The 57,671-nt window shown below is 43.9% G+C and carries 51 protein-coding genes (1 of these 51 running past the window's edge); 22 read left to right on the top strand and 29 right to left on the bottom strand.

The features are described 5' to 3' along the window. Positions 1-358 precede the first annotated feature (358 nt). Complete coding sequence (locus tag NAF19_RS22355; RefSeq protein ID WP_252792570.1) at positions 359-2,167, top strand: DUF885 family protein; 1,809 nt, start codon at positions 359-361, stop codon at positions 2,165-2,167. Positions 2,168-2,504: 337 nt separating this feature from the next. Here NAF19_RS22355 and NAF19_RS22360 read toward each other — a convergent pair whose 3' ends face one another. Together NAF19_RS22360 and NAF19_RS22365 are read right to left on the bottom strand one after the other, a co-directional pair. After that, entirely contained in the window at positions 2,505-3,197 is a 693-nt protein-coding gene (locus tag NAF19_RS22360; RefSeq protein WP_252792571.1) for a hypothetical protein, read from the bottom strand. A 614-nt stretch (positions 3,198-3,811) separates the two neighbouring features. Further along, positions 3,812-4,117 (bottom strand): GIY-YIG nuclease family protein, encoded by a 306-nt coding sequence (locus tag NAF19_RS22365; RefSeq protein WP_256484421.1) that lies wholly within the window; start codon positions 4,115-4,117, stop codon positions 3,812-3,814. Positions 4,118-4,792: 675 nt separating this feature from the next. Here NAF19_RS22365 and NAF19_RS22370 point away from each other — a divergent pair. Together NAF19_RS22370 and NAF19_RS22375 are read left to right on the top strand one after the other, a co-directional pair. After that, a complete protein-coding gene (locus tag NAF19_RS22370; RefSeq protein ID WP_252792573.1) occupies positions 4,793-5,893 on the top strand; it encodes an AAA family ATPase in 1,101 nt (366 codons plus the stop codon). Positions 5,894-5,941: 48 nt separating this feature from the next. Further along, positions 5,942-6,922: a DUF6371 domain-containing protein gene (locus tag NAF19_RS22375; protein ID WP_252792574.1), complete on the top strand. Its 981-nt coding sequence runs from the start codon at positions 5,942-5,944 to the stop codon at positions 6,920-6,922. A gap of 304 nt (positions 6,923-7,226) precedes the next feature. Here NAF19_RS22375 and NAF19_RS22380 read toward each other — a convergent pair whose 3' ends face one another. Further along, positions 7,227-9,638 carry a glycoside hydrolase family 127 protein gene (locus tag NAF19_RS22380; protein ID WP_252792575.1) on the bottom strand — a complete coding sequence of 804 codons (2,412 nt, stop codon included), beginning with the start codon at positions 9,636-9,638 and terminating at the stop codon, positions 7,227-7,229. Between the two features lie 516 nt (positions 9,639-10,154). Between NAF19_RS22380 and NAF19_RS22385 the strand changes: the two genes are divergently transcribed. Continuing rightward, entirely contained in the window at positions 10,155-10,406 is a 252-nt protein-coding gene (locus NAF19_RS22385; RefSeq protein WP_252792576.1) for a RelB antitoxin-like protein, read from the top strand. Positions 10,407-10,464: 58 nt separating this feature from the next. Here the strand turns inward: NAF19_RS22385 and NAF19_RS22390 are convergent, their stop codons facing one another. From NAF19_RS22390 to NAF19_RS22400, 3 genes are all read right to left on the bottom strand, one after another. Beyond that, positions 10,465-12,375: an alpha-amylase family glycosyl hydrolase gene (locus NAF19_RS22390; protein ID WP_252792577.1), complete on the bottom strand. Its 1,911-nt coding sequence runs from the start codon at positions 12,373-12,375 to the stop codon at positions 10,465-10,467. 273 nt (positions 12,376-12,648) lie between these two features. Then, positions 12,649-13,017 (bottom strand): response regulator, encoded by a 369-nt coding sequence (locus NAF19_RS22395; RefSeq protein ID WP_252792578.1) that lies wholly within the window; start codon positions 13,015-13,017, stop codon positions 12,649-12,651. A 155-nt stretch (positions 13,018-13,172) separates the two neighbouring features. Beyond that, positions 13,173-13,754 (bottom strand): thymidine kinase, encoded by a 582-nt coding sequence (locus tag NAF19_RS22400; protein ID WP_256484423.1) that lies wholly within the window; start codon positions 13,752-13,754, stop codon positions 13,173-13,175. Positions 13,755-13,948: 194 nt separating this feature from the next. Between NAF19_RS22400 and NAF19_RS22405 the strand changes: the two genes are divergently transcribed. Together NAF19_RS22405 and NAF19_RS22410 are read left to right on the top strand one after the other, a co-directional pair. Further along, on the top strand, positions 13,949-15,076 hold the full coding sequence (locus NAF19_RS22405; RefSeq protein WP_252792579.1) for a DUF8457 domain-containing protein: 1,128 nt from the start codon (positions 13,949-13,951) through the stop codon (positions 15,074-15,076). Between the two features lie 77 nt (positions 15,077-15,153). Beyond that, on the top strand, positions 15,154-16,074 hold the full coding sequence (locus tag NAF19_RS22410) for an Rpn family recombination-promoting nuclease/putative transposase (protein ID WP_252792580.1): 921 nt from the start codon (positions 15,154-15,156) through the stop codon (positions 16,072-16,074). Positions 16,075-16,126: 52 nt separating this feature from the next. On the opposite strand, the gene rodA is transcribed toward NAF19_RS22410, so the two are convergent. From rodA to purH, 6 genes are all read right to left on the bottom strand, one after another. Continuing rightward, positions 16,127-17,389: a rod shape-determining protein RodA gene (gene rodA / locus NAF19_RS22415; protein ID WP_252792581.1), complete on the bottom strand. Its 1,263-nt coding sequence runs from the start codon at positions 17,387-17,389 to the stop codon at positions 16,127-16,129. Beyond that, a complete protein-coding gene (gene mrdA, locus NAF19_RS22420) occupies positions 17,386-19,386 on the bottom strand; it encodes a penicillin-binding protein 2 (RefSeq protein ID WP_252792582.1) in 2,001 nt (666 codons plus the stop codon). Before mrdA ends, rodA begins: the two co-directional genes overlap by 4 nt. Then, entirely contained in the window at positions 19,383-19,901 is a 519-nt protein-coding gene (mreD, locus tag NAF19_RS22425) for a rod shape-determining protein MreD (RefSeq protein WP_252792583.1), read from the bottom strand. The genes mrdA and mreD overlap by 4 nt, the downstream gene beginning before the upstream one ends. Next, positions 19,894-20,727, bottom strand: coding sequence for a rod shape-determining protein MreC (gene mreC, locus NAF19_RS22430; RefSeq protein ID WP_252792584.1), 834 nt, complete (start codon positions 20,725-20,727; stop codon positions 19,894-19,896). Before mreC ends, mreD begins: the two co-directional genes overlap by 8 nt. A 115-nt stretch (positions 20,728-20,842) precedes the next feature. After that, complete coding sequence (locus NAF19_RS22435; protein ID WP_073405201.1) at positions 20,843-21,865, bottom strand: rod shape-determining protein; 1,023 nt, start codon at positions 21,863-21,865, stop codon at positions 20,843-20,845. 139 nt (positions 21,866-22,004) lie between these two features. After that, on the bottom strand, positions 22,005-23,531 hold the full coding sequence (gene purH, locus NAF19_RS22440) for a bifunctional phosphoribosylaminoimidazolecarboxamide formyltransferase/IMP cyclohydrolase (protein WP_252792585.1): 1,527 nt from the start codon (positions 23,529-23,531) through the stop codon (positions 22,005-22,007). 184 nt (positions 23,532-23,715) lie between these two features. On the opposite strand from purH, the gene NAF19_RS22445 reads away from it, so the two are divergent. The 3 genes from NAF19_RS22445 (at position 23,716) to NAF19_RS22455 (ending at position 24,752) form a co-directional block, all read left to right on the top strand. Then, positions 23,716-23,958 carry a hypothetical protein gene (locus tag NAF19_RS22445; RefSeq protein WP_252792586.1) on the top strand — a complete coding sequence of 81 codons (243 nt, stop codon included), beginning with the start codon at positions 23,716-23,718 and terminating at the stop codon, positions 23,956-23,958. Further along, positions 23,948-24,247 carry a type II toxin-antitoxin system RelE/ParE family toxin gene (locus NAF19_RS22450; RefSeq protein ID WP_252792587.1) on the top strand — a complete coding sequence of 100 codons (300 nt, stop codon included), beginning with the start codon at positions 23,948-23,950 and terminating at the stop codon, positions 24,245-24,247. Before NAF19_RS22445 ends, NAF19_RS22450 begins: the two co-directional genes overlap by 11 nt. Before the next feature lie 106 nt (positions 24,248-24,353). Beyond that, the gene (locus NAF19_RS22455) at positions 24,354-24,752 is read left to right on the top strand and encodes a hypothetical protein (protein WP_252792588.1); all 399 of its coding nucleotides are present in this window, start codon (positions 24,354-24,356) and stop codon (positions 24,750-24,752) included. Between the two features lie 66 nt (positions 24,753-24,818). Here NAF19_RS22455 and purN read toward each other — a convergent pair whose 3' ends face one another. Further along, a complete protein-coding gene (gene purN / locus NAF19_RS22460) occupies positions 24,819-25,397 on the bottom strand; it encodes a phosphoribosylglycinamide formyltransferase (protein ID WP_252792589.1) in 579 nt (192 codons plus the stop codon). Positions 25,398-25,608: 211 nt separating this feature from the next. Continuing rightward, entirely contained in the window at positions 25,609-26,103 is a 495-nt protein-coding gene (locus NAF19_RS22465; RefSeq protein WP_252792590.1) for a hypothetical protein, read from the bottom strand. A 198-nt stretch (positions 26,104-26,301) separates the two neighbouring features. On the opposite strand from NAF19_RS22465, the gene NAF19_RS22470 reads away from it, so the two are divergent. The 5 genes from NAF19_RS22470 to NAF19_RS22490 all read left to right on the top strand — a co-directional run bounded on the left by NAF19_RS22470 (position 26,302) and on the right by NAF19_RS22490 (position 30,127). Further along, a complete protein-coding gene (locus NAF19_RS22470) occupies positions 26,302-26,442 on the top strand; it encodes a hypothetical protein (protein WP_252792591.1) in 141 nt (46 codons plus the stop codon). Further along, a complete protein-coding gene (gene yiaK, locus NAF19_RS22475; protein WP_252792592.1) occupies positions 26,439-27,293 on the top strand; it encodes a 3-dehydro-L-gulonate 2-dehydrogenase in 855 nt (284 codons plus the stop codon). Before NAF19_RS22470 ends, yiaK begins: the two co-directional genes overlap by 4 nt. 119 nt (positions 27,294-27,412) lie before the next feature. Beyond that, positions 27,413-28,369 (top strand): TolB family protein, encoded by a 957-nt coding sequence (locus tag NAF19_RS22480; protein ID WP_252792593.1) that lies wholly within the window; start codon positions 27,413-27,415, stop codon positions 28,367-28,369. A 106-nt stretch (positions 28,370-28,475) separates the two neighbouring features. Next, positions 28,476-29,597: a zinc-dependent alcohol dehydrogenase family protein gene (locus tag NAF19_RS22485; RefSeq protein WP_252792594.1), complete on the top strand. Its 1,122-nt coding sequence runs from the start codon at positions 28,476-28,478 to the stop codon at positions 29,595-29,597. Positions 29,598-29,731: 134 nt separating this feature from the next. Next, the gene (locus tag NAF19_RS22490; RefSeq protein WP_252792595.1) at positions 29,732-30,127 is read left to right on the top strand and encodes a hypothetical protein; all 396 of its coding nucleotides are present in this window, start codon (positions 29,732-29,734) and stop codon (positions 30,125-30,127) included. Positions 30,128-30,142: 15 nt separating this feature from the next. Here the strand turns inward: NAF19_RS22490 and NAF19_RS22495 are convergent, their stop codons facing one another. Continuing rightward, the gene (locus NAF19_RS22495; RefSeq protein WP_252792596.1) at positions 30,143-30,877 is read right to left on the bottom strand and encodes an RluA family pseudouridine synthase; all 735 of its coding nucleotides are present in this window, start codon (positions 30,875-30,877) and stop codon (positions 30,143-30,145) included. Between the two features lie 98 nt (positions 30,878-30,975). Continuing rightward, positions 30,976-31,791 (bottom strand): 3-methyl-2-oxobutanoate hydroxymethyltransferase, encoded by an 816-nt coding sequence (panB, locus tag NAF19_RS22500; protein ID WP_252792597.1) that lies wholly within the window; start codon positions 31,789-31,791, stop codon positions 30,976-30,978. A gap of 317 nt (positions 31,792-32,108) precedes the next feature. Here panB and carA point away from each other — a divergent pair, with 317 nt between their 5' ends. Continuing rightward, entirely contained in the window at positions 32,109-33,212 is a 1,104-nt protein-coding gene (carA, locus tag NAF19_RS22505) for a glutamine-hydrolyzing carbamoyl-phosphate synthase small subunit (protein ID WP_252792598.1), read from the top strand. 227 nt (positions 33,213-33,439) lie between these two features. Here the strand turns inward: carA and NAF19_RS22510 are convergent, their stop codons facing one another. Beyond that, the gene (locus tag NAF19_RS22510) at positions 33,440-33,988 is read right to left on the bottom strand and encodes a hypothetical protein (RefSeq protein WP_252792599.1); all 549 of its coding nucleotides are present in this window, start codon (positions 33,986-33,988) and stop codon (positions 33,440-33,442) included. A gap of 444 nt (positions 33,989-34,432) precedes the next feature. On the opposite strand from NAF19_RS22510, the gene NAF19_RS22515 reads away from it, so the two are divergent. The 7 genes from NAF19_RS22515 to NAF19_RS22545 all read left to right on the top strand — a co-directional run bounded on the left by NAF19_RS22515 (position 34,433) and on the right by NAF19_RS22545 (position 41,149). Continuing rightward, positions 34,433-35,197, top strand: a complete 765-nt coding sequence (locus tag NAF19_RS22515; RefSeq protein WP_252792600.1) for an ABC transporter ATP-binding protein — start codon at positions 34,433-34,435, stop codon at positions 35,195-35,197. A gap of 114 nt (positions 35,198-35,311) precedes the next feature. Beyond that, entirely contained in the window at positions 35,312-36,412 is a 1,101-nt protein-coding gene (locus NAF19_RS22520) for an ABC transporter permease (RefSeq protein ID WP_252792601.1), read from the top strand. Between the two features lie 321 nt (positions 36,413-36,733). Then, positions 36,734-38,029, top strand: a complete 1,296-nt coding sequence (eno, locus tag NAF19_RS22525) for a phosphopyruvate hydratase (protein ID WP_252792602.1) — start codon at positions 36,734-36,736, stop codon at positions 38,027-38,029. A gap of 176 nt (positions 38,030-38,205) precedes the next feature. Beyond that, positions 38,206-38,733 (top strand): signal peptidase II, encoded by a 528-nt coding sequence (gene lspA, locus NAF19_RS22530; RefSeq protein ID WP_252792603.1) that lies wholly within the window; start codon positions 38,206-38,208, stop codon positions 38,731-38,733. A 168-nt stretch (positions 38,734-38,901) separates the two neighbouring features. Beyond that, positions 38,902-40,227, top strand: a complete 1,326-nt coding sequence (locus NAF19_RS22535; RefSeq protein WP_252792604.1) for a DEAD/DEAH box helicase — start codon at positions 38,902-38,904, stop codon at positions 40,225-40,227. 172 nt (positions 40,228-40,399) lie between these two features. Beyond that, a complete protein-coding gene (locus NAF19_RS22540) occupies positions 40,400-40,705 on the top strand; it encodes an FtsB family cell division protein (RefSeq protein ID WP_252792605.1) in 306 nt (101 codons plus the stop codon). Positions 40,706-40,789: 84 nt separating this feature from the next. Continuing rightward, a complete protein-coding gene (locus NAF19_RS22545) occupies positions 40,790-41,149 on the top strand; it encodes a four helix bundle protein (RefSeq protein WP_252792606.1) in 360 nt (119 codons plus the stop codon). Between the two features lies 1 nt (position 41,150). Here the strand turns inward: NAF19_RS22545 and NAF19_RS22550 are convergent, their stop codons facing one another. The 12 genes from NAF19_RS22550 to NAF19_RS22605 all read right to left on the bottom strand — a co-directional run. Further along, positions 41,151-42,326, bottom strand: coding sequence for an acyltransferase family protein (locus NAF19_RS22550; protein WP_252792607.1), 1,176 nt, complete (start codon positions 42,324-42,326; stop codon positions 41,151-41,153). Further along, on the bottom strand, positions 42,326-44,416 hold the full coding sequence (locus NAF19_RS22555) for a hypothetical protein (RefSeq protein WP_252792608.1): 2,091 nt from the start codon (positions 44,414-44,416) through the stop codon (positions 42,326-42,328). The genes NAF19_RS22550 and NAF19_RS22555 overlap by 1 nt, the downstream gene beginning before the upstream one ends. A 77-nt stretch (positions 44,417-44,493) precedes the next feature. Next, positions 44,494-44,943, bottom strand: a complete 450-nt coding sequence (locus tag NAF19_RS22560) for an energy transducer TonB (protein ID WP_252792609.1) — start codon at positions 44,941-44,943, stop codon at positions 44,494-44,496. 50 nt (positions 44,944-44,993) lie between these two features. Further along, a complete protein-coding gene (fabG, locus tag NAF19_RS22565) occupies positions 44,994-45,737 on the bottom strand; it encodes a 3-oxoacyl-[acyl-carrier-protein] reductase (RefSeq protein ID WP_252792610.1) in 744 nt (247 codons plus the stop codon). A 101-nt stretch (positions 45,738-45,838) separates the two neighbouring features. Beyond that, positions 45,839-46,063, bottom strand: a complete 225-nt coding sequence (locus tag NAF19_RS22570; protein ID WP_252792611.1) for a cysteine-rich CWC family protein — start codon at positions 46,061-46,063, stop codon at positions 45,839-45,841. A 380-nt stretch (positions 46,064-46,443) separates the two neighbouring features. Continuing rightward, entirely contained in the window at positions 46,444-48,816 is a 2,373-nt protein-coding gene (locus NAF19_RS22575; RefSeq protein ID WP_252792612.1) for a ribonucleoside-diphosphate reductase subunit alpha, read from the bottom strand. Positions 48,817-48,955: 139 nt separating this feature from the next. Beyond that, positions 48,956-49,927 (bottom strand): ribonucleoside-diphosphate reductase small subunit, encoded by a 972-nt coding sequence (locus NAF19_RS22580; protein ID WP_252792613.1) that lies wholly within the window; start codon positions 49,925-49,927, stop codon positions 48,956-48,958. A 441-nt stretch (positions 49,928-50,368) separates the two neighbouring features. Then, positions 50,369-50,734, bottom strand: a complete 366-nt coding sequence (locus NAF19_RS22585; protein ID WP_252792614.1) for a methionine-R-sulfoxide reductase — start codon at positions 50,732-50,734, stop codon at positions 50,369-50,371. 69 nt (positions 50,735-50,803) lie between these two features. Then, entirely contained in the window at positions 50,804-51,310 is a 507-nt protein-coding gene (locus tag NAF19_RS22590; protein WP_252792615.1) for a GNAT family N-acetyltransferase, read from the bottom strand. Positions 51,311-51,627: 317 nt separating this feature from the next. Next, positions 51,628-54,138 (bottom strand): TonB-dependent receptor, encoded by a 2,511-nt coding sequence (locus NAF19_RS22595; RefSeq protein ID WP_252792616.1) that lies wholly within the window; start codon positions 54,136-54,138, stop codon positions 51,628-51,630. A 465-nt stretch (positions 54,139-54,603) separates the two neighbouring features. Then, entirely contained in the window at positions 54,604-57,426 is a 2,823-nt protein-coding gene (gene leuS / locus NAF19_RS22600; RefSeq protein ID WP_252792617.1) for a leucine--tRNA ligase, read from the bottom strand. A 186-nt stretch (positions 57,427-57,612) separates the two neighbouring features. Continuing rightward, positions 57,613-57,671: the 3' portion of a protein tyrosine phosphatase family protein gene (locus tag NAF19_RS22605; protein ID WP_252792618.1), read on the bottom strand. Its footprint extends 403 nt past the window's final position; the window shows 59 of its 462 coding nt (coding positions 404-462); its start codon lies beyond the right edge, outside the window; it ends in the stop codon at positions 57,613-57,615.

The raw sequence follows: 57,671 nt of genomic DNA on the forward strand, positions 1-57,671 counted from the left end.
TTGATGTGTTTTCTTTCCTTGCATGCGCTAATATACTAATAATCAATGTTTTAATCAATATTTCAAAGAACTTTATTTGCAAGCCCTTATTGGCTAGCTTAGTTGCGCAACGGCCACGCGCAGCGAAGAGAGGGCCGACGAGCGAAGCAATGTCGGGGTGAGTCTACCCGCCGGACAGGTCGTCACCATACATCTCTCCCTTTCCCCCATGAACTATGAACCATCAACTATGGACTCCCTCGGATAAAAACCCGCTACAACCTGCCAATTTACAGTTAGTAATCCCCGCCTGCCGCCGCTATTTTTATCCTGTAGTAATTTACCTTATATTTCACCCGCCAAAATTAATACACTAAGTATGCGCGTCAACAATCTTTACCAGCAATTTAAAACCATCATTAAACCGGCTTTAATATTTTTCATCCTTTTTGGGTTGATAAAAACCACATCGGCCCAAACTGCGCCAGCCAAATCGCCGATGTATGAGCAGGCCAGCGAGGTATCGGGACTGGTTATACAATACGGACAGGATATAGACGCCATCCGCAGCTTTTATTCGCCGTATACTGCTATCGACGGGTATAACAACCAGTCGGTTCAAACATCGCCCGAAGAACGCAAACGACTCATGGATATCGGCAACGATTACCTCGAAAAACTAAAACAGTTGGATTTCGACAGCATGAGCATTTACGGCAAGGTAGATTATACCCTGCTGAAAAAACAAATAGTGTACGAACTTGGCGCTGTAAAGCTTGATGACGACGAATACAATAAAATAACCACCTATATCCCCTTTGCCGACGAAGTTTACCAATTGGAAAAGAAACGCCGCCGGGGTATTACTGTCGACGGGCAGGAAGTGGCAATGGAACTGCACAATATTTTAAAGGAACTTAATACAGCTAAAACATCATTCGTTAAGCTGCAAAGCCTGGATATGCCATTAGCCCGCAAAGGCAAGGCCTCTATATTAGGCTTAAAGAGCCGCCTGAAAAGCTTCTACGATTTCTACATTGGCTACGACCCCAGCTTTACCTGGTGGACACCAAAGCCTTATAAGCTGCTCGACTCGGCGCTAAATACTTATGCTGATTTGGTGCTAAGCAAAGGCAAAATAAACACCACCCAAAAGCCCGACAGCAGCGGCATTAAAGGTGTGCCCATCGGTCATGATGAGCTGATGCGCCAGCTGAAGGCCGAAATGATACCGTATACGCCCGAAGAACTGATCAAGCTGGCCAACAAGGAATTTGCCTTTTGCGATGCGGAAATGCTGAAAGCCAGCAACGAAATGGGCTTCGGTAACGACTGGCACAAGGCTTTGGAAAAAGTAAAGAACAGCTATGTACCCGCAGGTCGCCAGCCAGAGGCTATCTTAAAGCTTTACAACGATGCCTTAACTTTTATCAAGGCCCGCGACCTGATTACCATACCGGCCCTTGCCGAAGAAACCTGGGGGATGACGATGATGACGCCTCAACAACAATTGGTAAACCCCTTCTTTTTAGGCGGCAGCGAAATCATTATCAGCTACCCGACCAACACCATGAACGAGGCCGACAAGCTGATGAGCATGCGTGGTAATAACCCTTATTTTAGTCGCGGTACGGTGCAGCACGAGCTGTTGCCCGGCCACAACATGCAATATTTTATGAACAGTCGCTATAAAAACTACCGCGGCATGTTTAACACCCCGTTTTGGATTGAAGGCTGGAGCCTGTACTGGGAACTGCTGCTGTACGACCAGGGCTTCGCCAAAACGCCTGAAGAGCGCATAGGTATGCTGTTTTGGCGCATGCACCGCTGTGCCCGTATCATCTTCTCGCTCAACTATCACCTAGGCAACTGGACACCGCAGCAATGCATCGACTTTTTGGTCGACCGTGTGGGACATGAACGCGCCAACGCCGAGGGCGAAGTGCGCAGATCGTTCCAGGGCGGGTATAGTCCGCTGTACCAGGTGGCCTACCTTACCGGCGGCCTGCAACTGATGAGCCTTAAACGCGAGCTGGTCGACGGCGGTAAAATGACCTACAAACAGTTCCACGATGCCATAATGAAAGAAAACGCCATGCCGATTGAAATGGTAAGGGCAACGCTAATCAATCAACCATTGACGAGGGATTTTACTACCCAGTGGAAGTTTTATGATTTCGGGAAGTAGAGGTTAGTGAGTGGTTGAGTAGGGAGTGGTGAGTGGTTTTTGTCGCCGTTTTGCTTCACTGATGCTCATCCAACACGCCCTTTCCACGCGTTCCCCCCGCACGTCATTGCGAGGAACGAAGCAACCTCTACGTATGCAAATCAATGAAGCAAAAGCCTTGTGGTGACCTAAACGCAGCTGAAAGGTCACCACAAACATAAAGGTCCGTGAATGTCCTTCGTAGAGGTTGCTTCGTTCCTCGCAATGACGTGGCGGTGAGGTTGCTTCGTTCCTCAATGACGTGATGGTGAGTTTCTTCGTTCCTCAATGGCTTGATAGTGAGTGCGATGCGAACCCCTCACTCCTTCACCTTATCCCAGCTATCCTTATTAAAGGCCAGCACTTTGGTAACATTGCCGGCGGCGTCTTTGGTAAATTTCAGCGGGAACATAGCCTCTTTGTTAATAAACTCGTTATCGGCTACATTAATAAAGCTGATTTCCTTATCGTCCCAAAGTTGTTTTAATACCAGGCCATCGGCGGTGGCGGTTATGGTTAGGAAAGTGCCTTTATGTTCGTCAAATTCATATTTGCCCTGGTAGGCTTTTAGCTGGTCGGCGGTGAGTTTGATGGCTTGCACCGGCACGTAGTTTTTTACCCTTGTGATTTCGTCCTTATCGCCCACCGAAGCGCCGGTGATTTCGCCTGCCGGGTTTTTAACAAACGTGATGGGGATGTTTTCGTCGCCGTCACCGTCGAGGGTTTCAAAAACGAGATCGCTTTTGCGGGTTAACACAAATTGTTTGTCGCCCTCCATAACTTTGGCGAGCAGGGTTTTGTTTGCAACGGTAATTTGCACATGGGCATACTGGTTGCTTTTCATCTGGTAAATGCCCTCGAAGGCCTTCATAGCAGTGGTATCAGCAACTGTTTTACTAATAACAGCGGCAGCTTTAGCATTGCCGGTAAAACAAAGGCTCAACAGTAAAAATGGCAGCACCAACAGGTACCTGTAAAGCCGTTTTGCGGGGGTGGTTTTTAAATTGGTCATGATGATCAGGTTTTGTTTGTTTGATAACGTAGCATTTAGTTATTAAGTATTTAGGGGATGTATCGTGTATCACTGTATTGACTCAGGTGGTGATACAAGCGTTACAAAAAACCTCTCCACGCGTCATTGCGAGGAACGAAGCAGCCTCTAAGCTATGCAAATCAATGGAGTAAAAGCTTTGTGGTGCCCTATCAGCCGCATTTAGGTTACCATAAACACTAAGTTCCGTGATTGTCCTGTGTAGACGTTGCTTCGTTCCTCGCAATGACGGGTTGGTGGGTTACTTCGTTCCTTACAGTAATGACGGGTTGGTGAAAATGCTGTATCGCTTGTATCGCTGTAGTGACTCAGTTGGTGATACAGTGAAACAAAAACACCCTCTCCACGCGTCATTGCGAGGAACGAAGCAACCTCTAAGCTATGCAAATCAACGAAGCAAAAGCTTTGTGGCGATTTATCAGCCGCATTTAGGTCATCATAAACATCAAGGTCCTTGAATGTCCTATGTAAAGGTTGCTTCGTTCCTCGCAATGACGTGGTGGTGAGATTGCTTTGTTCCTTGCAGTTTTGGTTACGTTGCTTCGTTCGTTATAGCGTTGACGTGATGATTAGTATTATTCTTCCATCAACTTATCATACAAGTCAATCCAATCCGGATTTAACTCGTTAATCAATTTAATTTTGGCTTTCCTGTTACCTCCTTTTAATGCTTTTTCAACTGATATGGCTTCTTCAATACGCGAATAAAAAGAGTAATAAACAAGCTTTTCACATTTATATTTGGCAGTAAAGCTATCGGGATAAAAATGTGTTTTATGCTTCCAAACCCTATCTGTAATATCAGAAGTAACACCAACGTATAAAACCGTATGCAGCTTATTCGTCATAATATAAACACAGCCTCCTTGTACAAAAACCATGTTGCAAAATAAAAAATTATCTTATATTGTTTACTCTCTCCAGGCAATGACGTTGTGGTTGGTCGCTGTATCGCTGTAGTGACTCAACTGGTGATACATATGATACAAAAACAACTCTCCCGGCGTCATTGCGAGGAACGATCCGCCAGCTGGCGGACTACGTATGCAAATCAATGGAGTAAAAGCCTTGTGGTGAACTATCAGCCGCATTTAGGTCACCATAAACACTAAGGTCTGTGAATGTCCTTTGTAGAGGTTGCTTCGTTCCTCGCAATGACGGGTTGGTGCGTTGCTTCGTTCCTCGCGATGACGTGGTGGCGAGTTGGTGCAATACAGTATCGTTTGTGTTGGTGTAGTGAATCAATTAGTGATACGGTGGTTCAAAAAGGAATTATCCTTATCATACATAAAAAAAATATAATTATAACTTTTTTCTCCACATTTTCTTTACCAATCCAGAAATAATCCCTATCTTTATCCCTGTTGCTTTTCTGCAACAATTAAGCAGGCCTTATCCCCTGCCAAATCATCAACATAAAAAATATTATATCTGTACTGTATCACTGTACCATTCCGTGTGCCGATACAAGCGATACAGTACAAATCAAACCAAGCAATAAATTATGCCAATTGACATATTAAACACAATAACAATTCTTTAAAACCTCTTTATTTATGTCACACCCTCAAAACTTCCCGCTGATCAGCGGACAACAAGCCATCAATGCCGATTCTATCCGCCGTGAGCTTGACCGATTGCTGCAACCTAACGCAGCCCAGCCCGACCAGGGCAACCAATTATTCCGCCTGCGCAGCGCCTCCGACTGGATGGAGCAAGCCAGTAAACGCCCTATCCCCAAAATGCTCTTCGGCGAGCTTTGGTTCCAGGGCGAGCTGTGTATCATGTTTGCCGACAGCAACCTGGGCAAATCTATCCTCGCCGTGCAAGTGGGCGATAGCATCAGCAGGAATGAGCCGTTAGGCCCGTTCAGGCTTGAGGCCGGCCAGCAGCGCATTTTGTATTTTGATTTCGAGCTGGCCGATAAACAGTTCGAGGCGCGGTACTCATCAAATTACATCCACCACTACCCTTTCACCCACGACTTCCTGCGTGCCGAACTCGATCCTATGGCCGATGTACCCAAAGATTTCGGCACCTTCGAGGACTTTTTGAACCACCAGCTGGAGAACCTGGTTGTTAGCACCGGCGCAACGGTGCTCATTATCGATAACCTAACCTACCTGCGCAGCGAAACCGAACGCGCCAAAGATGCCCTGCCGCTGATGAAGCACCTTAAAGCGCTTAAAACCAAGCACAACCTGAGCATACTGGCGCTGGCACACACACCCAAACGCGACCCTTCCAGCCCCATTACCCGCAACGACCTGCAAGGCAGCAAAATGCTGATGAACTTTTGCGACAGCGCCTTTGCCATCGGCGAGAGCGCGAAGGACAATACCATCCGCTACATTAAACAGATAAAGCAGCGCAACACCGAGGAGATTTACGGCGCAAGTAACATCTGCCTGTTTACCATCACCAAGCCTTACAACTTTTTGCAGTACGAATTTATGGCCTACGGTCGCGAATGGGAGCACCTGCGCCAACCCGATGATGTAGACCGCGAAGCACTAAAAACACAAGCCACAGAGCTTAAAGCCCAGGGCAAATCCCTTCGCGAAATTGCCACCGAAATGGGGATTACGCATACCAGGGTAGCGAGGTTGTTGAAGGTGAAGGAGGAAAGTCAAAAGTCCATGGACCATAGACCATAGTAGGAAATGGAAAGCCTACAAACAATGACTCAATGACATAATGACCCAATGACCAATCCCCCCCGTTACACCCTGCAGCCTTACAAGGGCATGTGGAGCCGCTATACCTGTCCGCAATGCCTTCGGCACAGAGTTTTTAGCCGCTATATTGATACCGCTACCGATGAGCCTATTGCCGATGATGTGGGCAGGTGCAGTCGCGAGGTGAATTGTGGTTATCATTATAAACCGTCGGAGTATTTTAAGTCCATAGACCACAGACCATGGACCATAGCCGGAAATGGAAACGGTTTTGGCTACCGGCCGCTTACTTATAAGGATTTTGAGCCATCGTACATGCCTAAACGGGTGATAAGCCAAACGGTAAAGCATTATGGGGCTAACCATTTTGTGCAATACCTTGTCGCTAAGTTTGGCCGGGAAGTGGCATACTCGCAAGCCAGGCTTTACCTGGTGGGCACCTCAAAGCACTGGCCGGGCGCCTGCATCTTCTGGCAGGTCGACAATGCCGACAGGGTACGAACCGGCAAAATAATGCTCTACAATGCCCAAACCGGCAAACGCGTAAAGGAGCCGTTTAACCATATTGCGTGGGCACACGTTTTAAGTCAAAAGTCGGGAGTCTATAGTCAGAAGTCAGAAAAGACTAACGACTCAAGACTTTGGACTAAGGACTTCAACCTAAAGCAATGCCTGTTTGGCGAGCATCTGTTACAATACTATCCCCGGAAGCCGGTGGCTATTTGCGAGAGTGAGAAGACGGCCATCATCGCCTCAATTTATTACCCCGAATTTTTGTGGCTGGCAGCTGGCAGTTTGCAGGGTTTAAATGCCGGCAAGTGTAAGTGCCTTGAGGGTCGTACCGTTATTTTGGTGCCCGATGTAAATGCTTATGAGCAATGGGTAACCAAAGCCAGCCAGCTATCGGCAGCATTACCGGCAGTAAATTTCAGGGTGATGCGTTTTTTAGAAGATGCAGCCACCCCGCAGCAAAAAACAGCCGGCTGGGATGTCGCCGATTATTTATAACGATTGGTTTGTATCGCGTGTATCGGTGTAATGAGCAAGGTGGTGATACAGTACAAGGTAAACTTAATCTGCCGCATTCTCTCTCCAGGCGTCATTGCGAGGAACGATCCGCCAGCTGGCGGACTACGCATGCAAATTAACGAAGTAAAAGCTTTGTGGTGACCTAAAAGCGGCTGAAAGGTTCACACAATTATCACGTTCCGTGAATGTCCTGCGTAGTCCGCCAGCTGGCGGATCGTTCGCAATGACGTGATGGTGAGCGTTCCGACTAATCTCTAATCTCCAACCTCTAATCTCTAACCAACTACTTCACCTTCCACTCATGTATCCCCGCCGAATTATCAACCGGCAGCACCACTTCCATTTTTAAAGCGGTAGTCTCCACCGGCTCAAAAGTTAACGTGTTGTAGGCATCTTTGGCGATGGTGTAGGGCGTGGTTTCTTTTACAGGTATCCACTCTTCGCCTTTTTTGTAATACAACTTGTAGGCTTTGGGGATAGCGCAGCCACCGAAGGGTTTGTCATCGTACCAGTAAACTTGTGATTCGGAAACGGTATGCGACTTGTCGAAATCGTATTGCACGTATTCGGTGCTGTTTTGTTTGGGCCACCAGTGCAGGTAGGGCATGCTGTGGTCGTTCGAGTTTTGGGGGTCGTACTGATCGTTAAGGGCTTTGAGCATGCGACCGCTTTTTATCGAACCGCTTAGCTTGCTGGTGCTGGCAATGGTTGGGGCAGGCTTTGGCATGGAGACCGATGCTTCATAAGGTATCCAAACCGTCATTTCACTCGGACCACGGTTTGCCCAGGCATAGTATGGGATGGCGGTAACGGGCTGGTCGCTTTCAATCAGCTTGTCGGTATTCAGCTGGCGCTTGGTGCTTTTGCCTTCAGCAGTAATTACCTCGATGCCGTTCAGCATGTCGGCCTTGTAGCTGGCATTGGTAACCGCCATTTTATCAACGGTGATATTTTGCACCGTGCTGTCGCGGTTATCCGGACCTTCCAGGCAATACACTATCGGACCGCGCTGTAAGGCAAAACGGTTAACATCGGCCTTAACCAGCTTGTTGGCAATAACCTTTTCGGTTTCCATAGGCAGGTTCATGGTAACTACGTCGCCTTTCTTCCAATGGCGGGTTATTACGGCGTAGCCTTTTTCAGTAGTATAGGCAAGCGCTTTACCATTTACAGTGATGGTAACCGGCTGCTGATTTTGGTTCATGTATGTGTACAAACCGCCGGGGATAGGCTTATTTAAGGCCCAGCCCGGTATGCGCACACGCAGGTTAAAGGTGGTTGCTTTGGCCGGATTTACGGCGATGGCTACCTTGCCCTTCCACGGGTATTCTGTTGTTTGTACAATGTTTATTTTGCCGGCAGTAAGCGTAATATCGCTGCTGTTGCTCATAAACAGGTTTACGTAGAGGTCGTTTTTATCGTGGGCATACACATAGCCGGGTACCGATGGCAAAAAGCGCGTCATGTTGCTGATGCAGCAGGCACAGCTAAACCAGGCACTGCGCTGGTTTGTCCCCATGGACGATAGCACATTGGGATAAAAGAACCGGTTACCGCTTAACGACACGCCCGACAGCAGCCCGTTATACAGCGTCCGCTCCAGAATATCGACATACTTGGCATCGCCATGCAGCAAAAACATGCGGCTGTTCCAGTACACATTGGCAATGGCAGCACACGTCTCGGCATAGGCCGACATGTTAGGCAAATCGTAAGCATCGCCAAAGGCCTCGCCGTTGCCGGTTGCGCCAATGCCGCCGGTAATGTATATTTTTTTGTCGACAGCATCTTTCCAGATATCATCGATAGCGTGCAGGTAATGCTGGTTTCCGGTTAACGCGGCCACATCAGCCATACCGGTGTACATGTAGGCAGCGCGAACGGCATGCCCTTCAGCTTCGTGCTGGTCGGTTACTTTTTTATCAGCCTGGTTGTAGCTTTCGCCTTTAGGGCCGCGTACATCAAGGAAGAACTTGGCCAAATCCAAATATTTTTTATTGCCGGTTACGCGGTACAGCTTTGTAAGGCCTGTCTCCACAATCTGGTGACCAGGGTATTCTTCTATCTTTCCCCAACCAAATACGCGGGTAAGCAAATCAGCATTTTTTAGGGCGATGTTGAGCAGCGTGCGTTTGCCGGTAGCCTGGTAATGGGCAACAGCAGCTTCGTAAAGGTGACCAGCATTGTACAGCTCGTGGCTCAATACTTCTTCGTTCTGCCAGCGCTTCTCGCCTATCCACTCGTGCGGTTTCTTCGCGTTAACCGTGCGGAAGGTGTACAGGTAGCCATCAGGTTCCTGCGCTGCGCCGATGATCTTGATAAGGGTATCAACATACATGTCGAGCTTTGGGTTCTTCTGTACCTGCATGGCGTACGATGCGCCTTCTATCACTTTGTAGATGTCGGTATCGTCAAAAGGATATTCGCTCATTTTGTCGCCGGGCTCCAGCTTTGCGGCGCGTAAAAAGTTATCAACCCGGCCGTTCAGTTTGCATTGCTCCAGCACGTAGGGGATGGTAACATTGGCGTTAACCTCCATTTTAGGCTGCCAGAATTTGTCGTTTACATGCACCTTTGTAAAAGGAACCGGCTGTATGGGGTAATCCTTTTGCTGTGCCGACAGGCTGCCCGCGCATACCATCGACCCAAAAAAACCTATTGCAACTATTTTATTAAAGCTGATTTTACTGCACATGCGCCGTTAAATTTATGTTGATGTAAGATACGTTAAAATTAGGCACCACACCGAAGCTTTACTAACGATAAATTAACAGATATTAACGGGATATTAACACGGCTTGGTATAAACGATGAATGGGTGAGGTAATTTTGTGGAATTGATTAAATGTTCATCATGAAATATGCCTGCATTTAGAGAGGGCCAGACAAAGCAGTGGCCTGTGCGATTATGAATACTGTAGTTTGCTTTTTCAAAGCATTCATGAGCTCCTCACGTCGGTTCCCGCCTCGGGGCGGGGAAGATTGGGGGTTTCTGCGTCACGCTTTACTGGCGGATGTATGGGGTATCATAGTTCAATAACCCCTACCTCCCCCTTCCCCAGGGAAGGAATCGCACGGGCCACGGCTTTTAAGGCTTCTTACGCACATTTAACGTGACGACAATTCGGTAAAAAAGCCTTAAAAAATAACATCTAAAGCACTTTTTCTTTAAACGAAAAGCCTATATTTACAATTAGTTAAATTGATGGCTATGAATACATTTCATCCACAGTACCTAACCGATTCGCAAGGCAACAACATTTCGGTGGTAATTCCCTTTGCCGAGTATGAGCAAATACTGAAACAACTTGACGAACTCGAGGGCATAAGGCTTCACGTAAACACCCATACCGGGAAGCGTCCGTCGATACCTTTGGATGAGTTTGTACGGCAACGCATGGCTTTCAGCAAACCTGTTCAGTCAACTCATAACGGTGAGCCTATCGGGTCTCCGCTGTTATAAAATAAAAAAGCCGGATGCCCAATAAGAAGCACCCGGCCCAAAACTCCCAAATCAACTATTAATGTAATGCCGTTTTACTGTATAAGTGATACTCGCCTGGTGCCAGCGTCATGCTGTAACCCGGGGTAGTAACACTAATGGTTGTGCCTGTAAAGTTATCAACCCATGTACCAGTAGCCGGGAATGTTATGGTTGCGGTTTGCGGCACCACGGCAAAATTACCAACCACCTCAATGCTGTTTGATGCATCAGTCATCTGGATGGTTTTTACTGCATCGCCCAGGCTATATGTATAGGTGGTGCTGGTAAATACCGGGTTGGCTATTTTCCACTTTATCATTTGCGAATACACTTTAAATAAATGCCTGCGGTTGGCATCGTTCATGTACTCCCAGTGCGGTGGTTTATCGCTCAACCTGTCAGGGTTTATGCTTATATCGTAACCGCGCTCACCAAATTGCCAAAGCATTTTAGGCCCCGGCGATGAGAACATAAAGGCAGCGCCCATTTCGTCGCGCTTTAAGCCGGTAGCTAAATCTTTAACACTATAGCTGCCGCTTACATTACCATAGGCGCCGTTTTTAAATTGCAGGCGTTCCTCGTCGTGGCTTTCAAAGTAGCTAACCAATGCATAAGGATTTGTAAAGCTAAACCTGTCGTAAAACAAGCCTGATATATCCCACGAACCGCCTGCATCGTTATAGCTCATCAAAGCCTGCTCGGCGTTGAAGCTCTGGTTATTCCAGGTCATCATGCCTTCGTTAGCCAGTTCATTTTCTTCCTGGTTGCTTGCAAAATCTTCCAATATCACGTACAATTTAGGGTCGACGCTTTTAATGTAGTTGTTATAGTCCTTCCAGATGGCTACACGGCTGGCATCATAATTACCCCACGCGGCCACGTCATTTCCGCTGTTGACCTGGGTAAACCCTTTAGCCAAATCAAAACGGAACCCGTCTATATGGTATTCCGTCATCCAAAACTTCAATACATTTTTCACAAAGTATTTTGTTGCCGGGCTCTCATGATTAAACTGGTAACCCACGTTATAAGGGTGTGTAGGGTTGGTATTATACCACGGGTTATTTGCAGGCACCCCACCGCTCGAATACAGCTGCACCATTGGCGACGAACCAAACGAGTGGTTTAATACGATATCCTGTATTACGGCAATGCCTTTAGCGTGGCAGGCATCAATCAGCGCCTTTAAATCATTCTTGGTACCGTAGTATTTATCGGGTGCAAAGTAATAGTTAGGGTTATATCCCCACGAGTCGTTGCCTTCAAACTCGTTTACCGGCATTAGCTCAAGTGCGTTAACACCAAGGCGTGCTATGTAATTCAGGGTATCTTTTATGGTTTTATAGCTGTGGGTTTGCACAAAATCGCGCACCAGCATTTCGTATATCACCAGGTTTTTAGGGTCGGGCCGGGTAAAGGTGGTGGTTGTCCAGCTATAAGCCGGCTGGTTTGCCTGCATTACGCTTACTATGCCGGTAGTTTTGCCGGTTGGGTAAGCCTTCAGGCTTGGATAGGTACTTGCGTCGATATATTTATCATTATCGGGGTCCAGTACCTTTTCGCAATACGGGTCGCCTATTTTAAACGAGCCGTCAACGTAGTACTGGTAAGCATACTCCGCATTAGGGTCAAGGTTGTCAATTTGTATCCACCAGCCGGTGCCGTCCGTAGAGTTGGTCATGTTATATTGCTTATCAGTCGACCAGCCATTAAAGTCGCCTGTAATGGTAACCGTTTTTTTGCCGGGGGCATACAAATTAAAAATTACCGACTTGCCATCGTTAATAAATGTGGTGCCGTCTTTAGCTCCTGCCGGTACATCTTTAGCTGTAGGGTTAGGATCGGGAACGTTCCCGGAACCTCCGCCAGAAGAAGGCGTTTTACTGCATGAAGTAACACCGATCAACAAAATGCCGACAAGCAAAAAGTACAAGTTCCTGAATTTCATATCTCTTTCGCGTTAAAATTGGTGCATAAAGGTAAGGCGATTTTTTGGAATTATTGTTTTTTTATAAAAAAGTTGGAATGTTGAAAAGTTGGAATGTTGTAGAGTTGGAAAGTTGTAAAGTTGGAAAGTTGGAAAGTTGCAAAGTTGGAATGTTGTCGAACTCTACCTGGTATCTGTTACAAAATAAGTTTTCATGGTGTAGCGGCAGACATAGACATGTTAACAGCTGAAAGACTAACATTTCAACTTTTCAACCTTACAACCTTACAACAACTATCTCACATGCTTCTTAACTATCTCAACCAGTACATCCATATCAAAGGGCTTTTGAAGGTACGAATCGGCAAGGCCTTCTTCTGCAATTTGTTTAATGTTGCTTACTGCAGAGATAATTATTACCGGGATGTGCTGTGTTTTGGAATTGGTTTTTAGTTGCTTGCTTAGCTGCTGGCCATTGGCATCACTTTTCCATTCGGTTAGCCAATTGTCCATAAGGATAAGGTGCGGGTTATGCTCGGTTACATTCTTCAGGATTTTCGAATCGCCCGATGACAAAACATCGTATCCTTCTTCTTCCAGTATGTAAACAATAGTGTCCCGTATATCTTTGTCATCCTCAATAACCAATATCTTTTTGGCCATAACCTTGCAAGCTCCTTTGTTATACTATAACAATTAAGGGTATGGGTTTTGTTTTAGGTTGATGCTTTTTATTTTTGACGAAAATGTGCGCGGAATATCTTTCGCTTGTATCACCCGTATCACTGTATCAGTCCCCACAGTGAAACAGAACAGTTTTACGCTTCGTTCGGCAAGTTATAGCATATCCGGCAGCGCGGTTCATAGCTTTCTTTTTCGCCGAGCAATATTCGGCTTTCGCTCGGCACCAGCCGGTACGAATACATAGCAGGGTTGCCGCATCTTACACAAACCGCATGCAGCTTGGTTACCGATTCGGCCATGGCCATAATAGCAGGCATAGGGCCAAAAGGGCGGCCCTTAAAATCCATATCTAACCCAGCAACAATTACACGGATCCCCCTGTTGGCTAATACGTTGCACACGTCGGGTAGTTCAGCATCAAAAAACTGGGCCTCGTCAATACCTATCACATGCACATCGCTGCCCAGTAATAATATAGATGAAGCATTCTCGACCGGCGTAGATGGAATTGAATTTGCATTATGTGATACCAGGGCATTTTCGTCATAACGGGTATCCGACTTGGGACTAAATATTTCAACCTTTAGCCTGGCTATCCGGGCGCGGTTAAGGCGGCGTATCAACTCTTCGGTCTTGCCCGAGAACATAGAACCACATACTACCTCGATACTGCCACCCAGTTCATTTCTCCGCTTAAAAACATCTTCTGTAAACAAAACCGCTAAATTTTATAAGTTAGTCCGAAAGTCGGAAAAGTCCGAAAGTCCGAAAGAAAAGACAGCTTTTAGTCGCCAAATGTCAGCGCTACTTTAAAGGCAGTTAACTAGTCTTTAACCTCTAATCACTAATCTCCAACCGCAAATATCAGAATTTAATCTTATTTTTGATTGGCATTTTCCCAACATCCATAATGAAGCAAAAGGAAGTATTTAAAAAGATAGGTGGCATTATACAAGAGCTAAGTGAGCAATACGACTACCTTCAAACCACCGTTGATAATTTAAACGACCTGGAACTTGAGCTGTTTGTTGCCAACGCTCATTTTTTAACCGACCACATTGAGATATTATGCAAGCTTAACCTGCAAAACAGGCCAAAGCGAGCACTAATTGAAAAACCGGAACCTGTTAACTACCAGCAAAAGTTTTTTGAGCCGGTGGTACAGCAAATGAAACCGGGGCCTGGAGCGAAGGATATTAAAGCGGTGAAAACCACACCAAAACTGATTGAAGCTGCCCCGGTAAACAAAGAACCGGAACCTGAAAAACAGGAGGAAGAAACAGTTGAACAACCGGTAGAAGCTGTTGTAGAAGTTCCGGCGGAGAAACCGGCAAAGAAAGAAAAGCAGCCGGAGCCGGAAGAGCAGGCCAGCACACCTGTATTTGATTTTACCTCGCAGGCTCCCGAAGATTCCTATTCATTCATTCGCGAAGAACCTGAAACGATAAGGCACGAACTGATATTGGATGAAGCTAACAACTGGGAAGATGAGCCTGAACCCCTGGTTGAAGAGTTAAAGGCCGATGAAGAAATGGTTGAGGAAATTGAAACGCCGCCAATAGCCGAAGAAGTGGTTGAACAACCGGTTGCAGAGGTAGCGACCACTGAGCCTGAAGAGGTACCTGTCGCCGAAATTGAGGAAGAAAAACCGGAAGAAGCGCCAATTGTGGAACTGGCCGTTGAGAAACTTGATGACAAGGTACCTGCAAAGGACGAAGACGAAGTGATTACGCGCAATCAGCAAATATCGGCCCAAATGGGTGATAAGCCAATCTCAAAAACCGACCAGGCAAGTATTAAGCCAATAAGCGATATCAAGCTGGCCATTACTCTAAATGATAAGCTGTTGTATGTAAAAGACTTATTTAACGGCTATAACCTGGCCTACAGCGAGGCTATTGAAATATTAAACCGCTTTAACACTTTTGAGGAAGCCCAACGTTTTTTGAAAACCAACTACGTAACCAAAAACAACTGGGAAGGCAAAGCAGCCACCACGGAGAAGTTTTATGCGTTGTTGAGGAGGAGGTATGCTTAGTTTGAAACAGTTGCAGTTATTAAGTAGCAGTAAGTTACTGGTTGGCTAACTGTTTTTACTTGATTTTTTCATTATTTATGCCTGATAAAATAACACCGGGTCCCGGTAAATATATCGATCCATTAGTTGATTTTGCTTTTAAAAAGATATTTGGAAGCGAGCCCAACAAGGATTTGTTAATTGCATTTTTAAACGAAGTATTTCGGGGGCGTAAGCATATCATTGATCTGGTGTACGATAAAAATGAGCATCATGGTGATATAAAGGAAGAGGGTGCAGCTATTTTCGACTTACTTTGTACCGGCGACGACGGCGAAAAGTTTTTGATAGAAGTGCAGCGTGGCAGGCAGGGTTATTTTAAAGAACGGTCGTTATTTTATACTTCGAGGCTCATCAGTGACCAAGCCCCAAAAGGCAGGCGAACCGAATGGGCCTATAAATTGAGTGGAGTTTATCTTGTTGCTTTGCTGGAAGACTTCACATTACAAACAGAGAAAAGTACCGAATATCTGCATCATATTTGTTTATGCAATATTGAAACCGGTGAAGTTTTTTATGACAAGTTAGGTTACACTTACATAGAATTACGTAAATTTGTTAAAACAGAAGGTGATTTAGAGACTGATTTAGATAAGTGGCTTTATGTTTTAAAAAATATGAGCCATATGGATAAGATACCGGCATATCTGCGGAAGCCGATATTTGACAAATTGTTTAATATCGCTGAATATACTAATTTGACTAAGGAGGAAAAAACTATGTATGATAGTAGTTTAAAGTACAAATGGGATAATAAAAATGTACTTGATTATGCTTTGAAGGAAGGATTCGAAAAAGGTATTGAAAAAGGTATTGAAAAAGGTATTGAAAAAGGTATTGAAAAAGGGAAATTGGAAGAAGCCAAAGAAATTGCACGCGAAATGAAAAAAGATGGTCTGCCAATTGCCCAAATTTCAAAATTCACCAAATTATCTATTGAAGAAATAGAAAAATTGTAAACACCCTATCAGTTCTTTTTTAACTAATCGCCAGATACAACTCGCAGACTGCCTAAACAATCCCCATTCTATTCGAATCCAGTTTAAGCAGCACAAAAAGCAATAGCGTAAAGCTTATCAGCGATGAACCGCCATAGCTGATAAAAGGCAGCGGGATACCTATTACGGGCACAATGCCTATCGTCATGCCGACATTTATCATCACGTGGAAAAATATAACCGAGGCTACGCCATAGCCGTATATTCGTGAAAATGGCGATCGCTGTCGCTCCGCAAGCATAATTATGCGGAGCACTAAAAACAGGTACAGGCCGATTACGGTTACCGATCCGGCAAAGCCCCACTCCTCACCCACGGTACAGAAAATAAAATCGGTACTTTGTTCGGGCACAAACGAGTACTTGGTTTGGGTACCATGCAAATAGCCCTTGCCCCAAAGCTTGCCGGAACCTATTGCAATTTTTGATTGGTTTACGTTATAGCCTTTGCCCTTTAAATCGCTTTTTATACCCAGTACAATATCTATACGCACTTTTTGGTGCGGCTTAAGCACACTGTTGTAAATAAACTTAACGCTTAAAACAAACACAACACAAATGGCAAGACCTGCCAATAAAGTTGTTACCAACCTTTTATTGCGCCTGAACAGCAGGATAATTAGTGCCACAATTGCAACAATTACGCCGATTACCGCCAGCGGACTAAACAATATTGCCGACACAAACAATGCTATAAACAAAAACCCGATGATCAGAAAGTATGGCGACAGTCCCTCGCGGTACAGCACAAAAACCAGGGAAATGAACACCAATGTTGAACCCATATCAGGCTGCAGCAATATCAAAAACATGGGCACGCCAATAATAGCCAGTGCAATGGCAAACGACTTTATTTCGGAAACCTTTATGTTTGGGCCGCTTAAATAACGGGCTAAAATCAGGCAGGTCGAAAACTTGGCAAACTCTGCCGGTTGCAGCCTGAAACCGCCACCAAGATTTATCCAGGCCATATTGCCGCCCACCCTGTGCCCAATAACCAATACCAGCAGCAGCAACAGCAAGGTGCCTACATAAAAAATGGGGGCCAAAGCCGTAATAAACCTGCTCTCGAGCAGCAAGATAATGCCGCCTACTATTACCGATACAATAATAAAAGTAAACTGCTTTCCATAATTGGTGGCACCGTCAATAATACTTGGGTGGCGCTCATCAAATACAGCAGAATGGATATTGAACCAGCCGATTACACAAAGCGCAAAGTAGATAAACACCGTTACCCAATCTACGTTAAAAAAGAAACTGCGCTGGTTGTTCATCTCTTTTTAGTTTTTAATTGTGCGGCCTGTGATTTATTTTCCGTATCCTTTTTTCCCTTGCCCGATGCTGTTTTAAGTCCCTGAGTTTTTTGCAGGGAATCTTTCTTTTGCTTTTTAGCCGTATCAGCCGGCACTGGCTTTCTCCTGAACTTGTTGTAATACAAAGCAGAATCGGGGAGTCGATTAGCATTGGCAAAATGCTCCACAGTAATACCAGATTCACGCTGAGAGATAGTGCCTTTTAAATACTTTTCTACAATAAAACTGGCAATCGGCGCGGCCCAATGTGCACCTTCGCCCGAGTTTTCAACTATAACGGCAATGGCTATCTTGGGATTCTCGCGCGGAGCAAAGGCAACGAACACCGAGTGCGACTCACCGCCGGTATTTTGTGCCGTACCTGTTTTTCCGCACATAATAATACCGGGTATTTTCGATCGAATAGCCGTGCCTCTTTCAACCACGGCCTCCATCCCATTTATTACCGGTTGAAAATATTGAGAGTCAATCCCCACGTAATTTCTTACGGCGTATTCCTTTTTGATAACATTATGAGTGCCGATTGCTTTTATCAAATGTGGTTTGTAATAAAATCCTTCGTTAGCAATGGTGCATTCCAGATTGGCCATTTGCAGCGGCGTTGCCAATAGCTCGCCCTGGCCAAAAGCCACGTTGATAACCGTACTTGAACGCCAACCGCCTTTGTGGTAAATATTATCGTAGTATAATGAGGTAGGCACATTGCCCCGGCTTTCGCTGGGCATATCAAGATCGAGCCGGGTACCTAAACCAAATTTTTTAACATTGTCACGCCATTTATTAAATTCTTCTTCGGTGGCCTTACCGCCGTAGCGGTTTATTATTTTTTCGAACACCATCATAAAGTACCCGTTGCACGATTCAGCTACTGCACTGCTTAGGTTTACCAAACCATGCGATTCGCCGTTATTGCATTTTACCCTCCGGTTTCCGGCCTGGTAGTAGCCGGGGCAGTAATATGTAGTTTGCGGTGTAATAATACCTTCCTGCAAGCCAATAAGCGCGCTCAACGGTTTAAATGACGAACCGGGAGGATACTTGGCCTGTATCGGCCTTATAAAAAAGGGATTGTAAACATCGTTATACATTTTGGCAGCGTTGTTACCTCTTTCGCGGCCTACCATTAAATTAGGATCGTAGGTGGGGCCGCTTACATAACAAAGTATTTCACCGGTCGACGGCTCAATGGCCACAATGCTGCCCACCTTATTTTGCATGAGTTTCTCGCCCAGCTTTTGTATGTTAATATCAAGCGACGATGTTAACCGTTCACCTGCTACTGCTGCCGTATCGAATAGGCCGTTGGCATATTTCCCTTTCGGACGACCACGTGAATCGACCATTTGGTTGAGCACGCCCCGCTGACCGCGAAGCACAGTTTCGTATGATTTCTCTACCCCGGTTATACCAATAAAATCGCCCTGGTGGTAATAGCCGTTTGAGCGTTTGATATCCGGTTCTTTTACCTCGCCAATAAAACCCAGGAAATGAGCAGCTACCGAGTCGGGATAGGTGCGCAGGTACCTGGTTATGGAGCTAAAGCCCGGAAACTCAGATAATCTTTCCTGCACCGCAGCATATACTTCGGGGGTAAGTTGTTTCTCAAAAACAGATGCCGTTGTTTGACCAAATTTACAGGCCTTTATCCAGCGTTTATCAAATTCGGCCTTGTCAATCCCCAGCAGTTTACAAAGGGCAAGGGTATCAAAGGGTTTCACTTTACGCGGTTCAACCACAATATCGTAAAAAGGCTCGTTTAATACCAGCACTTTCCCGTTTCGATCGAGGATGGGGCCACGGGCAGGGTATTGGATAGTTTGTCTTAAAACATTTTTACCGGCGTATATGGCGTACCGGTCATCAATCACCTGCATATAAAATAGCCTGGCAAGCAGAATGATGACGATGGTTATGAAAATTCCGGCAATAACGTAGCGCCGCTCAAAAAATCTATTCATTTACGCTCTTTCCTCTTGAAAAATAACAGCCCCGAAATTAACATTAAAAACACGGTAAATAATGAACTCAATAAAACACGGCTTATTGTAAATTCCAATTGCGAAAGGCTGAAAGCTTCAAGGTTGAAGAGAAAGAAATGGTGAACAAGGGTTAATACGGAAGCATAGGTAATAAACCATCGCAGCCCCATAATTCCCAGGGTAGGCTCGGGCTCATTATCAAAGCCATCTTTTTGAACGGTAATGCTGATAAAAATAATACGTACAAATGCCAGTATCACACAGGCGGCTGCATGCAGCCCGGGCGTATCGTAAAAAGCATCAATGGTAAGGCCTAATATAAATGCCAGCGCGAAGAGCAATACGTTTGGTGTTTCAAACGGCAGCAGTAAAATAAAAAGGATATAAAAATATGGGGTCGAAAAATTATACAGGCTTATATTCTTCAATAAAAAAACCTGTATAAAAACCAATACCAAAAACCTGATAAGGTTGATTATGATGTTCCTACTCATCCTTTTTTTGCTGGGCCTCCAATCCCTCCTGCTCCGTAGCAAATTTGTTATTTATAACATCAACATATTGCAGCTTGCTAAAGTCCACAGCCAGGGCAACTTCCATGTTAAGTGCATAGCCCCCTGCCTTGGTATGCAGGTTACTTATCTTCCCGATGGGTATACCCGTTGGAAAAAGCGAATATCCCGATGTTACCACCTGCTCGCCTACCTTTGGCACAGCGTTGTTGGATACATCCTTTAAAATGCCCTTATGTGGATTTAAATCATCGCCCCACTCAATGGTGCCGATCTCTTTATTATTAGCCAGCATAGCGCTAAACTGCGAATCTTTATGCAGCAGTGACTGTATTACCGAGAAGTGTTCTGAAACAATAATAACTTTACCTACAATGCCCAAATTGCACATTACGCCCATGCCTTTCGCAATACCTTGCTGGCTGCCTTTATTAATGGTAAGGTAGTTATTGGCGTGGTTTGTTGAATTGTTTATCACCCTTGCAACTATGTATTCGTACTGCCGTTTATAAATAGTGTCGGTTACCTTGTGTTTGTTTACCGTATCCACATAAAACGACGACTTGAGCTGGTTGCGCAGCCGGGAGTTTTCGCGGGCAAGCTCATCATTTTCTTCCTTTAACTTCAGGTAGCTGTTAAACTCGCTCATTTTGGCGTAAAAGCCACCGGTAACTTCGTTGGACGAGTTAATAAAGCTGGCTTTCTGAAACGAGTTGTATTTGATATAAATTATAAGCGAAGCAACCTCGAAAATTATGAACAAAAAGAATGCGTTGTATTTAGTTATAAATATCAGCAGGTTGCGCATTGTTAGAGATAAGTTAATTGGAGATTAGAATCAAGAGCCAAGAGCCAGGAACCAGGATAGCAGAAAGATTTTCGTCTTTTATCTTGATTCTTAACTCTTGATTCCTGGCTCTAACCTACTGCATTAAGAATTTAAAATTACCAATATTCTTCAAAGCTGTGCCGGTTCCGCGTACTACGGCGCGCAACGGGTCTTCGGCTACGTGCACCGGCAGTTTGGTTTTGGCGGCTATACGTTTGTCAAGTCCGCGCAGTAATGCACCGCCACCTGTTAAGTATATACCGGTTTGATAAATATCTGCCGAAAGCTCGGGCGGCGTAATTTCAAGCGCTTTTAAAATCGCTTCTTCAATCTTCGAAATCGACTTATCCAAACAATGTGCAATCTCAGAGTATGAAACCATTATCTGTTTTGGCACACCGGTCATTAAATCGCGGCCCTGTACAGCAAAGTCGGTTGGTGGGTCGGCAAGCTCTGGCAATGCAGCGCCAACTTCGATTTTTATTTTCTCTGCCGTACGGTCACCAATCATGATGTTGTGCTGACGGCGGATGTATTGTACAATGTCAGAGTCGAAGTTGTCCCCTGCCACACGGATAGACTGGTCGCAAACGATACCTGATAACGCGATTACTGCGATCTCGGTAGTACCACCACCGATATCGATGATCATGTTACCCATTGGTTCCTCCACATCAATACCGATACCTACGGCTGCGGCCATTGGCTCGTGTATAAGGTAAACTTCCTTGGCGCCGGCAATTTCTGCTGAGTCGCGTACGGCACGTTTTTCAACCTCGGTAATACCTGATGGAATACAGATCACCATACGCAACGATGGAAAAAACCACCCTTTGCCCTGGTTAATCATTTTTATCATGCCGCGTATCATGTGCTCAGCAGCGTTAAAGTCGGCAATTACACCATCTTTAAGCGGACGAACCGTGCGGATATTATCGTGGGTTTTGCCTTCCATTTGCATGGCCTGCCGGCCAATGGCAATAACTTTATTGGTGGTGCGGTCAAAAGCTACAATCGACGGTTCGTCGACAACAACTTTATCGTTATGTATAATGAGGGTATTTGCTGTACCTAAATCGATGGCGATTTCCTGTGTAAAAAAATTAAATAAACCCATTTAGTTTTATTTCAAAAATATGCTGCAAAATTGATAAATATAGTTGAATAAGTTGCATTAAGTTGATTGGGTGAATGGTTTTTTATTTAAATACTTACAACCTAATCAACAACTCACTTAATCAACAACTCACTATCCATTAGTGTTTAAAATGGCGTACGCCGGTAGTAACCATCGAAATGTTTTTTTGATTACACATTTCAACGGAAAGCTTATCGTTTATTGAGCCACCTGGTTGTAACACAGCGGTAATACCTGCCTCCGCAGCCAGTTCAACACAATCGGGAAAAGGAAAAAAAGCATCAGACGCCATTACCGCCCCGTTCAAATCAAACCCAAAGCTATTTGCCTTAATCACCGCCTGCTTTAAAGAGTCGACCCGTGAGGTTTGGCCTACCCCGCTTGCCATTAACTGACCATTTTTTGCAAACACAATAGTGTTCGACTTGGTATGCTTTACCACCTTGTTGGCAAAAAACAAATCCTTTAGCTCGTGATCAGTCGGCTTCCTGTCGGTAACCGGCGTCATTTGCTCCGGGCCTTCAATTACAGCGTCCTTATCCTGCTCAATAATTCCGTTCAACAGTGTTTTAAATTGCTTTACCGGCAATTCAACTACCTGGCGAATCAGTATAATACGGTTCTTTTTCTCTTTTAGTATAGCAACAGCTTCATCGGTAAAGGCCGGGGCTATCAGCACCTCGTAAAATATTTTGCTGATTTCGGTAGCTGTTTCTGAATCAATTTCGTCGTTGGCAATTATTACACCACCAAATGCTGATACCGGGTCACAAGCTAAAGCGTCAACCCAGGCTTCTTTTATAAAATTGCGCGATGCTATACCGCAGGCATTGGTATGTTTTAAAATGGCAATAGTCGGTTCGGTAAATTCATCAATTAAATTTACAGCTGCATCAACGTCAACCAGGTTATTGTATGATAATTCTTTACCGTGCAGTTTGGTAAACATGCGGTCGAGCTCACCATAAAACACGCCGCCCTGGTGCGGATTTTCGCCATAACGCAAAACCTGGCTGGTTTGTATGCTTTCTTTAAATACCGGCAGAGGCTCCTCGCGGTTAAAATATTTATAAATAGCTGTATCGTAGTTTGACGAAATGTTAAACGCCTTGTGGGCAAACGAACGGCGCTGGTCGATAGTTGTTGTGCCACCCTGCGTTTTCAATAAATCTTCCAATACTGAGTAATCTTTTTTGGACGCAACTATCACCACATCTTTAAAGTTTTTAGCTGCCGCACGGATTAATGAAATGCCGCCGATATCGATTTTTTCGATAATCTCGTCCTCTTCAGCGTTCGACATTACGGTTTCTTCGAATGGATATAAATCAACGATCACCAAATCAATTTCGGGTATTTCGTACTGCGCCAGGTGCTGCTCATCGGGTGCAAAATTTCTACGGGCCAAAATGCCGCCGAAAATCTTGGGGTGCAGTGTTTTAACGCGACCACCAAGTATAGATGGGTATGATGTAAGGTCTTCGACCGGTATTACGTTTACGCCTAAATTGCGGATAAAAGTTTCTGTTCCGCCGGTTGAATATATGTTAACGCCAAGGCGGTTTAACTCGTGGATTATCGGCTCTAAATTATCTTTATAATAAACTGATATTAAAGCATTTTTTATTTGCACTGACTCGCTCATTTACAGGATGTTTTTTGAGCCGCAAAGGTAGGGATTAGTGATTAGAGATTGGGGGTAAAATGGCAGTTTTTTTAAAGTTTTTTTCGGTATTAATAATTTAGATAAAACATGTCTTTTCTATCCCTGTGATGATTATCTTTTTCTCTTATTTTTTTAATAAAAATAAAAGCCCTAACTTAGATTTATGACTACGTTAATCATTAAATCGGACTCTGCTAAAAAAATTTCTTTGATAAAGCAATTTGTTGAAGGACTTGGATTATCTGCAACCACCCAAAGTTTTGAAGAGTTGGATGTAAACGCAATGGTCAGCGGAATAGGCCGGAAAGCAACCGATGAGGAACTAACTGCATACCTCGCAAAAGACATTGATGAAGAGCCAATTAATTTAGAAAAAGCTTTTTCCAAATATCTTAATGCAAAGTGATAGTTTGGTTGTCAAAATCTTACCCAAAGCAATGCGGGTTATTGATGCTATTGCTGATTTTGTAGAGTCAAAAAACACACCAGGTAGCGGCGCAAAGTATGCTCTAAAATTCAAATTAGCTATTGAAAAGTTGGCGGTTCCTGGTGTACAATACTCGTTTTGTAATCATCCAATGCTAGCCACCCGCGGTTACTCCTGTACCCGCTTTAATGATTGGGTAATCGCGTTCAAAATAAAAAATGGAGATTTAATAGTCTATGAGATAATTCATGGCTCACTACTTTCTTAGACAACCTCATTATTCGAAGTCGAAGAGACTCTTACTCTTTTAAAATAACTTCAGGATGGTGTAGCATTCGGCCATACCCCACCGTAATGACTTTAAAATAGCGATCATGAAGACTTTATCCTTTACCTTACTGTTATTTTTAGGATTATTTTTAATAACCTGCAAAAAAGACAATTCCGGAGTTGTTGATAACACACTTACCGGCAGATGGAAGCTAAGTGAAACATATGCCGACCCAGGAGATGGTAGCGGTAAATACCTCCCCGTGGCGAAAACTAATACACCTTATGTTATTTTTAATACTAATGGGACGTTGAATGGTACTGCCTTTCCCAATGACGTTAGCTATGTTGTAAAAGATTCTGTCACACTGGCAATTACTTCAAAAACTAACTCAGTTGAAAACTATGCCTATAAAATAACAAATGGTGTGCTGCAAATGAGCCCTGCCGGCCCAGTTTTTTGCACTGAAGGTTGTGGACAGAGGTTTAGCAAAACAAGGTAAAATCTCGACCGGGGGAAGGATAAAGACACCTGATAAGCCTAATCTCCAATTAAGCAATCACTATACCTAACTCTTCATTTTCTTCAGCAAACTTTCAATCACCCTTGGGAAGTGCTGATGTTCGAGTTGCTGACCCTTAAATTTAATAACCTCCAGGTTATCACCTGGCTCAACTTTAAAGCGCGATTGGTGGATTATTTCACCTTCATCAAATTGGTCACTCACAAAATGGATGGTAATACCCGATTCGTCATCGCCTTCGGCAAGTACTGCTTTGTGCACGTGATCGCCATACATGCCTTTGCCGCCGTGTTTTGGCAACAGTGCAGGATGGAGGTTAATTATTTTATTAGGAAAAGCATTTAACAGCGACACTGGCACCAGCCAAAGGAAGCCTGCAAGCACAATTAAATCAACCTGCAGGTTTTTCAGCAGCCTGATAACGTCGTCGGTATCATAAAACTCGTGCCTGGTAAAAATATGTGAGGGAATTTCAAAATTATCGGCCCTTTGCAAAACGTAGGCCTGCGGATTGTTAGTTAATATCAAAACTACTTCGGCCTCCGGATTACGCTTAAAATGCTCCATTATTTTTTGAGCATTTGATCCCGATCCTGAAGCAAAAATTGCAATTCTTCTTTTCATCAAAAACTTATCCTAATAAATCGTAATGGGTTCTATCCGTATGTAAACACCAACAAATGATTTTTGAAGGTAACATTTTGGTTACATATAGCAGTTACAACATGTCAAATATATGGTTTTCCTTGCAATAATTGTTTCCTAAACAGTATTTAGGCCATTTTTTAATTATTAATTACGCAGGATTTCCTTACATGAAAACAAGCGGTGATTATTAATTGGTGCTAACACTGGTTTGGCGAACAAACCCGTATACTACAATTCTGCGGTGCTGTGTTAGCGAATAGTTGGGTGCAATATCGCCCGTGTTTAACACCATTGAATACTGCCCGAGGGTTTGAATCTGGGTATTAATAAAGGGCTGTGAACTCCCGCTTTTGGAAGTATCCTTCAAAGTTACATCTGCATTTAAAAAAAGCTGGTTTTGGGTAAGCGACCAATTGCCTTTTACAGTTTGAGTCATGCAGTTGAAGTTGGTATACGTACAGGTTTTATCAAGATTAAATGTAAAGTACTGCGAACAGGTATCGTTCATGGTGGTGTCTTTAACACCCTGGTTGCCAACAAACTCTTTTACTTCTATCGAGGCCAGTTTCCAGGTACCGCCGGTAAATAAAGTTGCGATGGGGGTTTGCCCTGTTTTTTTACAGGAGTTAATAATCAATCCCAGTATAATTAAAGCAGCTAAAAACGGATATCTTTTCTTCATCAGTCGTATATCGGCAAAAATAAAAATTTGGCCGCAGATTATTTGGATTAAACAGATTTAGTAGATTATTATTGTTGGGAAGTCCGAAAGTCGGGGAAGTCCGGAAGACCGAAAGAAAAAGTTTGTTAGTTTTGATAGGGCTTTTCAATTCTAACCCAATCAACTTAATCAACCCAATCTAACTCAATCAACTCAAAAATGCGTATCCCATTTGAAACCCTGCGATCCGAATTTAAACGGGTATTGCTTTCATTAGATTTTCCCGAGAAGAAGGCAAACCTTTGCGCCACTATTTTTGCGGAGAACAGTCGTGATGGTCTATATATACACATGGATTGAACCGTTTCCCGGTTTTTGTTGAGTTTGTAAAGGAGGGTTTGGTAATACCGGATGCGGAACCGACAAAAGACACTGCTTTTGGCTCGCTGGAACAATGGAATGGTAACCTGGGGCCTGGAATTTTGAACGCACGTTTTTGTATGAACAGGGCCATGTACCTGGCTAATACAAACGGCATCGGGTGCGTAGCCCTTAAAAACACCAACCACTGGATGCGTGCCGGAGCTTACGGCTGGCAAGCCGCCGAAGCCGGACTGATCGGTATTTGCTTCACCAACACCATTGCCAACCTGCCGCCCTGGGGTGGCATTGACCCACGGCTTGGTAACAACCCTTTGGTTATAGCTATACCACGCAAAGGCGGGCATGTGGTGTTGGATATGGCCATTTCTCAGTATTCGGTTGGTAAACTAAACCAATATAAAAACAATAATGAAGGGCTGCCCCTGCCCGGTGGATACGATGCTGATGGAAATTTAAGCAGCAATGCCACCGAAATACTGGAATCAAAAAGGCTGCTGCCTGTGGGGTTCTGGAAAGGTTCCGGGCTGTCATTAGTGTTGGATTTGTTAGCAACTGTGCTTAGCCAGGGAAAATCGACCGCAAAAATTACTGAAAGCGAAAGTGAGTCGGGCGTATCGCAAGTGTTTATCTGCATAAAGCCTGAAGACAATTCATACACCCAACAGGCTATTGAAGAAATAATTGCCTACACCAAAGCCAGCCGGCCTGAACATGCGGGCGGCGCTATCTCCTACCCGGGCGAAAACACGTTACGAACAAGGGAGAAGAGTTTGAAAGAAGGCGTGTTGGTGGATGAAAGGATTTGGGCGAAGGTGAGATCTCTCTAATACAATAACGCATAATTGAGCATTCTCCCCAATCCATTAAAAATAATCCCTACCCTATTTAAATAGTTTCCCCGCCTAAAATAACATCCGGTATTTAGTTTGAAATAAAACTGACCCGAATGAAAAAAATTGCAAAACTATTTACACCAGCGCTACTTGCCGCCGCTTTTGTAAAAGCTGAAGCCAATGCCATTACTATCTCCGCCGATACCAATAAGTATTGGGCTGAAGTAAAGGCTTTCGCTCCTGGTGAAATTCCCGGCGTGGCTAACAGGGATGCTGCTCCCGCGTTTTCGTCCGATGGCAAATCGGTTTATTTTGGTGCAGCGCCTGTAAAGGATATAACCATAATGGTTTCCTGTTATATGGATAACAAATGGACTGAGCCGGTTATTGCCCCGTTTTGCGGTGGCTTCCACAACCTTGAACCTGCATTTGCGCCAAACGGCAAATACATAGTGTTCGCATCCAATCGCCCGGCAACTGCAGACGGCAAGATAATTGACGGTTATTGGAGTAAAAAAAACTACCCCGGCAATGGCGGCAACCTGTGGAAGGTTGACCTTACAAAAAAAGGCTGGGGCGAACCACAGCGCTTACCCGATGTGATTAACCAAAACAATTCGATCTTCAGCCCGGCCATTACTGCCGATGGCAGCGTTTATTTTATGCTGCCCGATACCTCTGGCCGGTTCCACATCCGCCGCTCGCAATATAAAAACGGGGAATACCAAACACCTGTGCGCCCGTCATTCAGCATTGATGCTTATGGCGATGTTGACCCCGTAGTTGCTCCCGATGAGTCGTTCCTTATTTTTTCATCAGGCAGGCCACCTGCGTTACCTCATACTGCCGACTTGTTTATTGTTTTCCGCACCCCTAAGGGTTGGAGCGAACCGCTCGATTTACGCCAGCTGATTTCGGATAAAGTATTCGGCGTTGAGGCCCGTTTGTCCCCCGATTTAAAGACGCTTTATTTCAGCAACCAGCGCAATGCAGCCGGGGTAACTGTTAATACCGACCAGTACATTTGGCAGGTAGATATAAGTAAGGTATTAAAAGCACATGGCTTGTAGTAAACGTATCTCAAATATCACTTTTTAAGGTGACAACTGTCATATTTTAAAGCTCGTTCCCGGTGCATCTTTGTTTTATCATCACTTATAGTCAAAAGATAAAATTATGGAAGCATTAATAGAGGAAGCGGTTGCAAATAAAGTACAACCCGAAGCAAAATTGCTGGCAAATAGCCCGGTAAAAACTATGAAGGCCCTGGTGTATCATGGGCCCGGCAAAAAGGCATGGGAAGACAAACCGATGCCCACAATAACGAAAGCTACCGATGCTATTGTAAAAATCTATAAAACAACTATTTGCGGCACCGACCTGCACATTATGAAAGGCGACGTACCGACCGTTACAAACGGCAGGATAATCGGGCACGAAGGTGTTGGCGTGATTGAAGAAGTTGGTACAGCTGTGAGTACCTTTAAAAAAGGCGACCATGTGCTGATATCGTGCATAACATCGTGCGGCAAGTGTAGTTTTTGTAAAAAAGGCATGTATTCGCATTGCGAAGATGGCGGCTGGATACTGGGAAACCTTATTGATGGCACACAGGCTGAATATGTACGGATACCACATGCTGACAACAGCCTCTATCCTATCCCGGCAGGTGCTGACGAAGAAGCTTTGGTTATGTTGAGTGATATTTTACCAACTGGCTTTGAGTGCGGCGTATTAAACGGACAGGTAAAACCCGGCGATACCGTAGCTATAGTAGGCTCTGGCCCTATAGGTATAGCGGCTTTGCTTACTGCACAGTTTTACTCACCAGCCGAGATTATTATGATTGACCCCGACCAAAACCGGCTCGACGTTGCCAAAACATTCGGTGCAACGCAAACCATTAACGGTTCGCAGGAAAATGTACTTGAAAAACTGATGAGCCGTACAGGCGGCAAAGGTGTTGATGTGGCTATAGAGGCTGTTGGCATACCCGAAACCTTTGAGCTTTGTACCGAAATTATTGCACCAGGCGGGCATGTTGCCAACATAGGTGTTCACGGTAAAAGCGCAACGCTGCACCTTGAAACTTTGTGGGCAAAAAATATAACCATAACCACCAGGCTGGTTGATACTGTTACCACTCCAATGTTGTTAAAAACGGTACAATCAAATAAATTGCAGCCAAGCAGGCTTATCACGCATCATTTCAAGTTAAGCGATGTGGTGGCTGCTTATGATACATTCGGCAATGCAGCCAAGGAGAAAGCGTTGAAGGTTATTTTAACGAACGAATAAATTTTAGTCCAAAGTCTATAGTCGAAAGTCTTGAGTCGATAGCTGTTTAGCTGTTGGCTCAGGACTTTTTAATTTTAAAACTTGCCGTGCGCTGTTAAAATTATATATTGGGATGTTAGCTTCTAAGACTTAAAATGTACATCCGTTTTATAACTCAATTTATTAATGAAGACGGCGAAAACGAAACAGGCTTTTTCCACGCGCTCCGTTATTTGTGCGAATATCCGTTAACAAATGACGAAGATGTTCGGGACCTAAAAGCACTAAATAAATGGTTTAATAACAATTTGGATAGGCCCACTAAATTCTCGAATGCTACCAACAAAAACCCTGCACCAATATCTCTATCATGGTTTAAGGATACCGCAAAAGAACATTTGCGTAAAACAAACGAGATTATGAAAATATTGGAAAAATACGATATGGTTATCGAACGGTTTACCTCAAAAAATCCCGGGTATATTATTTATGAAGATGACTACCAAGTGTCGGCTATTCCATTTAAAAGCGATAAAAACAAAGTGTTGTAAATCGGAGACGTATAACTACTCCCCTACCATCATCCCTTCAAATCTCTCCCAAAAACCATCCTTAGGCACCGGTGCAATAATTACAATAGGTTCTTTTTTTATAGGATGAATAAACTCCAGCCGCCGGGCATGTAAGCTGATACTTTTGCGCAGGCTGCCACGGGGATAGCCATATTTGTTATCGCCAACAATGGGGCAACCCAGGGTTGATAGCTGTACGCGTATCTGGTGCGGACGGCCGGTTATAGGATCAACCTCTATTAAGTAATAGCCACCAAGTTCAGCAACCAATTTGTAGTTAAGTTCGGCACGTTGGCTGCCCTGCACCTCTTTATCATGTGCTTTAGTAACGTTTTTCTGCGGATTTTTTACCAACCAATGTACCAGGTTACCCGCGGATGGCTGTGGGCGGTTTCGCACCACGGCATAATAAGTTTTGTGCATTTCGCGGCCTTTAAACATGGCGTTTATGCGCTCAAGCGCCTTGCTGGTTTTAGCAAACAGAATAACCCCGCTCACTGGCCTGTCCAACCTGTGCACTACGCCTAAAAATGCGCCATTGGGTTTGTTATACTTTTTGGCGATGTACTTTTTTACCTTATCATCCAGTGATTCATCGCCCGTATCATCAACCTGCACTATATCGCCTGCCCGTTTATTAACTGCAATAAGGTGGTTATCCTCGTAAAGGATATCATCGTCGGTGATGTCGTGGTTAATATATTTTATGTTGACTTTGGGGTGGTTCATAGTTCATAGTTCATAGTTCATAGCAGAATGGGTAGCTGATAGCTAAGTTGCAAGTTGCAGCGGCCATGAACTATGAACCATCAACCATGAACTTCCTCCTAATATTCCTCCTTCTCGTTGGGGAAGGTTTTGGCTTTTACATCAGTAACATAATTCTGGATAGCATCGTTCATTACCTGGTGCAAATCGGCATACTTACGCAAAAAACGGGGCGAAAACCCTTTATTGATGCCCAGCATGTCGTGTATTACCAATACCTGCCCGTCACAATGCTGACCGGCGCCTATCCCAATGGTTGGTATGCTCAGGCTTTCGCTAACCTGTTTGGCCAGTAACGCCGGTATTTTTTCCAATACTATCGAGAAGCAGCCCAACTCCTGTAGTTTTAATGCATCCTCGCGCAGTTTTTGCGCCTCTGCCTCCTGTTTAGCCCTAACCGTGTAAGTGCCAAATTTATAGATAGATTGCGGCGTAAGCCCCAAATGCCCCATAACCGGGATGCCGGCAGTAAGTATACGGGTAACCGATTCTGCAATTTCAACACCGCCCTCCATTTTTACACCGTGCGCACCCGACTCCTTCATTATGCGGATAGCCGAATTAAGCGCCTCTTTTGAATTACCCTGGTACGAACCAAAAGGTAAATCGACAATAACCAGGGCCCTTTTTGCCGCCCGCACCACTGATGATGCGTGGTAAATCATTTGGTCGAGGGTTATAGGTAACGTAGTTTCGTGCCCGGCCATAACGTTTGATGCCGAATCGCCCACCAGTATAATGTCGGTACCGGCTTCATCAACGATGGCCGCCATCGAAAAGTCGTACGCAGTAAGCATGGCGATCTTTTCGCCACGGTTTTTCATTTCCTGCAAAATATGCGTGGTAATTCTTTTAACCTCTTTATGAACAGACATGGGTTATGGTTTTGTGCGGTACAAAGGTAATGTTATTTCGGATTTCGGAATTATTCTTATTTCGGATTTCGGATGTTCGATTTCGGAATTATTCTTTTTTTGGCCTGGATAGAATTATATATTCACCAAACCATTCCGCAATCGGCATTCCGATTTCCGCATTCAAAAAAATCCGACATCGGACATCCGACTTCCGAAATCTTTTTCTACCTTTGCACCCGTGAATCCAGAAGTAACGCACTTCAATATTTCAGTCTGTTTTCACGGAGCGCCGCACCAGGCTAACCGGGTTTTTAATCATTCAATTTTTTTAGATAATGACTTATTTCACCAAATTACCGGCGGTATTATTACTGGCTGATGGAACTGTATTTTATGGCAAAGCTGCCGGAAAAATGGGAACTACCACCGGCGAAATTTGCTTCAACACCGGCATGACCGGCTACCAGGAAATTTTTACAGATCCGTCATACTTCGGGCAAATTATGGTTACCACCAATGCGCATATCGGCAACTATGGTATAGCTGACGAAGAGGTTGAATCAAACCAGATCCAGATTGCCGGCCTTGTTTGTAAAAATTACAACATTGCCTATAGCCGCAAGCAGGCTAACGAGTCGATACAGGATTATTTCCAGGAGCAGAATATCGTTGGTATATCAGATATTGATACCCGCCAATTGGTGAGGCATATCCGCGATAAAGGCGCGATGAACGCTATTATCTCTTCAGAAATTTTAGACATCGATGAGTTAAAAGCAAAGCTTGACGAAGTACCATCAATGGATGGTTTGGAGCTATCATCAAAAGTTTCAACTACTGAAACCTATACCTTCGGCGATGAAAGTGCTACTTACCGTGTAGCCGTGCTCGACCTTGGTGTTAAGAAAAACATCCTGCGCAACTTTGACGACCGTGACGTTTATGCAAAGGTTTTCCCGGCGAAAACGTCGTTTGAGGAAATGGAAAAGGACTTTGCCCCAACCGGTTATTTTATCTCCAATGGCCCTGGTGATCCATCGGCTATGCCTTACGCAGTAGATACAGTTAAAAAGGTTTTGGCATCGGAGAAACCGATGTTTGGGATTTGTCTTGGTCACCAGTTGCTGGCTTTGGCAAATGATATCCCAACCATAAAAATGTTTAACGGCCACCGCGGCTTAAACCACCCGGTTAAAAACGTTATCATCAACCATTGCGAAGTAACATCGCAAAACCACGGTTTCGGTGTAGTACCTGAAGCTGTAAGGGCATCTGATAAGGTAGAAATTACCCACGTCAACCTTAACGACCAATCTATTGAAGGTATCCGCGTAAAAGGCAAAAAAGCTTTCTCGGTACAATATCACCCCGAATCATCTCCCGGCCCGCATGACAGCAGGTATTTGTTTGATGATTTTATCAATTTAATGAAGAACTAAAAGCATAAATAAAGCGGTTGATGATGAGTTAACCGCTTTTTTGTTTCACCCTGTTTCCGGGTGTTCGGCACATAAAAAGAACGAAACAGTGGCCTTTCCCCTCGTAGGAGACGCAATACTTGCGTCTCCTACGTTTAGGTCGTCAATATTTACGGATTATAAACTGCAATTTTCCGACCTGTATGGCCTAGAGACGCAAGTGTTGCGTCTCTACATTTAATTCATTATTACTTCTTCAAATAATAATCCGGCACCTTCAAAGTAGGTTTCTCCACATCCCAGATAATGCTTGATACCCTCCACCCTTTCGGCGTTTTAATTAATTGGAAGCTGTTTACGCCTCGCTCTGCCGGTTTATCGCGGGTATTTAAATAGGTAACATAGGTGCTTATGCGGTGTGCTACTTTGCCAAATTGTTCGGTACGGCCAAATGCTTCTTCCTCATAAAACATATGCGTTTGTGTTTGTTGCAGAAAGCTTTTAAACAGATCTTCAAACTGTTTCATATTGAATATCTGCGCAGTATCGGTGCGGAAATTTATGAATTGCACCTCGGGAATAAAATAGTTTGGTATCTCGCTGTACCGGGGCTGCTCACCTTCTTTAAAGCTGATGGCCATATAGGCATCCTGTACGGCTTTTGTTATGGCGCTGTCTTCAGGCACGGTGTATGTTTTGGTTATGGATGTGTCGGGAACGCCAATGGTTTTTTTAACCGAAACATGGCAGGATGATAAAATAACAGCACAAGCAAGCAGGATAAATAAGGCTTTCATGATGATTTTTTTAATTGCGATTAAACTTTATGGGTTGATACTCATCTAAAGATATAAATTCCACCGATAATCCGGGGGATACCCACCGATAATTTCCATCATATTCGGCGACAGGGGTATTATATTCACCGACATTTTACCGCATTTCGCCTAATACCACTATGCAAAAAAGCGTTTTCACAGCAATTTTGTGCCGCAAATCAAATCATTGTTATGAAAACTTTACTCGCAATTCAATTGGTACACCTGGTAGTTAAAGCTGCCGAACACTTACATTCAATATTACATTCTATCGGGCATTTAATAAGCTAATTACTATAATTAAGCCCTATCCCACTCTTTTAGTCTCCCCTCAGGGGGAGATTAAAATGAGAAACCAGTAATTTTTATGCCATTTAACTTAAACCTCATTGATAATTCACTAATCCGTTGCACTTTTACACCATGGCAGACAAACCCATTATAACTGTAAAAAACCTGGTAAAAAACTATGGCGATTTTGCCGCTGTAAAAGGCATAAGCTTTGAAGTTTACGAGGGAGAAATATTCGGCCTGCTTGGCCCAAACGGTGCCGGCAAAACCACCACCCTTGAAGTAATTGAAACCCTTCGCGATAAAACCAGCGGCGAAATAACCGTCGACGGCTTTGACATCGAAACCGGTGCCGACAGTATTAAGCAGATAATAGGTGTACAGCTGCAGGCTGCCGGTTATTACCCGAACTTAAACCTGAGCGAACTGATCAATCTTTTCTGCGGCTTATATGGCATCAATAAGACGCCACTGGAAATGCTGGAAAAGGTTGCCCTTACCGATAAAGCCAAAGCAAAATACAAGGACCTGTCGGGCGGGCAAAAACAACGCTTCTCGATAGCTACTACTTTAATAAACAATCCGCGCATTATATTTTTAGACGAGCCCACCACAGGCCTCGACCCACAGGCACGCCGCAACCTCTGGGATTTGATACGCGAAATCAGGGATGCCGGCACCACCGTGGTAATTACCACCCATTATATGGACGAAGCCGAAGAACTTTGTGACCGTGTAGCATTTGTGGACGGCGGCCACATCATCGGCATCGATACGCCAAATAATTTTATAGATAAACTGGTGGAAGGCGGTTTCGAACGCAAGAAACAAGTGAAGCTGGCCAACCTGGAAGATGTATTTATAAACATGACCGGCAAGGAATGGCGGGAAGGATAGCCCCGGCCCCCCAGCCCCCTAAAGGGGGAGCAGAAGTTGGCAGTTGCAAGTGAGCAGTTGGCAGCTAAAAAGGTATTAAGCTATGCACCAATGAACTAATGAACCACTGAACTAATGAACCCTCAAAAAAGATACAGCAATTTTAATGCAACCATGGCTATTGCCAAGGCCAGCTTCCGTTCCATCACCCGCAGTCCGTCGGCAGTAGTGTTTAGTTTGGCTTTCCCGTTAATATTTATCGTGGTGTTTGCCAATATCGGTGGCAGTGGCGTATCTGTTGATGTGGCTGTGGCAAAAAACTGCGATACCACCAGCCAGGTGTATAGTGCATTGAAAAAAAATCCCCTGGTGCATTTTATAACCAACAAAACAACCGCCGAAATGGCCACCAGCCTTTCAAGGGGCGATATTGCGGCTATCATTGATATACAAAAAAACAATACCCAGCCGCTTTACACCATTAATGTGCAGTATTCAAACGCATCGGCACAAAAAGGAGGTGTTTTTAAGTCGGAGCTTACTAACTTATATTTCCGGATCAATAGCAGCGCAAACAATGGCCCCCCAACCGTTGCCGAAGTACATTCGACCACCATCAAAGGCAGGGAATATAAGTATATCGATTTCCTGCTGCCGGGTATGCTGGGCTTCTCGCTGTTAAGCAGCGGGGTATTTGGTACTGCCTTTGTATTTTTAAGTCTGCGGCTTACGCTGGTTATTAAACGTTTTTTTGCTACCCCTGTAAAAAAATACAGTATTGTTTTGGGCGAGGCTTTGGCAAGGCTGGTATTCTCATTACTCGGGGCTGTCTTTATTATATTGGTCGGGCATTACTGGTTTGGCTTTACGCTGATACACGGTGTGGTAACAGTGCTGAATATGCTGGTACTGGCATCAATAGGGTTGATTATTTTTATGGGCTTTGGCTTTGTAATATCGGGTATTGCCAAAAACGAAAGCAGTGTGCCCCCAATCTCCAACATCATTACCATGCCCCAGTTTTTGCTGTCGGGTACATTTTTCTCGGTTACGGCGTTCCCGGTATGGTTACAAACCATCAGCAAAATTTTACCTTTAACCTACCTTAACGATGCCATGCGCGAGGTGGCCTTTGAAGGAGCCGGCTTAGGCGATGTTACTCACCAGTTATTGATATTGGGCGCGTGGTTTATCGGGATTTATGCCGTGGCGGTGAAGACGTTTAAGTGGGAGTAGTTTTTATTTTTGAGGATTTCACGATTTGAGAATGATTTCACCGATTAGAGAAAACGGATGCATCTTATTTTATACATCCTTTCATCCTTAAATCAGGCCAATCATGGTTCAGACAAAATCGGTGTAATCATTTTTCAAAAAAATCGGTGTAATCCCAATAAATCATATTAAATTCATGTTACCAATCAGTGAAATGATTCTCAAATCGGTGAAATCATTAATAATCTTTCGTCGAATTTATTTGAAAGTGTATATTTGGAGGCTAATACATAATTGTGTACTTATTACACTATGTGGTTTTATTAACTAATTACCCTTCAAATGAGCTTAATAATTGATGTCCATGCCCGCCAGATACTCGACTCACGCGGCAATCCTACAATAGAAGTAGATGTTTTAACCGAAAATGGCGCCCTTGGTCGTGCTGCAGTACCATCAGGTGCTTCAACAGGCGTACACGAGGCCGTTGAGTTACGCGATAACGACAAAGCGGTATACATGGGCAAAGGCGTATTGAAAGCCGTTGCTAACGTAAATGATATAATTGCCAAAGAACTTCAGGGTGTTGATGTGTTCGACCAGAACGGTATCGACGCATTAATGATTGAGCTTGATGGTACCGAAAATAAAGGAAAATTAGGCGCTAACGCCATTTTAGGTGTTTCGTTAGCCGTAGCAAAAGCTGCAGCACAGGAAAGCCGCCAGCCTTTATACCGCTACATAGGTGGTGTAAACGCTAACACATTGCCAATCCCGATGATGAACATCGTTAACGGTGGTTCACACTCTGATGCGCCGATAGCCTTCCAGGAATTTATGATTATGCCAATTGGCGCTTCATCTTTTTCGCAGGCATTGCAATGGGGTACCGAAGTTTTCCATAACCTTAAAAAGATATTGCACGACCGCGGCCTTACCACTACTGTTGGTGACGAAGGCGGTTTTGCCCCAACCTTTGAAGGTACCGAAGATGGTGTTGAAACCATTTTAAAAGCTATTGAAAAAGCCGGTTACAAACCAGGAGTTGATATTTGCCTGGCATTTGATTGCGCCGCTTCTGAGTTTTACAAAGACGGCAAATACGACTATACCAAATTTGAAGGCGAGAAAGGTGCTATCCGCACCAGCGCTGAACAAGCCGATTATCTTGCTTCGTTAACAGAAAAATACCCTATTATCTCTGTAGAAGACGGTATGGCCGAAGACGATTGGGAAGGCTGGAAAATGTTGACCGAGAAAATTGGCGGCAAAGTTCAGCTGGTAGGCGATGATTTGTTTGTTACCAATGTGAAACGTTTACAGCGCGGTATCAATGAAGATATTGCAAACTCTATACTGGTAAAAGTTAACCAGATTGGTACCTTAACCGAAACCATCAACGCAGTAACTTTAGCACAAACCAATGGTTACACCTCGGTAATGAGCCACCGTTCGGGCGAGACTGAAGACTCGACCATTGCTGATTTAGCGGTTGCCTTAAACTGCGGCCAGATAAAAACCGGTTCGTTATCCCGTTCAGACAGGATTTCAAAATACAACCAGTTACTTCGTATTGAAGAAGAATTAGGCGATAGCGCTAAGTTTATTGGTAAAAACTTTAAATACGCTAAGAAATAGTTGATTGAGTTGATTAGATGAGTGGTTGATTAGGTTAACCATTACTAACTAGTCCTCATCGGCACATAAATTTTAAAGCCCTGTAAATAATATGGGGCTTTTTTCGTTTATGCTTTAAAATATTAATTTTACATCAGTTAAAATCGTTTAAATCTGTTAATCCCGGTCCCGGTTAAATGAAAGTTCAAGGCGCATTACGAATCCTGCTTATACTGTTTATGCTTAGCATCAATATTGGCTGCGACCAGGTTTCAAAAACAATTGTTCGGCGCAAGCTGGAGTATTACGAACAGGTTAGGTTTTTGGATAACCACTTCACCCTGGTAAAGGTTGAAAACACCGGCGCGTTTTTAAGTGTAGGCAATTCGCTTTCGGGTCCGTTGCGGTTTATCCTGCTAAACCTGCTGCCGCTAATGGCTGTTGCCGCCGGACTGGTGTTTATGCTCACCCGCGAACTTACCCGAACGACGCTCTTCAGTGTCATACTGATTGTAGGCGGTGGTTTCGGCAATATCTACGACAGGATACGCTACGGCTCGGTAACCGATTTTATGCATATCAAATTTGGCTCACTGCAAACCGGGATATTTAACGTGGCCGATGTATCCATAATGCTGGGGATGCTCATTTTGATTGTGCACGCCCTTTTTAAAAAACCGGATGTAGTTACGGAAGAAGCTGCCGCTGAAGAACCGCAGGTTTAACCGGCGTATTCGTCACCCAAAAATCCTATAATCTACTAATCCGCTAAATCTTAGTTTAAAAGTGTATCTTTGCGCCTAATTACCCGTTAGCTTACGGTTTTGATTTATCAGACGACTCTTCAGACCCGCTTATGCAATCGCGTTAGCAACATATTTTAAAAACATTACATGTTATTTCAAGATTTAAATATCATTGAGCCTATTTTACGGGCTTTAAAAACAGAGGGATATACTACCCCTACCCCTATACAGGAACAAGCGATACCCATTTTATTACAACAAAAAGATTTACTGGGCTGCGCACAAACCGGCACCGGCAAAACCGCCGCCTTCGCAATCCCTATTTTGCAATTGCTTTACCAGGACAGGCTGCAACACAAAGAGCAAAAAACAATAAAAGCACTGATACTAACCCCAACCCGCGAGTTGGCCATACAAATTGACGAAAGCTTTGCAGCTTACGGCAAGCATACCGGCTTAAAACACCTGGTTATTTTCGGCGGTGTTAACCAAAACCCGCAAACCGATGCTTTACGCCGCGGTGTTGACATTTTGGTTGCTACCCCTGGTCGTTTATTGGATTTAATGAACCAGCGCTTCGTTCACCTCGACCATATCAAAATGCTAGTGCTTGATGAAGCCGACCGTATGCTGGATATGGGGTTTGTACACGACGTTAAAAAAATTATAGCCAAAGTGCCCGCAAAAAGACAAACGCTTTTCTTTTCGGCCACCATGCCAAAGGAAATTCAACAATTGGCCGATACTATACTTAACAAACCAGAAAAAGTAGAAGTTACCCCGGTATCATCAACTGCGGATACCATACAGCAGGCGCTTTATTACGTTGAGAAAAACGACAAGCGTGCTTTGCTTGCCCATATATTAAAAGATAAAGAAATTAAGACGGCACTGGTATTTACCCGCACCAAACACGGCGCCGATAAGGTGGTGAAAGATTTGGTTCGCGTTGGTATTACTGCTGAGGCTATCCACGGCAATAAATCGCAGAATGCGCGTCAAAGGGCCTTAACCAACTTTAAAAACCGTACTACCCGTGTGCTGATCGCTACCGATATCGCTGCCCGTGGCATCGATATCGACGAGCTTACCCACGTAATTAACTACGAGCTGCCTAACATACCTGAAACCTACGTACACCGTATCGGCCGTACAGGTCGTGCAGGATTAAATGGCATCGCCCTTTCGTTTTGCGACCAGGAAGAAATTGAATTTTTAAAAGACATACACAAGCTGATTTCGAAAGAGATACCGGTTGAAGAAGCACACCCCTACCCTATGAGCCCCCAAAGCATTGTTGCCAAACATGCCGAAGGCCAGAAAAAAGGTGGTGGCGGTGGTGGCGGCCAACGCGGCCGTAGCTTCGGCAGGGCCGACCGTGGTCGTGGTGGAAGTAGCGGTAACAAACCTGCAGGCGGCAGCGGCATGAGCGGCGCAAGCCGTGGCGGCAACCGTGGAGGAAGAAGAGATTAATTTTAGTTGATTAGGTTGATTAAGTGGGCGGTTGATTAGGTTAACCAGGCAAACTCAATCAACCTAATCTAACTTAGTCAACCCAATAAACTCCACCACCGTGTTGAAAAGTTTAAAACCATATTTGCATACCCAGCGCTTTATGAATAGCTTTAACTCAAATTTTACCGGTATGGCATTTCGCAGATTGATAAACCTGTTCAGGAACAAATATTTTTTGGTTTCGCTGGCGTTTGTGGTGTGGATGATATTTTTTGACAAAAACGATTTGTTCTCGCAATATCAGTATCACCAGGAAGTTAACAAACTGAAACAGGAGCGCGATTTCTACCAAAAAGAAACCGAAAAGGTAGCCAAAGACCTTAAAGAACTTACCTCAAACCCCCAGCAACTCGAGAAATTCGCCCGCGAAAAGTATTTGATGAAGAAGGATAACGAGGATGTTTTTGTGATAGTTGCTCCGAAGAAAGAGGAATAAAGAGAGGTCGGAAGACTGAAGTCAGATGTCAGAAGAAAACGAATAATGATTTAGAGATGCTCAATGCATCTTTTTTTATGAGATATGATTAAAACTTTTTTTGATTTAGATGTATACCGGCTGGGTAACGATTATTCAATGAAAATTTATTTATTGACACGATCATTTCCGAAATCCGAAACCTACTCGCTGACAAGTCAAATTGTAGATTCTTCCCGATCCATTTGCGCAAACATCGCTGAAGGCTGGGGAAGGCGGGTTTATGAAAGTGAATTCAAGAAGTTCCTGGTTTATTCCATGGGCTCACTTCAGGAAACTAAGTCATGGTTGAATTTTGCAGTTCAATGTAAGTACATAAACGACGAAACATTTAAGACTTTAATGGAAGAGGCCGAAGTAATCGGTGGGAAATTGTTTAAGCTGCATCAAAATTGGAAATCTTAATCTAGACGGATGCTGCTTTAACTTCCGACTTCAGACCTCCGTCTTCAGACATCATTATTTTGTTCCTCAGCTTTAGCGCCGGCTTCTCCACCAAATACCGCATTAATAACGCCGCCAATACTACCGCAACAAAACAACAAACCATCATCACCCCACTATCCATATTCATCCCTAGATTACCTAACTGCACTTGTGTTACATGAATAACAATCTTATGCACCAAATAAATGGAGTACGACAATGCTGCCAATTGCGAAGTAACCACCGACTTAAATTTATAAAGCACGTTATTGGGGCAAACCGCCGCCGCCACTATTAAACCATAAGCAACCGATATTACCGGGAAGCCATAGGTCCCGGCGATAAAACTTTCTTTTTCCAGGCAAACAAAATAGCCGCCAACAAGTCCTGCGATGCCTGCAAGAATTAGCAGGTTGCTGTATTGGTTTACCCATGCTTTTACTTTGGGGTAAAAGGTAAACAGCCCGGCAATGCTTACACCAACCAGCAGTCCATCCAGTCGATTGTAAGTAGGATAATAAACATACAAGTTCCAGAGCGGACGCAGGTTATCAGATAGCTGCGGGGCCACAAAATGGTTCCAGCAGTAAATGCGTATCACAAATCCACCAATAAATAAAGCGGTGAGCAACAACCATGCTTTTTTACCGGCATTATACTTTGTAAACAGCCAAAAGCATAATGGTAATATCAAATAAAACTGTTCCTCAACACATAATGACCAGGCGTGACTGAATGTACCGAACTTTCTTAAATCAAGGCCGAAATTTAGCGTAAAGGTGAAGTACCGCCATGCGGAAGAAAGGTGCCCCCACTCACTTAAAGCGGGAAACGAGAAATATAACATCAGCACCAAAAAATACGGCGGTATTATCCTGAAAAAACGTTTGATGAAAAACTCGCGTGCGGCAATCGGCCTTCCCCTTGCGACGCCGGCAAACAATTGACCCGCAATTAAATACCCGCTCAAAACAAAAAATAAATCAACACCCGTCCATCCGAATACGCCTATTGAGAGCTCCCACTTGGGGTGACCGAAAAATTTGTAATGAAATAGCAGCACATAAACTATGGCAAATGCCCGCAGATGGTCGAGGCCCAATAGTTTGTGTCTATCGTCTATTGCGGCGGTATCGGGAGAAATGGGTTGAAGCATTATACTTCTCCCTCACGCTTTCGTAAAAACCACTCAAGCCCAAGCAGCGCCAGTATGATCACAAACACCCATTTCACATCTATAATATCGTTGTAGCGCTTATCTTCATAAACAACAGTCTTGATATTTTCATTTTTGCGGATAAGGCCGGCAAGCTGGTTAATCTCCGAAGGCATCAGCATTTTGCCGCCGCTTTGTTTGGCGATGGTATTCAATAGCTGGTGATTGGCAGCGCTCTGACGTGATTCAAGATTTAACGGTTTAACAGTTAACTGGCCTGTGGCTGTAAACGATTTATCACCATTTTTTGTAGTGCCAGTATAGTTGTATTCGCCAATGGGCAACGTGCCTGCATCCAGCTGGTAGCTTTTATCATCGCGGCTAAACAGAAAGCTGTAGTCTTTCCCTGCATCGTTTTTAAGTTCGATACGGACATCTGGGGTATTGATCAACTCGAGGGCATCATTGTACAGTTCCGCATTTATCAGCACATTTTCGCCTTCGTCAAACACATGTTTGGCGGTATAAACTATAAAGCGTTGACGGTTAGCGTTGGCGGTAAGGTATTGTACACCCTGGCCAAACAGTTCTTCCATAGCGTGGTGATTACCGTATGTTTGAAATTCGGCCAGTTGCCAGCGCCAAAGGCCCTCGCCGTTTAACACACCTATACGTTGCCCGCCTTCATCCGCAAATGATAGTAATGGGAAAGCGGTTTCCACACTGCCGATACGTTGCTTTAGCAATACATCGCCAGGCGGCGGCAAGGTGTAGCTGCCATAAGGCGCCAGCAAAGGTGGCAGGGCGGCTATTTTTTTGCGGGATGAATCGGATAAGGTAAATGCCGTAAAATCGTTAACCGGCTGGGCAAATACCTCCTGCATTTCCAACCGGCCAGAATTGATACGGGTTACCTTTTGCTGGCTGTTAAAGTTGCCCAAATCTGTTTGTCCGCCAACTATGTACCACAGCGGCAGCTTGCTTTTTATAATATTTTGTACAATGCCGTTACTTGCCGGTGATAGCTGGTAAAGGATAACGAGGTTATAATCAGCCGGCTTAACATTTGCCAGATCGCTCACCAGGCTGGCTTTAAGCTCGTAGTTCTTGTTGTTCTCTATCGACTGTTTTATAACACTGATATCAGGGTGTGGCGCCTCGTAAAGCAATAGTATTTTCTGTTTGGCGTCCAGCACATCGATATAAACGGTTTCCGAGTTGTTTTGGGTCGATATTTCGTTTTTAACCGGGGCAATACTGATGTTGAATTTTCGCAAGCCTTTTTTATCGGCATTCAGTTTAACCGTAACCTGCTTTTGAAAGCTGTTGGAAGTGACCGGTAAATTTTGTGAACTAACCTGCCGGCCATCTTCAGTAATGTTCAGCCGGATGTTTTCGCCCTTGCTTTGGTAGGCTTCAGTCAAAATTTCAATCTCGAAATCGTTGCCTAAAAATGCAGTTTTGTTGTAGTTTACATTACCGATAAGTAAATCGCGCTTGGCGACGGTATCGCCAAGGGCTACGGTGTAAATGCTGTTTTTGAAGTTTTTAGCCTCGTATTGCGGGTCGGCACCCTGGTTGTAAAGGCCATCGGTAGCCAGTACAATTGCGCCAATATTCTGGTTTACAAACTTGTCGTTTAACTGGTGAAGCGCTTGCGAAATATTGGTTTGCTTGCCATTAAAATCTTTATCAAAGCCATTGCTTAAATCTTTATCAAAATGAAACTCCTGAACATTGTATCCGTCGCCCAATTGCTGTTTTAAGCCTGACAGTCCATCTATTACAACTACCGGCGCCGTTTGTCCCGGCGATTTAAACATATTTACGGATTGCGAATTATCCTGCAAAACCAAAACCAGCGGCTTCTGCGGGTTATAGCTTACCGATTTTACCAGCGGCGATACCAGCAAGAGCGCAATAAACGTTACCACAATAGCCCTTACTGCAAAAAGGATATAGCGAAACTTATCCGCCAGTTGCACCGGCTGACGGTACAGTAACCATGCATAAAGCAAACCAAGCAGCAGGCAGGCAGGTACCCACCATCCCGAAATCGTTCCCCAGGTAATTGAAAATAAAAGGTGCATATATTCGCGTATCACTAATACGCTTTACGTTGACTTGCAAAATGCAAAAATATTGTGATATGATTTAGAATAAGTTGTTATTCCGTTATATCTATTGATATCGGGAGTGTGTATAAGAAGGGGACTGCCTTTCCATTGCGTCGGGCGGGCCTCCATTTTATGGTTTTAATAATCTGAAAAATTTGCTTGCTGAAAATTTGCTGGTTGCCTGATGGGTCTCTAATAACCCGTTCGCCATCAATTTTCCCGTCGGGTTCTATTACAAAGGCAACAATTACTCTTCCTGCATAATCAGCATCACCTGCAGGAAATTTCAATTTTTTGGTGACCTGTTTGAAAAGAGTTGTCATTCCGCCTTTTGGCTCGGGCAATTGTTCGGCATAGATGTACACAAGTTTATGTACCAGGGAATCCTGAAATCTTGTATTATCCGGCTGTTTTTGCTGGGCGGCCGCTTTATTGAAAACAAAATATGACAGGCAAATCGCAAATAATATAAGTTGAATAAACTTGCGACCGACTGTCATGTCTCTTTTATTAAATCCGAAATCGAAAATCCGAAATCCGAAATTCCTCCCTATAACATTCCCCCATCCACAGGAATTACCTGCCCGGTGATGTATGATGCCATATCAGATGCCAGGAAAACACAGCAGTTTGCCACATCTTCAGTTTCCCCGCCACGTTTTAGCGGGATGGCCTGTGCCCAGCCTTCAACAACTTTTGGATCCAGCACTTCGGTCATTTCGGTCTTTATAAAGCCGGGGGCCACCACGTTGGTACGAATGTTACGCGAGCCCAGTTCTTTTGCTATCGATTTGGAGAAGCCTATAATCCCTGCTTTTGAAGCTGCATAGTTAGCCTGGCCTGCATTACCCTGTACACCCACAACCGAGCTCATGTTAATAAATACGCCGTTACGGTTTTTCATCATAATTTTTGATGCAGCCTTGGTAACATTAAATATCGATTTTAGATTAACGTCTAAAACTTCGTCCCACTGGGCTTCGGTCATGCGCATCAGCAAGCCATCTTTGGTGATGCCGGCGTTGTTAACCACTATATGCAGGGTGCCGAAATCGGCGATTATATCGTTTATAAGTTTTTCTGCTTCATCAAATTTAGAAGCATCAGATTGGTAGCCTTTTACCTGGGTACCAAAGCTTTGCAGTTCCTGTTCAAGGGCCTGCCCTTTTTCAACAGACGATAAATAAGTGAAAGCCACATTAGCGCCATGCTCGGCAAACTTTTCGGCAATTTTACGCCCTATCCCTTTGGATGCCCCTGTGATAAGCGCAGTTTTTCCTTCTAATAATTTCATGAAGTTTTAGCAAATGAGTTACGGAGAGCGAAGATAGGGAATTAGTGTGAAAGTTGGAAAACTAGAGAGAGAGTCGGTAAAGTCCGGAAAGGCTTTCACTTTCACTCCAGGGCTGCAATTGTCCGGGCTGTCAACATCGCCCTATACTCCTCCTGCAGCTCTATCAAACACTTCGCACACATACAGCCTTCATAATTCTCAGCAATATACTGCACTTCGTTTAAATTAAGCTGAACGGTACTGCACTGGCATTTGGTAAAGCTATTCGCCTTACATTCAATGCCGGTTCCGCAGCGTTCGCAACGTATTATTTCGTGCTTAATCATTTTTTAGTCCATAGACCATGGACAACAGACCATAGCGTGGTTTATCAAATTTAGCAATAAGAATGTTTACTTAATGTAAAAGCGCGTTGCACCTAAAAAAGTTGCCCTGGGATAAGTTATGGTTGTGAATCGCCGCAGAGTCAACAGGTTAAATGCCGCCAAAGCGTTCCATTTTCTCACGTGGAACACCCGGAACGCAATGAAACACACTCATTATCAGATGTTTTAAATTTATACAAATTTAAGTAATCGATAATTTTTTGAGTTGCCTGCCTTTGTTAATGGTACCCCTACAAAACGGCAAAAGCCCGAAAGTATGAATATGACATTCAAACTTTCGGGCTTTACTGACTTCCGGTCTTTCCGGACTTCTTAAAAACTTATGCGGAGCAGGTTACGCAACCTTCTTCCATCGAGCAGCTTGGACCGGCTGGTACATCGTTGCTTAGTTCGGCAACAACTTCCGGTATAACGGCATCCATGTTTTTGCCGCCCTGGTTTTCTACTGTAAATTTAACCGCTTGCGATGCTGCCTGGGTGCGCAGGTAGTACATACCTGTTTTAAGGCCTTTCTTCCATGCATAAAAGTGCATCGAGGTAAGTTTGCTTGCGTTTGGCGAGTTGATGAACAGGTTAAGCGATTGCGACTGGCAGATATAAGCGCCACGGTCGGCAGCCATATCGATGATGGTACGCATCTTAATTTCCCAAACTGTTTTGTATAACTCTTTTACATCAGCAGGTATCTCAGCAATGTCCTGGATTGAACCGTTTGCGGTGATAATTTTGTCTTTCATTGCGGTATCCCACAATCCACGGTTCACCAAATCGCGCAGCAAATATTTGTTTACAATGATAAACTCACCGCTTAATACACGGCGGGTATAAATGTTCGAGGTGTATGGCTCAAAGCATTCATTGTTGCCTAATATCTGGCTGGTTGATGCAGTTGGCATTGGCGCTACTAACAGTGAGTTACGCACGCCATGGTTCATTACATCCAAACGCAGGTTTTCCCAATCCCAACGGCCGCTTTCCGGTTTTACTTTCCACAAATCAAACTGGAACTGTCCTTTTGATAGTGGCGAGCCTTTAAATGTTTCGTAAGGACCGTCTTTTATAGCAAGGTCTTTCGAAGCTGTCATTGCTGCAAAATAGATGGTTTCAAATATTTCTTTGTTCAGCTTTTTGGCTTCTTCGCTTTCAAACGGCATACGCAGCTGGATGAATGCATCGGCCAAACCCTGTACACCTAAGCCTATTGGGCGGTGGCGTAAGTTTGAGCGTTCTGCCTCTTCAACCGGGTAATAGTTACCGTCGATTATCTTGTTAAGATTTAATGTAGCCTGGTAGGTTACTTCATATAATTTATCGTGATCGAAAATACCGTCTTTTATGTAGCGTGGCAATGCGAGTGACGCCAGGTTACAAACTGCAATTTCATCAGCCGATGTGTACTCTATAATTTCAGTACAAAGGTTCGAGCTTTTTATAGTGCCCAGGTTTTGCTGGTTCGATTTGCCGTTGGCAGCATCCTTGTACAACAAATAAGGTGTACCGGTTTCAACCTGCGAATCTAATATCGCAAACCAAAGTTCTTGTGCTTTTACCACTTTGCGGGCACGGCCTTCTGCTTCGTATTTTTTGTATAGTTTTTCAAAGTCTTTACCCCAGCAATCGGCAAGTCCCGGTGCTTCGTGCGGGCAGAATAGGCTCCAGTCCTCGTTAGCTTCTACGCGCTCCATAAACAAGTCAGATACCCAAAGGGCATAGAACAAGTCGCGGGCACGCATTTCTTCTTTACCATGGTTTTTGCGGAGATCAAGGAATTCAAAAACATCTGCATGCCAAGGCTCAAGGTAGATTGCGAACGCACCTTTACGCTTGCCACCGCCCTGGTCAACGTAACGGGCAGTATCGTTAAACACACGCAGCATTGGGATAATACCATTGCTGGTGCCGTTTGTGCCGCTGATGTATGAGCCTGTAGCCCTTACATTGTGTATGCTCAGACCTATACCACCTGCGCTTTGTGATATTTTTGCAGTTTGCTTAAGGGTGTCGTATATACCGTCAATGCTGTCGTCCTTCATGGTCAATAAAAAGCACGATGACATCTGTGGTTTTGGAGTACCTGCGTTAAATAAAGTTGGTGTTGCATGGGTAAACCAACGCTCGCTCATCAGGTTGTATGTTTTGATGGCGCTTTCTACGTCCTCTTTATGTATACCTACAGATACGCGCATAAATAAATGCTGAGGACGTTCAGCTATTTTGCCGTTTATTTTCAGCAGGTATGATTTTTCAAGCGTTTTGAAACCGAAGTAATCAAAACCAAAATCGCGGTCGTAAATAATGCTGCTATCTAAAAGTTCGGCATTTTTCTCAATTACTTCCCAAACGTCGTCAGCAATTAACGATGCATCTTTGCCTGTTTTAGGGTCGATGTATTCATGCAGCAAACGCATGGTTTCCGAAAACGATTTGATGGTGTTTTTGTGCAGGTTTGATACTGCAATACGCGACGCCAGCAATGCGTAATCAGGATGTTTGGTTGTTAACGAAGCGGCAGTTTCTGCGGCCAGGTTGTCAAGCTCAGAAGTGGTTACTCCGTCAAACAAACCTTCAATTACTTTTTTGGCTACATCAATCGGGTCGACAAGGTGAAACCCATAACACAACTTTTCAATGCGTGCCGTAATCTTGTCAAATTTTACCGATTCTCTTTTTCCGTCTCTTTTTACTACAAACATGTTTGACCCCCTTTTTAACTTTCTGCCACCGGGCAGGTTTATTGTTTAACTACTATTATTATGATTTCACCTATTTGAAAACGATTAACACAGATTTCGCTTTCTTTATTTTCTTTTTTTCTATCCTCTAATCACTAAACTAGAAATCTTCATCTAACGAAAACGATTTGCTTTCTTGTGAGTTTAGTACACCACTCTTTTGGTAATCTCCTACCCTTTTTTCGAAGAAGTTTGTCTTTCCCTGCAGCGATATCATTTCCATAAAATCGAATGGATTTGATGCGCCGTAAACTTTATCGTAACCTAATTCACCAAGCCACCTGTCGGCCACAAATTCAATATACTGGCCCATCATTTTGGCATTCATGCCAATCAGGTTAACCGGTAGCGCATCGGTAACAAATTCTTTTTCTATTTCAACCGCATCGGTAATAATAGCAGTTGCTGCTTCCTTCGATAACTTGTTATCCAGCATGCGGTAAAGCAGGCAGGCAAATTCGCAGTGCATACCCTCGTCGCGCGATATCAATTCATTGCTGAAGGTTAAGCCCGGCATCAGGCCGCGTTTCTTTAACCAGAATATAGAGCAGAAACTTCCCGAGAAGAAAATACCCTCTACAGCTGCAAATGCAACCAGACGCTCGGCAAAAGTTCCGTTGTTTATCCAGCGTAATGCCCATTGCGCTTTTTTACCTACGCAAGGCACAGTGTCGATTGCATGAAACAGGCGATCTTTTTCGGCAGGATCTTTTATATAAGTATCAATTAGCAGCGCATAAGTTTCTGAATGGATGTTCTCCATCATGATCTGGAAACCGTAGAAACAGCGGGCCTCTGGCAATTGCACCTCGCTCATAAAATTTACGGCCAGGTTTTCATTAACAATACCATCACTGGCGGCAAAAAAAGCAAGTATGTGCGATATAAAATGACGCTCCCCATCGTTCAGCGCATCCCAGTATTTCATGTCGTCGCCAAGGTCAATTTCCTCGGCAGTCCAAAAACTGGCTTCGCACTTTTTGTACATCTCCCAAATTGCGGGATATTTGATTGGAAGTATAACAAAACGGTCTTTGTTTTCCCTCAGCAATAACTCTGTTTCCTGTTCCATGCGCTCCTAATATTTACAAGTTCTTATCTTCACTTTTTTAACCTATTGCCCCGTTAACAACGGGCGATTACAATTCCATAGCGTTAGTTTTGCTGGCGAGCTGTAAACTTAATTTACTGCTACTAACTACTTAATTATCAACTCACTCATCCCTGCCAAACTACTTTAACCTGTGTGCCAAAAACCACAATTTTACGTGGCTTCGTTTTTCCCGTTACCGGCTAGAAATCCGGTAACAATAGATAGTGTTGAACGAACTTATAATCAAATATAGGCTATGCTGTTTTATGATGACACTTTAAGTTTTTAACACCCCCTATAAGTTATGCACAAAAGATATGGGCATATTATCACTGGGCGATTTTCGCTGCATAAAAGGTGTTAAAATCCTATGTTAAAAAAAATCTCGGGGTAGGTTAAATTAACTTTTTTCAATACCGCTTAATCCGCTTTCGGCACAAATTTCATCGATACGGAATTAACGCAATGGCGCACATTTTTGGGTGTTAAATATTCGCCCTCAAAAACGTGGCCCAGGTGGGCGCCGCAGTTGGCGCAAACAATTTCAACCCGCCTGCCATCAGCATCTGGAACCCGTTTTACAGTACCCGGAATCTCGTCGTCAAAACTCGGCCAGCCACAATGCGATTCAAATTTCGATTCCGAGGTGTACAGCGGCGTATCACAGCGTTTGCATACGTAAAGGCCTTTTGCTTTATTACTTAACAACTCGCCGGTAAACGGGCGTTCAGTGCCTTTATGCAGGATGATATATTCTTCTTCGGGTGTTAATTTATTGTAGTTCATTTTAGTGTTTTAATTTTAATAATTACTAATCCCAGGTGTTTATAACAACCTTAAAACAGGTCGCCGGTTTTATAAAACAGGTTTTGTGAATAATACCATGGCATTTTCGTCCAGGTAAGTATCTTTTAATTTAATAGCTCTTTTTTCAAAGCTAAAAATCTCAAATCCAAATGTTGTATAAAGTCGTTTCGCATTTTCATTTGTCGCAACTACGGTTAAGTTAACCTGTTCAATATCGTCCAGTTCCCTAACCCGTGCAAGCAAGTGCTCCACCAGCTTTCGCCCTACCCCTTTGCCCGCATTTTCAGCAGATACGTACATCCGGAATAACAAACCTTTATGCATCAGTTTCTCCCGGTTAGCGGTTTCTGTTTTAAAGCTCACCACGCCTGCAAGTGTATTGTCATCATTTATTGCGCCCAGGGTAAAACTGTACGGGTTACCTGTTGTAGGAAAGGGTTCGTTCACCTCGTCCACCGGGCTAATCCGAAAGGCATCAGGATGCGCTTTTAGTCCTTTTAAAATAAACTCTTTGTAGTTATAATTATGCCCGGCGGTAAGTTCAACAATTTTCATAATGCTTATATAAAGATACGAAAAACCGGGCGCCTAAATCGTTTTGAGGACGGAAATGACGGTGATTTGACTGTAAAAATGAGGTATTACAACGTGTTAAAAAAATTGTCATTGCCGTAAGGAACGAGCGCGGCAATGACATATTTGTAAGATTTGTATGGGAAGCTGAAAGCTTGAGCCACACAATACCCCGGTTATCTTGCGCTAAATTCGCGGCAGCAGATGGAAACCTATTAAAAAGCAGAAGGCCGGAGAAATTCCCCCGGCCTTCTGCTTCTTTATCTTGTTTCTTGATTCTTGGCTCTTGTTTCTTAAAACTATCTTCCTCCGCCGGCTGGTGCGCCACCGCCACCACCCTGATCGCCTTGTTTCAAGTCGTCGTTGTTAACGCCTTTCTTAGGAGCATTAGGGTTGCTGAAGCTTAACTTACCAAAGCTGTAGCTGAATGTTATACCATACGAGCGGAACGGCAACTGGAAGTTGCTATACTGCTTGTAACCCGGGCTACTTAAATTAGTAGTGAAGTTTTTGTTCGCGTGGAATGGTTCGATTACGTTAAGTCCAATAGCAAGTCTTTTTTGCATCAACTGTTTTTTGGCGCCTATACCAAATATGCTGAAGTTTGAGGTCGTTCCTTGCAAGGTGTGACGTGGCGAGCTTCCGAAAGCAAATGTTTCAACCACATAATCTTTTGGCAGGTTAAGGCTTGCCCTTACGAATCCGCCATACTGTATGTAAGTTCCGTTTTGCGATTTATCCTTGCTGAATAAACCTGTAGGGTCTGGTTTATAAGTGTAGGCATTGATGTTCATAATAATGGTCAATGCTTTGAAAGGGTTAATAGTTCCGAAGACACTGCCACCGAATGAATTATTGGCACCTACGTTTTGAAACCTGGTTTCCGATATAAATGTCGAGTCGTTGGGCAAAAATGGCTGAATGGGCCTTCCTATACCTTCAATAAGTCCTGCAGTATGTTTATAATATGCTGACACATTTAAAATAGAGGTACCGATAAACGAGTTATAATCAACCTCTAAAGTTTGTGACACTTCCGGGCTTAGCTGCGGGTTACCAACCTGCCACGACTGTGAGTTGCTTTTGTTAACAAACGGGTTTAAGAACTGCAGGCTTGGGCGGGTAATGCGCTTGCTATAAGCCAGCTTAATGGTTTGTGTAGTAGTAAGTTGTTTTTGGATTGTTAAGCTTGGCACTACGGTAAGGTAGCTTTGATTAAATGGCGGCACAGCCTGGCTTTGTGATTGCGGGTCGCCATGAATGCTGGTGTTCTCTAACCTCATGCCGGCCAATATCGACCATTTTTTTGGCAGGGTGATGGTGAAAACTGAATAACCGGCAACAACATTTTGGTTGTATTTGTAAACGTTCGACAATAAGTTATCATAGAAGAAATTATCGGCGCTATAATCGTAAGTATAATAGTCCGAAGTACTGTTTATCCTCCTGAAAATGGTTTTACCGCCTGCCTCTAATTTAAACACTTTATTTATCGGCAATGTATAATCACCCTGCAGGGTAAACTCGTTGTTAAGGCCCGCAATATTGTTTTTTACGTTCGGGTTGAATGTAGTTGAAAAAAGATTGGTATAGTTTGTAGTACCTGTACCATGGCTCCATTGGGTCGACAAATCAAGTTCTTCGCCTTCTTTTTTAAACTTGTGGGTATAATCAAAGTTCCAGTCAAAATTGCTGAATTCGTTATGCCCGTTCGAGTTTAAATTGTACGCATACGGGCCCAGAAACGGATTTGAACCGCTGGTATGGGTGTTGCTGTTGGTGTTAAAGTTAAAATCGAGTAACTTAAACGATGAATTAATACTGTTAAAGGCGTTAAACTCATAGTTAGCGCTTATCGAGCTATTGCTGGCATGCCTGGTAACCCTGCTTGTTCCGTGTGAAGTTGATTTGCTTACATCACCAAGCTCAATCATTTGGTCGATGGTTGAAGTTTGTGGCCAGGTTAAGTTGCCGCCTATATTAGCATTAAGGCTAAAGCGGTTTTTGTTATAACCAAGGTTAAAGTTACCATTGTTCTGCCTGGTACCTACAGCTGTACTAACAGAACCGCTGATACCTGAAACATTTTTTTGCTTGGTTATGATATTAATAATACCTGCCGAACCTTCAGCATCGTATTTTGCTGACGGCGAGGTAATAACCTCGATGCTTTTGATTTGCGAAGCAGGGATGGCTTTCAACACGTCAGACAAGCTGGTTGATGTAGCGCCTGATGGTTTGCCGTTGATAAGCACACGTACGTTGGCATCACCACGTACGGATACGTTACCGTTGATGTCAACCGTTACCAATGGAACTTTACCCAATAAATCGGTAGCGTTACCACCTGCTGCAGTGATATCTTTTTCGGCATTGTAAACAATCTTATCAATTTTGTTTTCGATCAGGGCAGCCTGACCTTGAATCTGTACTTCCTTGAGCACCTTTGAGCTTGGAGGCACGGAAATTACACCCATATTGTTATCAGGTTTTGCGGCAGTAGTTACTACCGGGTCGATAACTTTGTCAGGATAGCCAATAAAAGTTATTACCACTTTGTAACTGCCGGCTTTAACATTGTCGAGCCTGAAATTTCCTTTTTCGTCGGTAATAACGCCGGTGATGGGCGCCTTACCACCGCTGCGGTACAAACCAACGGATGCATAATCCATCGGTTTTTTAGTAAGGGAATCGATTACGTTACCGGAAATTTTTCCGACCGTCGTCGACCCGCCACCTCCCAGGCCTATTTGGGCCTTAGCGGTGATAAAAGAGCATAAAATTGCTATAATTATGTAAAAACGTTTCATTTTTTAATGATTTTGGTAATTGGAGGCGAAAATAGATGAAATGTTACAGGCAAAGTGTGATTATTTAACAATGAACTTTAAGTGTAACAACTTAGTTGCAAAGCTTAGTGTCTGATATACAACATCAGCCGCGGGTTAAAGATGGTTTGAACTGTGTTTTTGCTTGGTTTTTTGTGGCTTTCGGAGGACATGAACATTGGCTTTAATAGAGTTTATTTGCCAATAATATTCATGGTTTTTTACTTCTGGCAGCTTTTTAAACTATATTTTTTTTGCCGTACTATACAAATAATTTTTGCGTTAACCATATACGTAACAGGCAAATAAGCCGCAAATTTCCGATTGAAATACCGCCATTTTTCCGGCGAACCTGTTTGTTTGATTCTTTTCCATTTTGATGATTTGGTTAATACCCACTATACAAATGGAGCAGGACAAACAGGACAATTGCACGAAAGTATTTTATTATACCACCATATTTACAATCCTGCCTTTAACTACAATCACTTTTCTTGGTGTTTTTCCGTCAAGGTATTTTTGTACGTCGGCACTGGCTAAAACAAAAGCTTCCACATCAGCCCCTTCAAGGCTAAGCGGAATGTTAAGGTTAAGCTTGGTTTTGCCATTTATCGATATAGGGTAAGCAAACTCATCCTCTACCAAATAAGCAGGGTTGAATTTTGGAAATGATGTATAGGATAAAGTTCCCGCCTCGTTGCCTAAAAAAGTCCATAGTTCCTCGCAAATATGCGGCGCATACGGCGAAAGAATGATAACCATATCATTTAAGATAGCCTTGTTGTTTGATTTAAGCGCCGTAAGCTCATTTACCGCAATCATAAAGCTGGAAACAGAGGTATTGAACGAGAAACGCTCCACGTCTTCCTCAACCTTGCGGATAATGGTATGTAAAGTCTTCAGTTCAGCTTTTGATGGCTCGTTTGCTGATACATTAAATTCCCAGGCATCGTTATGAAACAACCGCCAGAACTTGCGTAAAAACTTAAACACACCCTCAATACCGTTGGTGTTCCATGGCTTGCTTTGCTCAAGCGGGCCGAGGAACATTTCGTACATCCGCAGGGTGTCGGCGCCGTAACGGGTGGCTATATCGTCAGGGTTTACAACATTGTAATACCGTTTCGACATTTTTTCAACTTCCACACCACAAACATATTTCCCGTTTTCCAATATAAATTCTGCATCAGCAAATTCGGGCCGCCATGCTTTAAATTTATTGATGTTAAGTATATCGTTCTCAACTATATTAACATCCACATGAATGTCGGATGTTTTATATTCCTTTCTCAATCCAAACGAAACAAAAGTATTGGTACCCCTGCCTTCATCGTCAATTACCCGGTACACAAAATTGCTGCGCCCCTGTATCATTCCCTGGTTAATCAGTTTTTTGAAAGGTTCTTCCACGGCAACAAGGCCAATGTCCTTCATAAACTTATTCCAGAAACGACTGTACAACAGGTGACCGGTGGCATGCTCGCTGCCGCCTATGTAAAGGTCGACGTCTTTCCAATACTCAATCGCTTCTTTTGAAGCAAAGGCATCATCGTTCTGAGCATCCATATAACGGAACCAGTACCAGCTGCTGCCTGCCCAGCCCGGCATGGTGCTTAGTTCGTACTCATAGCCATTATAATTCCAGTCTTTTGCGCGCGCCAAAGGTGGTTCGCCGTCTTCTGTAGGCAAATACTTATCTACCTCGGGCAATACCAAAGGCAAGTCTTTTTCGGCTATTAAATATGGCAACTCGTCTTTAAAATAAACAGGCACAGGTTCGCCCCAATAGCGCTGACGGCCAAATATGGCATCGCGCATCCTAAAATTCACTTTTGCTTTACCCGCACCAACTTCTTCCAGTTTCGCAATAACTGCGGCGGTTGCCTCTTTATAAGTTAAACCGTTTATAAAACCGGAGTTTACATAATGCCCTTCTTTAGTCGGGTCGGCTTCGGTTTCTATTTTTTGTATGTCGATGATTTGTATGATCGGCAGGTTATAGTGCTTAGCGAAAAGATAATCGCGCTGGTCGCCTGATGGCACGGCCATAACAGCTCCTGTACCATAGCCAGCAAGCACGTAGTCGGCAATCCAGATAGGCACTTTTGCGCCGTCAACCGGATTAATAGCGTAGCTGCCGGTAAACGCACCCGATACCGTTTTAGCATCAGACATACGCTCCAATTCCGATTTCTTTTTAGCCTGGGCAATGTAATTAGTGATGTCCGCCTTTTGTTCAGCAGTTGTTAACCCGGCTACTAACTCATGCTCAGGAGCTAGAACCAAAAACGTAGCGCCAAAGATGGTATCTGCACGGGTAGTAAAAACCTCGATGACTTTGGGTGTAGGTTCAGTGTCATATATGTCCTCTACATTCGTAGGTCGTAAATTCGGTACCTTAAATTTCACCAACGCACCAACGCTTTTCCCAATCCAATTCCTTTGCATTTCTTTCAAAGGTTCAGGCCAGTCAATGGTATCAAGGCCTTTCAAAAGGCGGTCGGCATAGGCGGTTATGCGCATGCTCCACTGCATCATTTTCTTTTGCTCAACGGGGTAACCGCCGCGCTCGCTAAAGCCATCTTTTACTTCGTCGTTAGCCAACACAGTACCAAGAGCCGGGCACCAGTTTACGGTACTTTCGCGCAGGTAAGTAAGGCGGTATTTTAATAATTCAGCCTGCTGCTCCTGGTTGCTCATAGCTTTCCATTGGTCAGCAGTAAAGCTTTGTATCTCGTCGTCGCACACGGCGTTTATGCCGGCCGATCCATTTTGCTCAAAATGTTTTACCAGTTTATCAATGCTTTCGGCCTTATCAGCATCCTTATTATACCAGCTGTTGAACAACTGCATAAAAATCCATTGCGTCCATTTATAATAATCGGGCGAGCTGGTGCGTACTTCGCGGCTCCAGTCGAACGAAAAACCAATCTGGTCAAGCTGGCGGCGGTAGGTAGCGATATTTGCTTCAGTGGTTATAGCCGGATGCTGTCCTGTTTGTATGGCATATTGCTCGGCCGGCAGGCCAAAGCTATCGTAACCCATAGGGTGCAGCACGTTAAAACCTTTCAGCCTTTTATAACGCGCAAAAATATCGGATGCGATATAGCCCAGCGGATGGCCCACATGCAGCCCGGCGCCCGAAGGATAGGGAAACATATCCAGCACATAGTACTTGGGTTTAATGGTTTTATCGTCAGCTTTGAAAGTTTGGTTATCAGCCCAAAACTTTTGCCACTTTTGCTCTATATCTTTAAATTGATAGTCCATTTTATTATTTACGCGTATGAGGCTGCGAAATTAAGAAAATCCCTATTAGTTTGGTAGTGAATAAGTCCGAAAAGTCCGAAAGTCAGAAAAGTCCGGAAGTCCGAAAGATGAAAGAGCCCGAAAACATGGATGAAAAGCCGTAGTTGCCGCTTATTTCATCCTACAATCAGCATTCCGACTTCCGCATTAATTTCCGCCTTTTAATTCTTGCAGATATAGTAGGCTTTCATCAATAAATTGCTGCC

The sequence above is a fragment of the Mucilaginibacter flavidus genome, assembly GCF_024055575.1.
GTDB lineage: Bacteria > Bacteroidota > Bacteroidia > Sphingobacteriales > Sphingobacteriaceae > Mucilaginibacter > Mucilaginibacter flavidus.

Bases quoted from the DNA above. Each gene is read 5' to 3' on its own strand.
- NAF19_RS22590 (WP_252792615.1), bottom strand. From the start codon at position 51,310: ATGAAAATTGTTGAACTTACCGCCGGGCATAATTATAACTACAAAGAG.
- NAF19_RS22510 (WP_252792599.1), bottom strand. From the start codon at position 33,988: ATGAAAGCCTTATTTATCCTGCTTGCTTGTGCTGTTATTTTATCATCC.
- NAF19_RS22410 (WP_252792580.1), top strand. From the start codon at position 15,154: ATGCCTGATAAAATAACACCGGGTCCCGGTAAATATATCGATCCATTA.
- NAF19_RS22555 (WP_252792608.1), bottom strand. From the start codon at position 44,416: ATGCACCTTTTATTTTCAATTACCTGGGGAACGATTTCGGGATGGTGG.
- NAF19_RS22560 (WP_252792609.1), bottom strand. From the start codon at position 44,943: ATGACAGTCGGTCGCAAGTTTATTCAACTTATATTATTTGCGATTTGC.
- NAF19_RS22395 (WP_252792578.1), bottom strand. From the start codon at position 13,017: ATGGCCAAAAAGATATTGGTTATTGAGGATGACAAAGATATACGGGAC.
- NAF19_RS22375 (WP_252792574.1), top strand. From the start codon at position 5,942: ATGACCAATCCCCCCCGTTACACCCTGCAGCCTTACAAGGGCATGTGG.
- eno (WP_252792602.1), top strand. From the start codon at position 36,734: ATGAGCTTAATAATTGATGTCCATGCCCGCCAGATACTCGACTCACGC.
- NAF19_RS22520 (WP_252792601.1), top strand. From the start codon at position 35,312: ATGAACCCTCAAAAAAGATACAGCAATTTTAATGCAACCATGGCTATT.
- NAF19_RS22370 (WP_252792573.1), top strand. From the start codon at position 4,793: ATGTCACACCCTCAAAACTTCCCGCTGATCAGCGGACAACAAGCCATC.
- NAF19_RS22490 (WP_252792595.1), top strand. From the start codon at position 29,732: ATGTACATCCGTTTTATAACTCAATTTATTAATGAAGACGGCGAAAAC.
- NAF19_RS22515 (WP_252792600.1), top strand. From the start codon at position 34,433: ATGGCAGACAAACCCATTATAACTGTAAAAAACCTGGTAAAAAACTAT.
- NAF19_RS22445 (WP_252792586.1), top strand. From the start codon at position 23,716: ATGACTACGTTAATCATTAAATCGGACTCTGCTAAAAAAATTTCTTTG.
- NAF19_RS22480 (WP_252792593.1), top strand. From the start codon at position 27,413: ATGAAAAAAATTGCAAAACTATTTACACCAGCGCTACTTGCCGCCGCT.
- NAF19_RS22575 (WP_252792612.1), bottom strand. From the start codon at position 48,816: ATGTTTGTAGTAAAAAGAGACGGAAAAAGAGAATCGGTAAAATTTGAC.
- NAF19_RS22380 (WP_252792575.1), bottom strand. From the start codon at position 9,638: ATGTGCAGTAAAATCAGCTTTAATAAAATAGTTGCAATAGGTTTTTTT.
- NAF19_RS22355 (WP_252792570.1), top strand. From the start codon at position 359: ATGCGCGTCAACAATCTTTACCAGCAATTTAAAACCATCATTAAACCG.
- NAF19_RS22535 (WP_252792604.1), top strand. From the start codon at position 38,902: ATGTTATTTCAAGATTTAAATATCATTGAGCCTATTTTACGGGCTTTA.
- fabG (WP_252792610.1), bottom strand. From the start codon at position 45,737: ATGAAATTATTAGAAGGAAAAACTGCGCTTATCACAGGGGCATCCAAA.
- rodA (WP_252792581.1), bottom strand. From the start codon at position 17,389: ATGAACAACCAGCGCAGTTTCTTTTTTAACGTAGATTGGGTAACGGTG.
- NAF19_RS22580 (WP_252792613.1), bottom strand. From the start codon at position 49,927: ATGGAACAGGAAACAGAGTTATTGCTGAGGGAAAACAAAGACCGTTTT.
- purN (WP_252792589.1), bottom strand. From the start codon at position 25,397: ATGAAAAGAAGAATTGCAATTTTTGCTTCAGGATCGGGATCAAATGCT.
- NAF19_RS22585 (WP_252792614.1), bottom strand. From the start codon at position 50,734: ATGAACTACAATAAATTAACACCCGAAGAAGAATATATCATCCTGCAT.
- NAF19_RS22470 (WP_252792591.1), top strand. From the start codon at position 26,302: ATGCGTATCCCATTTGAAACCCTGCGATCCGAATTTAAACGGGTATTG.
- NAF19_RS22550 (WP_252792607.1), bottom strand. From the start codon at position 42,326: ATGCTTCAACCCATTTCTCCCGATACCGCCGCAATAGACGATAGACAC.
- NAF19_RS22435 (WP_073405201.1), bottom strand. From the start codon at position 21,865: ATGGGTTTATTTAATTTTTTTACACAGGAAATCGCCATCGATTTAGGT.
- purH (WP_252792585.1), bottom strand. From the start codon at position 23,531: ATGAGCGAGTCAGTGCAAATAAAAAATGCTTTAATATCAGTTTATTAT.
- NAF19_RS22495 (WP_252792596.1), bottom strand. From the start codon at position 30,877: ATGAACCACCCCAAAGTCAACATAAAATATATTAACCACGACATCACC.
- NAF19_RS22405 (WP_252792579.1), top strand. From the start codon at position 13,949: ATGAAGCAAAAGGAAGTATTTAAAAAGATAGGTGGCATTATACAAGAG.
- NAF19_RS22455 (WP_252792588.1), top strand. From the start codon at position 24,354: ATGAAGACTTTATCCTTTACCTTACTGTTATTTTTAGGATTATTTTTA.
- mrdA (WP_252792582.1), bottom strand. From the start codon at position 19,386: ATGAATAGATTTTTTGAGCGGCGCTACGTTATTGCCGGAATTTTCATA.
- NAF19_RS22570 (WP_252792611.1), bottom strand. From the start codon at position 46,063: ATGATTAAGCACGAAATAATACGTTGCGAACGCTGCGGAACCGGCATT.
- NAF19_RS22465 (WP_252792590.1), bottom strand. From the start codon at position 26,103: ATGAAGAAAAGATATCCGTTTTTAGCTGCTTTAATTATACTGGGATTG.
- leuS (WP_252792617.1), bottom strand. From the start codon at position 57,426: ATGGACTATCAATTTAAAGATATAGAGCAAAAGTGGCAAAAGTTTTGG.
- NAF19_RS22360 (WP_252792571.1), bottom strand. From the start codon at position 3,197: ATGACCAATTTAAAAACCACCCCCGCAAAACGGCTTTACAGGTACCTG.
- NAF19_RS22385 (WP_252792576.1), top strand. From the start codon at position 10,155: ATGAATACATTTCATCCACAGTACCTAACCGATTCGCAAGGCAACAAC.
- NAF19_RS22450 (WP_252792587.1), top strand. From the start codon at position 23,948: ATGCAAAGTGATAGTTTGGTTGTCAAAATCTTACCCAAAGCAATGCGG.
- NAF19_RS22485 (WP_252792594.1), top strand. From the start codon at position 28,476: ATGGAAGCATTAATAGAGGAAGCGGTTGCAAATAAAGTACAACCCGAA.
- carA (WP_252792598.1), top strand. From the start codon at position 32,109: ATGACTTATTTCACCAAATTACCGGCGGTATTATTACTGGCTGATGGA.
- NAF19_RS22595 (WP_252792616.1), bottom strand. From the start codon at position 54,138: ATGAAACGTTTTTACATAATTATAGCAATTTTATGCTCTTTTATCACC.
- mreD (WP_252792583.1), bottom strand. From the start codon at position 19,901: ATGAGTAGGAACATCATAATCAACCTTATCAGGTTTTTGGTATTGGTT.
- NAF19_RS22545 (WP_252792606.1), top strand. From the start codon at position 40,790: ATGATTAAAACTTTTTTTGATTTAGATGTATACCGGCTGGGTAACGAT.
- NAF19_RS22390 (WP_252792577.1), bottom strand. From the start codon at position 12,375: ATGAAATTCAGGAACTTGTACTTTTTGCTTGTCGGCATTTTGTTGATC.
- mreC (WP_252792584.1), bottom strand. From the start codon at position 20,727: ATGCGCAACCTGCTGATATTTATAACTAAATACAACGCATTCTTTTTG.
- NAF19_RS22365 (WP_256484421.1), bottom strand. From the start codon at position 4,117: ATGGTTTTTGTACAAGGAGGCTGTGTTTATATTATGACGAATAAGCTG.
- panB (WP_252792597.1), bottom strand. From the start codon at position 31,791: ATGTCTGTTCATAAAGAGGTTAAAAGAATTACCACGCATATTTTGCAG.
- NAF19_RS22540 (WP_252792605.1), top strand. From the start codon at position 40,400: ATGGCATTTCGCAGATTGATAAACCTGTTCAGGAACAAATATTTTTTG.
- lspA (WP_252792603.1), top strand. From the start codon at position 38,206: ATGAAAGTTCAAGGCGCATTACGAATCCTGCTTATACTGTTTATGCTT.